At 75.9% G+C, this 41,774-nt stretch carries 34 protein-coding genes, 1 tRNA gene and 1 pseudogene; 16 read left to right on the top strand and 20 right to left on the bottom strand.

Annotated features, from left to right (window positions below; genetic code table 11):
* Positions 1-57 precede the first annotated feature (57 nt).
* The 7 genes from ACRYR7_RS08850 to ACRYR7_RS08820 form a co-directional block, all read right to left on the bottom strand.
* Positions 58-435, bottom strand: coding sequence for a hypothetical protein (locus ACRYR7_RS08850; protein WP_432571710.1), 378 nt, complete (start codon positions 433-435; stop codon positions 58-60).
* Positions 432-851, bottom strand: a complete 420-nt coding sequence (gene fliS, locus ACRYR7_RS08845) for a flagellar export chaperone FliS (protein WP_432571709.1) — start codon at positions 849-851, stop codon at positions 432-434. The genes ACRYR7_RS08850 and fliS overlap by 4 nt, the downstream gene beginning before the upstream one ends.
* A gap of 168 nt (positions 852-1,019) precedes the next feature.
* Positions 1,020-2,474 carry a flagellar filament capping protein FliD gene (gene fliD, locus ACRYR7_RS08840; RefSeq protein WP_432571708.1) on the bottom strand — a complete coding sequence of 485 codons (1,455 nt, stop codon included), beginning with the start codon at positions 2,472-2,474 and terminating at the stop codon, positions 1,020-1,022.
* A 128-nt stretch (positions 2,475-2,602) separates the two neighbouring features.
* Entirely contained in the window at positions 2,603-3,433 is an 831-nt protein-coding gene (locus ACRYR7_RS08835; protein ID WP_432571707.1) for a flagellin N-terminal helical domain-containing protein, read from the bottom strand.
* Positions 3,434-3,730: 297 nt separating this feature from the next.
* On the bottom strand, positions 3,731-4,561 hold the full coding sequence (locus ACRYR7_RS08830; protein WP_432571707.1) for a flagellin N-terminal helical domain-containing protein: 831 nt from the start codon (positions 4,559-4,561) through the stop codon (positions 3,731-3,733).
* A 373-nt stretch (positions 4,562-4,934) separates the two neighbouring features.
* Positions 4,935-6,449 (bottom strand): glycosyltransferase, encoded by a 1,515-nt coding sequence (locus tag ACRYR7_RS08825; protein ID WP_432571706.1) that lies wholly within the window; start codon positions 6,447-6,449, stop codon positions 4,935-4,937.
* Between the two features lie 269 nt (positions 6,450-6,718).
* Positions 6,719-7,603, bottom strand: a complete 885-nt coding sequence (locus ACRYR7_RS08820; protein ID WP_432571705.1) for a sigma-70 family RNA polymerase sigma factor — start codon at positions 7,601-7,603, stop codon at positions 6,719-6,721.
* A gap of 248 nt (positions 7,604-7,851) precedes the next feature.
* Between ACRYR7_RS08820 and ACRYR7_RS08815 the strand changes: the two genes are divergently transcribed.
* The 9 genes from ACRYR7_RS08815 (at position 7,852) to ACRYR7_RS08775 (ending at position 13,895) form a co-directional block, all read left to right on the top strand.
* Positions 7,852-8,208, top strand: coding sequence for a hypothetical protein (locus ACRYR7_RS08815; RefSeq protein ID WP_432571704.1), 357 nt, complete (start codon positions 7,852-7,854; stop codon positions 8,206-8,208).
* 121 nt (positions 8,209-8,329) lie between these two features.
* The gene (gene flgN / locus ACRYR7_RS08810; protein ID WP_432571703.1) at positions 8,330-8,815 is read left to right on the top strand and encodes a flagellar export chaperone FlgN; all 486 of its coding nucleotides are present in this window, start codon (positions 8,330-8,332) and stop codon (positions 8,813-8,815) included.
* Positions 8,816-8,830: 15 nt separating this feature from the next.
* The gene (gene flgK, locus ACRYR7_RS08805; RefSeq protein WP_432571702.1) at positions 8,831-10,228 is read left to right on the top strand and encodes a flagellar hook-associated protein FlgK; all 1,398 of its coding nucleotides are present in this window, start codon (positions 8,831-8,833) and stop codon (positions 10,226-10,228) included.
* A gap of 28 nt (positions 10,229-10,256) precedes the next feature.
* Positions 10,257-11,171 carry a flagellar hook-associated protein FlgL gene (flgL, locus tag ACRYR7_RS08800; RefSeq protein ID WP_432571701.1) on the top strand — a complete coding sequence of 305 codons (915 nt, stop codon included), beginning with the start codon at positions 10,257-10,259 and terminating at the stop codon, positions 11,169-11,171.
* A gap of 23 nt (positions 11,172-11,194) precedes the next feature.
* Positions 11,195-11,593 carry a flagellar assembly protein FliW gene (fliW, locus tag ACRYR7_RS08795; RefSeq protein WP_432571700.1) on the top strand — a complete coding sequence of 133 codons (399 nt, stop codon included), beginning with the start codon at positions 11,195-11,197 and terminating at the stop codon, positions 11,591-11,593.
* A 212-nt stretch (positions 11,594-11,805) separates the two neighbouring features.
* Positions 11,806-12,210 (top strand): flagellar assembly protein FliW, encoded by a 405-nt coding sequence (locus ACRYR7_RS08790; protein ID WP_432571699.1) that lies wholly within the window; start codon positions 11,806-11,808, stop codon positions 12,208-12,210.
* A gap of 107 nt (positions 12,211-12,317) precedes the next feature.
* On the top strand, positions 12,318-12,833 hold the full coding sequence (locus ACRYR7_RS08785) for a YbhB/YbcL family Raf kinase inhibitor-like protein (RefSeq protein WP_432571698.1): 516 nt from the start codon (positions 12,318-12,320) through the stop codon (positions 12,831-12,833).
* An 83-nt stretch (positions 12,834-12,916) separates the two neighbouring features.
* Positions 12,917-13,432, top strand: coding sequence for a YbaK/EbsC family protein (locus tag ACRYR7_RS08780; RefSeq protein ID WP_432571711.1), 516 nt, complete (start codon positions 12,917-12,919; stop codon positions 13,430-13,432).
* 4 nt (positions 13,433-13,436) lie between these two features.
* Entirely contained in the window at positions 13,437-13,895 is a 459-nt protein-coding gene (locus ACRYR7_RS08775) for an SRPBCC family protein (RefSeq protein ID WP_432571697.1), read from the top strand.
* Here ACRYR7_RS08775 and ACRYR7_RS08770 read toward each other — a convergent pair.
* From ACRYR7_RS08770 to ACRYR7_RS08750, 5 genes are all read right to left on the bottom strand, one after another.
* Positions 13,843-14,670, bottom strand: coding sequence for a TrmH family RNA methyltransferase (locus tag ACRYR7_RS08770; protein ID WP_432571696.1), 828 nt, complete (start codon positions 14,668-14,670; stop codon positions 13,843-13,845). The two genes, ACRYR7_RS08775 and ACRYR7_RS08770, sit on opposite strands and share 53 nt — an antisense overlap.
* A 36-nt stretch (positions 14,671-14,706) precedes the next feature.
* On the bottom strand, positions 14,707-16,278 hold the full coding sequence (locus tag ACRYR7_RS08765) for a methyl-accepting chemotaxis protein (RefSeq protein ID WP_432571695.1): 1,572 nt from the start codon (positions 16,276-16,278) through the stop codon (positions 14,707-14,709).
* Positions 16,279-16,417: 139 nt separating this feature from the next.
* Positions 16,418-18,070: a putative bifunctional diguanylate cyclase/phosphodiesterase gene (locus tag ACRYR7_RS08760; RefSeq protein WP_432571694.1), complete on the bottom strand. Its 1,653-nt coding sequence runs from the start codon at positions 18,068-18,070 to the stop codon at positions 16,418-16,420.
* Positions 18,071-18,280: 210 nt separating this feature from the next.
* On the bottom strand, positions 18,281-18,973 hold the full coding sequence (locus tag ACRYR7_RS08755) for a response regulator transcription factor (protein ID WP_432571693.1): 693 nt from the start codon (positions 18,971-18,973) through the stop codon (positions 18,281-18,283).
* Entirely contained in the window at positions 18,973-20,700 is a 1,728-nt protein-coding gene (locus tag ACRYR7_RS08750; protein ID WP_432571692.1) for a sensor histidine kinase, read from the bottom strand. The genes ACRYR7_RS08755 and ACRYR7_RS08750 overlap by 1 nt, the downstream gene beginning before the upstream one ends.
* Positions 20,701-20,952: 252 nt before the next feature.
* Here ACRYR7_RS08750 and ACRYR7_RS08745 point away from each other — a divergent pair, with 252 nt between their 5' ends.
* From ACRYR7_RS08745 to ACRYR7_RS08730, 4 genes are all read left to right on the top strand, one after another.
* Positions 20,953-22,401 (top strand): CitMHS family transporter, encoded by a 1,449-nt coding sequence (locus ACRYR7_RS08745; protein WP_432571691.1) that lies wholly within the window; start codon positions 20,953-20,955, stop codon positions 22,399-22,401.
* A gap of 48 nt (positions 22,402-22,449) precedes the next feature.
* Positions 22,450-22,878: a universal stress protein gene (locus ACRYR7_RS08740; protein ID WP_432571690.1), complete on the top strand. Its 429-nt coding sequence runs from the start codon at positions 22,450-22,452 to the stop codon at positions 22,876-22,878.
* Positions 22,879-23,003: 125 nt separating this feature from the next.
* Positions 23,004-26,183 carry a fibronectin type III domain-containing protein gene (locus ACRYR7_RS08735; RefSeq protein WP_432571689.1) on the top strand — a complete coding sequence of 1,060 codons (3,180 nt, stop codon included), beginning with the start codon at positions 23,004-23,006 and terminating at the stop codon, positions 26,181-26,183.
* A complete protein-coding gene (locus tag ACRYR7_RS08730) occupies positions 26,183-27,775 on the top strand; it encodes a GGDEF domain-containing protein (RefSeq protein WP_432571688.1) in 1,593 nt (530 codons plus the stop codon). The genes ACRYR7_RS08735 and ACRYR7_RS08730 overlap by 1 nt, the downstream gene beginning before the upstream one ends.
* A gap of 55 nt (positions 27,776-27,830) precedes the next feature.
* On the opposite strand, the gene ACRYR7_RS08725 is transcribed toward ACRYR7_RS08730, so the two are convergent.
* The 4 genes from ACRYR7_RS08725 to ACRYR7_RS08710 all read right to left on the bottom strand — a co-directional run bounded on the left by ACRYR7_RS08725 (position 27,831) and on the right by ACRYR7_RS08710 (position 31,752).
* The gene (locus ACRYR7_RS08725) at positions 27,831-28,253 is read right to left on the bottom strand and encodes a hypothetical protein (protein ID WP_432571687.1); all 423 of its coding nucleotides are present in this window, start codon (positions 28,251-28,253) and stop codon (positions 27,831-27,833) included.
* 138 nt (positions 28,254-28,391) lie between these two features.
* Complete coding sequence (locus tag ACRYR7_RS08720; RefSeq protein WP_432571686.1) at positions 28,392-30,233, bottom strand: SelB domain-containing protein; 1,842 nt, start codon at positions 30,231-30,233, stop codon at positions 28,392-28,394.
* 1 nt (position 30,234) lies between these two features.
* The gene (gene selA / locus ACRYR7_RS08715; protein WP_432571685.1) at positions 30,235-31,575 is read right to left on the bottom strand and encodes an L-seryl-tRNA(Sec) selenium transferase; all 1,341 of its coding nucleotides are present in this window, start codon (positions 31,573-31,575) and stop codon (positions 30,235-30,237) included.
* A gap of 81 nt (positions 31,576-31,656) precedes the next feature.
* Positions 31,657-31,752 (bottom strand) — tRNA-Sec (locus ACRYR7_RS08710).
* A 49-nt stretch (positions 31,753-31,801) separates the two neighbouring features.
* Here ACRYR7_RS08710 and selD point away from each other — a divergent pair.
* On the top strand, positions 31,802-32,809 hold the full coding sequence (selD, locus tag ACRYR7_RS08705) for a selenide, water dikinase SelD (protein ID WP_432571684.1): 1,008 nt from the start codon (positions 31,802-31,804) through the stop codon (positions 32,807-32,809).
* A 13-nt stretch (positions 32,810-32,822) separates the two neighbouring features.
* On the opposite strand, the gene ACRYR7_RS08700 is transcribed toward selD, so the two are convergent.
* From ACRYR7_RS08700 to fdh, 4 genes and pseudogenes are all read right to left on the bottom strand, one after another.
* A complete protein-coding gene (locus ACRYR7_RS08700) occupies positions 32,823-33,722 on the bottom strand; it encodes a formate/nitrite transporter family protein (RefSeq protein WP_432571683.1) in 900 nt (299 codons plus the stop codon).
* Between the two features lie 16 nt (positions 33,723-33,738).
* Entirely contained in the window at positions 33,739-34,932 is a 1,194-nt protein-coding gene (gene nrfD, locus ACRYR7_RS08695) for an NrfD/PsrC family molybdoenzyme membrane anchor subunit (protein WP_432571682.1), read from the bottom strand.
* The gene (locus tag ACRYR7_RS08690) at positions 34,929-36,083 is read right to left on the bottom strand and encodes a 4Fe-4S dicluster domain-containing protein (protein ID WP_432571681.1); all 1,155 of its coding nucleotides are present in this window, start codon (positions 36,081-36,083) and stop codon (positions 34,929-34,931) included. Before ACRYR7_RS08690 ends, nrfD begins: the two co-directional genes overlap by 4 nt.
* 194 nt (positions 36,084-36,277) lie before the next feature.
* Positions 36,278-39,538: pseudogene (gene fdh, locus ACRYR7_RS08685) on the bottom strand (formate dehydrogenase); the annotation flags it as partial.
* A gap of 92 nt (positions 39,539-39,630) precedes the next feature.
* Here fdh and ACRYR7_RS08680 point away from each other — a divergent pair.
* Both ACRYR7_RS08680 and ACRYR7_RS08675 read left to right on the top strand, forming a co-directional pair.
* Positions 39,631-40,476 (top strand): aldo/keto reductase, encoded by an 846-nt coding sequence (locus tag ACRYR7_RS08680; protein ID WP_432571680.1) that lies wholly within the window; start codon positions 39,631-39,633, stop codon positions 40,474-40,476.
* A 109-nt stretch (positions 40,477-40,585) separates the two neighbouring features.
* The gene (locus ACRYR7_RS08675; RefSeq protein ID WP_432571679.1) at positions 40,586-41,689 is read left to right on the top strand and encodes a permease; all 1,104 of its coding nucleotides are present in this window, start codon (positions 40,586-40,588) and stop codon (positions 41,687-41,689) included.
* Positions 41,690-41,774: the final 85 nt, after the last annotated feature.

Here is a 41,774-nt window from a genome sequence, read left to right as displayed (position 1 = left end):
AGGCTCCAGACGAAGTACCCCTGCAGCGGGATGGCGCGCGCGGCCGCGGCGGTCGGGCTACAGGGCCCGGTCGACGAACACCGGCGGCTGCTCGGCGCGCTCGAACCTGCCCAGGGCGCGCCGCTGGGAGCGGGCGTGCACCACGGCCTCGGCGAGGCGCTCGCCGACGTCGATCTGGCGCTGCAGCAGCCGACGGGCGCGCTCGGCGAACTCGGCGGGCACGGGACCGAGCAGCGAGGGCTCCACCCAGTCCTGCGCTAGCGGGGACGGCGGCAGCTCGTCGACGCCCTCGTGCAGGGAGCGCACGAGCTCCTCGGCGGTCCGCACGTCCATCTCCACGGCGTCCAGGGCCGCGGCCCACGCCGTGCGCCAGTCCTCCGCCGGGACGTCGTGGCCGGGCCGGGGGTCCTGGACCTCGTGCGGGGCCGCGGTCACGCCACGCCGGCGCCGGAGGCGCCGCTGAGGTGCTGCAGGGCGGCCTCCCGCCACGACTCGGCCAGCGGCTCGACGATGTCCACGCGGCAGGCGGCGGTGCGCTCGGCGTCGCCGGAGAGGTTGGTGGCGACGAGCTCGCTGCGCAGCCAGGTGTAGAGGCTGCTCAGGCCGGCAGCGCCCTCCCACGCGTCCACCTTCAGGCTGCTCTGCAGCTCGGCGACGATGTCCTGCGCGTGCACGAGGTTGGTGTGGGCGGTCTGGCGGTCGCCCGTGCGTTGGGCCTGCTCGGCGCGCTGCAGGTCCAGGACGAGGCGGTCGTAGAGCATCACGAGCAGCGCGGCCGGGCTGGCGGTGGCCAGGGCGTCGTCGCGGTAGCGGTTCGCCTGGGCGGCGCGGCCGAACGTCGTCGCGGTCATGCGGTGTTCCTCCACGGGTACGAGGGGGTTGCTGCTCTTTCCATCGGCACGCGACGGCTGACCTGAACGGGTGGGCGGTGCTCTTTCGGCGGGAGGGGCACCCCGTTGGGGAAAGCGACAGGGCCGGGACGGTGGCATGCACCGTCCCGGCCCTGCGGTGGCCCCTCGTCAGCCGAGGCTGGCGAGCTGGCCCGAGAGCCAGCTGGCCTGGCTCTTGACCTTGCCGAGCGAGACCTCCAGCGCGGCGTAGTACTTCTCGTAGCGCGCGCGCTTCTGCGTGAGGCGCTCGTCCCACTCCGCGATCTGCACGTTGAGGCGGGCCACGGAGTCCGTCTGGCCCTTGGCCGCCAGGACGAGCGAACCGCGGGTGCTGTCGGTCGCGGCCTTGGTGACGGCCAGCAGCCGGTCCGCGATGCCTTCGGGGTTGGCCGCCTTGGTGACGGGGTCCACCGGCAGCGACTTGCCGGAGACGAGCCCCTGCACCTTGACCGGGTCCTCCGCGTAGGCGGTGAGGAACTTGTCCTTGTCGAAGGCGAAGCTCCCCTCGCGGGTGAAGTTCAGGCCGAAGGAGGCCGTCGAGGCGGAACCGCCCAGCGCCGAAGTGACGGCGTTGACGATGTTGCCCTGCAGCGCGCGCAGGGTGGCGTCGCTGCGCAGCACCCCGCCGCCGGTGGCGGCGGACCCAGCGGCCCCGGCGACCCCGGCCTTGGACTGCTTGCCGATCTCGGCGAGAGCGGCGTTGGCCGCGTCGACGAGCCCCTTGACCGAGTCGGCCAGGCCGGCCGGGTCCGGCGCCACCGACAGCGTGGAGACGCCGGGCTTCGCCGCGGTGAAGGAGACGCCCGGCATGATGCCGCTGTAGGTGTTCGACGGGGAGACGATCTCGATGGCGTTGGTGGGGCGGACCGGCTTGCCGTTCTCGTCGGTCTGGCCCGACGGCCCGCTGGGCAGCAGGTAGAACTGCGCGTTGGCGGCCGGCGCGACGGTCTCGAAGACCGACTCGTCGATCTCCGGCCCTCCGGGCTGCTCCCCCTGCGTGATGGTGAACTTGCCCTCGGTCTGCCCCGTGCGGGCGGACGTGATCTGCAGCCGGTAGGTGTCGTCCGCCATCCGGATGGCGACGGCGTTGACGCCCAGCTTGGTCGCCTTGTTGATCGCGGCGGCCACGTCGCTCAGCGTCCCCATGCTCGGGGTGAGGGTCAGGGACGTGCCGTCGGCACGGGAGATCACCATCGGCAGACCGAGGTCCGTCAGGCCGGCGGCGTCGTTCGTGACTGGCTTGGACAGCACCGAGCGGCCGGTGGCGAGCTTCTCCACCTCCACCGTGACGGAACCGGCGGTGGAGGCACCGGTGGAGGTGACGGCCACGGCGTCGCTGGAGGAGGTGGCCTTGGCCGCTCCCCAGGCGCTCGCCTTCGTGAGGGCCTCGGCCGCCGTCTGCAGGGCGGCGACCTTGGTGTTGACCGACTGGTAGGCCGAGGCCTTGCTCTGCGCGGCGGTGACGCTGCTCTTGAGCCGGGTCTGCTGCACGGCGTCGGCGTTGACGAGCGCCGAGATGATGCTGCTGGTGTCGAGGCCGCTGACGAGTCCGTCGACACTGGACGAGGAGATGGACGTGGGCATACGGCCTCTCGCTTTCTCGTTCGTGGTCCTGAAACGGGAGAAGGCGGGGGGCACCGGGGTCTCCGGCGCCCCCCGCCTGGTGAGGTCGTCCTACCGGTGGTGGGCCGGCCTCAAGGGGTCCTCGTCGCTCAGCCGCGCAGCAGGGAGAGCACGTTCTGCGAGGCGGAGTTCGCCTGCGCCAGCATGCTCGTGCCGGCCTGGGACAGGATCTGCGACTTGCTGAACTTCGTCATCTCCTTGGCCATGTCGGTGTCGCGGATGGCCGACTCCGACGCGGTCAGGTTCTCGATCGCCACGTTGACGGAGCTGATGACGTTCTCGAAGCGGTTCTGCTGCGCACCGAGGTTGGCGCGCTCCTTGCCGACCGCCTTGAGCGCGGTGTCGATCGCGCTCTGCGCGGCCGAGATGCCCGCCGTCGTGGTCAGGTCGAAGTTCGCGACGTCGAGGGTGAGGCCGGTGGTGCCGAACGCGGTGGTGATGCTGACCGTGATGTTGTCGGCGCTCAGGTGGCCGACCTGGAAGTCCTTGTTGGTGAAGGTGCCGTCGAGCAGGGCCACACCGTTGAAGCTGGTGTTCGTGGCGATGCGGTTGAGCTCGTTGCCCAGCTCCGTCATCTCGGACTTGATCGCGGCCAGGGACTCGGTGCTGTTGGTGGCGTTCTGCGACTGCACGGACAGGTCGCGCATGCGCTGCAGGATGTTGGTGCTGGTGTTCAGGGCGCCGTCGGCGGTCTGGATGACGTTGACGCCGTCCTGGGCGTTGCGGGCGGCGACGGTCAGGCCACCGATCTGCGAGCGCAGGCCCTCGGAGATGACCAGGCCGGCCGCGTCGTCGGCGGCCTTGTTGATGCGCAGGCCCGAGGACAGCTTCTCCAGCGAGGAGTTCAGCGTCTTGTCGGTGGCCTGCAGGTTGCGGTAGCTGTTGAACGCCGCGATGTTGTTGTTGACGCGAAGACCCATGATGATCATCCTCCGTGAGCGGGGTCGTGATTGCGGGAGCCGGCCCGTCCGTGGTCCGGCTCGTCAGGCCGTCGTGCGTGCCTGACACCTTGTTCATCGGTCGCCGCCGCCCCGGCTTGAGGGTCCTGGGCGTGGCAAACGGGTGAAGCCCGCGCCGCTCGCGGCTCGTCACACCGGTGCACCGGGCCGGACGGGAACGACGAAGCGCCCCACCCCGACCGGTGAGGTCGGGATGGGGCGCTCGTCTGGTGAGGTCGTCCTACCGGTGGTGGGCCGGCCTCAAGGGGTCCTCGTCGCTCAGCCGCGCAGCAGGGAGAGCACGTTCTGCGAGGCGGAGTTCGCCTGCGCCAGCATGCTCGTGCCGGCCTGGGACAGGATCTGCGACTTGCTGAACTTCGTCATCTCCTTGGCCATGTCGGTGTCGCGGATGGCCGACTCCGACGCGGTCAGGTTCTCGATCGCCACGTTGACGGAGCTGATGACGTTCTCGAAGCGGTTCTGCTGCGCACCGAGGTTGGCGCGCTCCTTGCCGACCGCCTTGAGCGCGGTGTCGATCGCGCTCTGCGCGGCCGAGATGCCCGCCGTCGTGGTCAGGTCGAAGTTCGCGACGTCGAGGGTGAGGCCGGTGGTGCCGAACGCGGTGGTGATGCTGACCGTGATGTTGTCGGCGCTCAGGTGGCCGACCTGGAAGTCCTTGTTGGTGAAGGTGCCGTCGAGCAGGGCCACACCGTTGAAGCTGGTGTTCGTGGCGATGCGGTTGAGCTCGTTGCCCAGCTCCGTCATCTCGGACTTGATCGCGGCCAGGGACTCGGTGCTGTTGGTGGCGTTCTGCGACTGCACGGACAGGTCGCGCATGCGCTGCAGGATGTTGGTGCTGGTGTTCAGGGCGCCGTCGGCGGTCTGGATGACGTTGACGCCGTCCTGGGCGTTGCGGGCGGCGACGGTCAGGCCACCGATCTGCGAGCGCAGGCCCTCGGAGATGACCAGGCCGGCCGCGTCGTCGGCGGCCTTGTTGATGCGCAGGCCCGAGGACAGCTTCTCCAGCGAGGAGTTCAGCGTCTTGTCGGTGGCCTGCAGGTTGCGGTAGCTGTTGAACGCCGCGATGTTGTTGTTGACGCGAAGACCCATGATGATCATCCTCCGTGAGCGGGGTCGTGATTCTTGTGGCGCCTGGCCCTCCGTGGCCCGGCACTGAGTTCATCGGCCGGTCTGCACCGAACCTGAGCAGGTTTCCCACTGGCGTTCGGGTGACGCTCTCGTCGCGCCAGCACCACCGCCCCCTGGAGTCCCTCCAGCCACACCGGGGCGACGGCATCCCGCCGCCGGTGGGGCGCGTGGCACCTCGCGGCACCCCGCACCCACCTGCGTAACTACTCAACCACAGAGAGTGTCGACTTGTCTCGGTGACGACGTGCCGCTGCATACCGCGAGAGCCCTGCCCGACCTGAGTCGGGCAGGGCTCTCGAGTGCCGGCGACGTGACGGCGGAGCGGGAGGTGTCGTCAGGCCGGCACGAGCGAGTCCGCGAAGGACGGGGAGAGCTCGCGCACCGCGGCCAGCACCTCCGCGACCTCGTGCTCCTCCACCTCGGCGAGTACCTCCTCCAGGACCGGCAGCGCGCCCGTCTCCCCGACCTCCGTCAGCGCGACCCCGCTAAGGATGCGGCTGAGCCGGTCGCGGTCGGGCGAGGCGAGGATGCGCCGCAGCGGGCACCGGTCCGGGATCCCGGCCTCCCGCATCCGCAGCGACCACTCGAGCGCACGGTCGAAGGGTAGTGACGGCCACTGCTCCGCGACGGCCAGCAGCACCGCGGCCCGCGCGCGCCCCGCGGCCCACAGGGCCTCGAAGAAGGCGTCGCAGAAGCCCGAGGGCAGCCGCATGAGCTGACCGATGAAGGGCTTTTCCAGCGAGGGCGGCAGGGCGGCGACCATGCGGGCGGCGCCGTCGGCGTCCGCGGCCAGGACGTCGATGACGAAGGGCGCCGAGAAGCTGGTCCGGCCGCTCTCGAGGTGCTCCAGGAGGAGCTGGACCGCCTCCTCGCGTCGCCCCTGCCGCAGCACGCACCGGATGAGGTCGTCGGTGCACGAGGCCGCCGAGAACTGCGCTCCGGTGATGCTCGTGGAGTCCTGCAGGGACCGGATGAGGCCCTCTGCGTCGGCGAACCGCTCCTGCGCCATCGCGACGCGCGCCTCGAACGAGCGGTGGACCTGCACGTCTTCGCCCCAGACACGCATCGCGTCGAGCCAGCCGACCGCCACGTCGACGTCCCCGGTGATCAATGCGGACTCGACGGCGGTGTGGGCTGCGAGGACCCCTACGCCCGGGTGGAGGGCCCGTCGGTCGATCGCGGCGAAGGTGTCGAGCGCCTTGCGGTGGTCGCCCGCCATGGCGGCGGAGCGTCCCACGTTGGTCTGAATGAGGGTGAGGTTCTGCTCACCGCGTGCCTGAGCAGCCTCCAGCTCGTGCTCCGCGACCCGGAGGTTGCGCTCCCCCTTGCCACGCTCCCCAGAGCGCACGACCGTGTAGCCGGAGTGCACCAGCTCGAGCCCGGAGTCCTCGCAGCGCAGCGCCTGACCGCGCCGCCCGACGATGCGTTCGTGCAGCGCGCCGGTCCAGCAACAGTGCGCACGGCGCATGACGCGGGGGACGGTGATCGAGACCCGGCGGCCGGCACCTCCCCAGATGTCCGAGGACTGGACGACGTTGAACGCGTCCGCTCCGCTCGAGCGCTGCAGCAGGCGTCGCCAGGAGTGCACGTCGCCGTGCACCACCTCGTCGGCGTCGACGCAGACGACCCAGGTGCCGGTGCAGTGCTCCAGGGCTCGGTTGCGGGCCGCGCCGAAGTCGTCGTCCCAGTACCCCTCCACCACCCTGGCGCCGTGCTCGCGGGCGATGTCCCGCGTGCGGTCGGTGCTGCCGGTGTCGTAGACGACGATCTCGTCGACGAAGGGCGCCAGCGCCTCCAGCGAGGCGGCGAGCACGTCCTCCTCGTCCTTGACGATGTAGCAACCGCTCACGTACGCCGATCGCGTTCCCACGAGCACCTCTCCCCTCGTCGGCCGGCGGGCACGTCCCGTACCGGCTCGTCCGTGCATCGGCCGGACGGGGGACGGGGTTGAGCCCTTGTGGTGACGGACAGTAGGCATCTTTACCCGTCCAGTCTCCACTGGACCACGGCAGGCGTCGCGCTGTCGCGCGCCTGGACGCCCCGGAGCGACGAGAGCCCCGCACCGACCGAGGTCGGGGCGGGGCTCTCGGGGGGAGGGCGTGCGGGCGGCGGCCCGCCTCACGCGCTGCGGTAGGCCGGCACCACGCCCGCCGCCGCGAAGGCCGACATCGCCAGGCGCGCCTTGAAGTCCGTCTGCGTGCCCACGGCCGCGAAGTAGGACTCCTTGCGCTTGACCGCCGCCGCCGAGCCGGTGACCGGCTTGACCATCTCGGGCGCCAGGTGGGTGTTCATGCCGTCGCGCAGCAGCGCCAGCGCCTCTCCGCGCATCTGCGAGATGCGCGACTCGGTCACCCCGAGCTGCTCGGCGAGCTCGGCCATGGGGCGCTCGTGCAGGAAGTAGCCCTCGATCACGACCCGCAGCCGCTCCGGCAGCGCGGCGATCGCCGAGCGCAGGTAGCCCAGCCGCTCGCGGTGCAGCAGCTCGGCCTCCGGGCCGGGGCTGTGGGTGGGGATGTGGTCGTCGAGGGAGGCGCCGTCGGCGGTGAAGCCCTGCATCGAGAGCACCATGGCGCGCTGCGCCTCGTCGCGGGTCTCGGCCAGCTCGCGGGTCGACACGCCCAGGACGCCGGCCAGCTCCACCGGGGTGGGGGTGCGCCCGAGCTGGGCGGTGAGCTGGTCCTCGGTGACGCTGAGCCTGCGGGCGCGCGAGCGCACCCCGCGCGAGGCCCAGTCCGCCCCGCGCAGGTCGTCCAGGATGGCGCCGCGGATGCGGGTGTTGGCGTAGCGGGCGAACGGCACCCCGGTGGTGGGGTCGAAGCCGCGCGAGGCCTGGAACAGCGCCATGAGACCGGCGGACGTCAGCTCGTCGCGGCTCACGTGCTGGGGCAGCCGGCCGATGAACTCGCTGGTGATGTAGCCGACGATCGGCAGGTGCTTCTCGACGAGCTCGTCGCGCTGCGCGTCGGTGAGCTGCACGGGGGCGGTGGCGGCGTCTGCGGTCACCCCCCCTGTCTCGGGCGTGCTGCGCGTCACCTTGAGCACCCACCCGGACGGAGTCTCCAGCTCCCCCGCCGCGCCGCCGCGGGCGGGGGCGGCGGCGGTGCCGGCGACGCTGCGTGAGGGCCCGGGCGCCGATCGGGTGCAAGTGGGCTGAACCGTTCAGCGGGCAACCAACCGCCGCCGATGTCCTCCGTGCAAGGAGCACCGGCGGGGCCGGTGCCGCAGTGGTTCCCGAGGCAGGAGTGACAGCCGTGAAGCCCTTGTACATGGTGCTGCAGGACCTCGAGCACGCCGCGAAGCGGGGCCGGCTGACGCCGTCGTTCATCGACGACTACGCCGACAAGCACGGCGAGCGCGTCAGCGCCCTCTACGCCCTGGCGGCGAAGAACTTCCTCACCGTCGCCCACGAGGAGGGCCGCAACGACCACGTCCTGCGCGACCCCAAGGAGCGGGTGCGCGGCGTGAACGCGGTCGTCGTGCAGGCCGCCGCGGAGGACACCGCCCGGGAGATGCACCGCGAGCTGCGCAAGGCCCGCGAGGACGGCCGGCCGTACGCGCTGCGCAAGCCCGGCAAGAACGCCTTCTTCGTCAGGAAGCCCGGCAGCTGAGCGCAGCGGGTGCCGGCCGGCCCGGGAGCGGCTCAGCTCCGCGCCGGGGCTGCCGATGGAGGAGCCAGGACGAGGGGCGTCAAGACGGCGCCGCACGGCGCCGACGACGGGAAGGACACGCATGGGACTCGCCGAGGTCTCCGGCATCCTCTGGAAGGAGCGCGAGCTGATGGAGCTGCTCCTGTTCAAGCTGGAGGAGGAGCAGCTCGTGCTGGCCGCGGGCCGCACCCGCTGGCTGGCGCACGCGACCCGCGAGGTCGAGTTCGTCATGGAGCAGATCCGCACCACGGAGGTCCTGCGGGCCGCCGAGGTCGACGCGGTCGCCGCCGAGCTGGAGCTCGAGCCCGGTCCCAGCCTCAACGCCCTCGCCGCCGCCGCGCCCGAGCCGTGGGGGGAGCTGATGCGCGGCCACCGCGACGCCTTCCTCACGCTCACCGCGGAGATCCAGAACCTGGCCGACGCCAACCGCGACCTGCTGGCCTCCGGCGCCCGCGCCCTGCGCGAGACGCTGCTGGGCCTGGACAACCCCCTCGACACGTACACCGCCGACGGCAGGAACCACGCCGCCGGCGGCTCCCGCGCCCACTTCGTCGACGAAGCCCTCTGAGACAGGACCGAGGACATGAGCACCTTCTCCGGCATCAACCTCAGCTCCCGCGCGCTGACCGCCGCGCAGCGCGCCATGGAGGTCACCGGCCAGAACATCGCCAACGTCAACACCGAGGGCTACACCCGCCAGCGGCTGGAGCAGACCGAGAGCGTGGCCGGCGGCACGGGCACCTACGCCCGCCGCAACGCCCCCGGCGAGGGCGTGGAGATCACGGGCATCGCCCGCGTCTCCGACGCCCTGACCGAGGCCGCGGCCCGCCAGGACGTCGCCACCGCCGCCGAGCACCAGGCGGCCACGGCCGTGTGGACCCGCCTGGAGGCCAACCTCGGCGAGGACGGCACCTCGGGCCTGTCCTACCAGCTCAACGACATGCACAAGGCGTTCAGCGACCTGGGCAACGCGACGAGCGCGGAGAACGTCCTCGCCGGGCGCACCCACGCGCTGGCCCGCGCCACCAACGTCGCCGAGACCGCCAAGCAGGTCGACGCGCAGGTGCAGTCGCAGTGGTCGGAGCTGGGCGGCAGGATCGACCTGCACACCGCCGACGTCAACTCCACGGCCGAGAAGGTCGCCGGCCTCAACGCCGCCATCCTCAACGCCGGCACGACGGGCGTGTCCGCCAACGAGCTGCTCGACCAGCGCGAGAGGGCGCTGTCGCACCTGGCGGAGCTGACCGGCGCCCGCGTGGTGGGGCGCGAGGGCGGGATGGTCGACGTGTACGTCGGCAACGCCGCCGTCGTCGCGGGCCGGCAGTCCTTCACCCTGACGGCCACGCACGGCACCTCGCTGGCGGACGTCAAGGCCGGCAAGAGCGGCACGACGCTCACCATCGGCAACGCCGCCGTGCAGCCCACCAGCGGCTCACTCAAGGCCACGCTCGACGCGGTGAACACCACGGTGCCGGACGTGTCCAAGGGCATCGACAAGTCGGTGCGCGACATCGCCGCGGCCGTCAACGCGGCCTACAACCCCGGCGGGACCGGGCAGGACCTGTTCACCTTCACCACCGCCTCCGTCAACGGCGGCGGGGCGGCCGAGCAGATCCGCGTCGACCCGGCCCTGACGCCCGCCTCGATGCAGGACAGCACCCCCGGCACGGTGGACCGGGCGCGGGCCAAGGCCGTCGGGGAGCTGTCGACCGCGCCGAACAGCCCCACCCGCTCCTGGCGCTCCACCGTCGTGGACATCGCCGCCAAGACCCAGGCGTCGGAGATCCGCGCCGACCTGGCCTCGCAGGTGTCGCTGAAGTCCATCGCCGCCCGCGACTCGGTCTCCGGCGTCAACATCGACGAGGAGATGACCAACCTCGTCTCCTACCAGCACGCCTACTCCGCGGCGGCGCGCGTCCTGACGACGATCGACCAGGCGCTGGACACCCTCATCAACCGCACCGGCCTCGTCGGCCGCTGACGCCCGACCCGCACCCGAGGAGAACCCCGTGATCGGCCGCATCGCCTCCCGCACCACCGCGATGAACTCGCTCGCCAACCTGCAGGCCAGCCAGGTCCGCAGCGACCGCATCCAGCAGCAGATGACCAGCGGCAAGGCGTACGTCAAGCTCTCGGACGACCCCGTCGCCGCGAACGACGCGCTGCGCTTCCGCTCGGAGATCGCCGTCAACGAGCAGTACGGGCGCAACATCTCCGACGGCCAGCGCTGGCTGTCCGTCCAGGAGGGCTCGCTCGGCTCCGTGACGAACTCCCTGCACGCTGCGCGCGACGCCCTGGTGCAGGCGAACAACGCCGCCGTCTCCAACCCCGCCGCGCGCGGTGCGCTCGCCGCCCAGCTGCGCAGCATCCGCGACGACCTGCTGGCCCAGGCGAACACCCAGCACGAGGGCCACCCGGTCTTCGGCGGCACCACCACCGCAGGCACGGCCGTCGCGGCGACCTTCTCGGGCACCACCGGCACCTACACGATCACCGGGGACGAGGGTGCCGTGACCCGGCGCGTGGCGCCGGGTCACGACGTGCGGGTCAACGCCACGGCGACCGAGGTGTTCGGCGGCGCGGGCGGGGCCCCCACGGTGTTCCAGCAGCTCGACGCGCTGGCCGACGCCGTGGAGAGCGGCGACACCACCGCGGTCGGCGCGGGCCTGGCCACCATCGACGCCGCGCGCGACCGCGTGCTGTCGGTGCGCGGCGCCCTCGGCGCCCGCGTGAACCAGCTGGAGGCGCTCGAGCAGGCCAACGCCGTGCGCGGCGACGCGCTGACCGGTTCCCTGGACGAGGTGGAGGGCGTGGACATCGCCAAGGCGATGATCGAGTTCCGCCTGCAGGACACCGCCTACCAGGCCGCGCTCGCCACCACCGCCAAGGTCATCCAGCCGACCCTGCTGGACTTCCTGCGGTGACGGGCGCGACTAGCGTGGTCGAGGTGACCGACACGAACGCCGCCCCGGAGATCGAGTTCATCGCCCCGCTGTCGGGCCTGCCGGAGCACACCCGCTTCGCCGTGGTGCCCCTGGACGAGGACGGCGTGCTCTTCTCCCTGCGCAGCACCGCCGACCCCGGGCTGCGCCTGCTGGCGGTGGCGCCGGAGCGGTTCTTCCCGGACTACTCCCCCGTGATCGACGCCGGCTGGGCCGAGGCGCTGGAGCTGTCCGGCGCCGAGGACGCCGCGCTGCTGGTCGTGGTCAACCCCGGCAGCGGCCTGGCCGACGCCACCGCGAACCTGCTGGCGCCCGTGGTGCTCAACCACCGCACGAGCCGGGCGGCGCAGATCGTGCTCACCGGTTCCGACCTGCCGCTGCGGGCCCCCCTGCTGCCCGCCTGACCCGCACCGCTGCGACCGACCAACGCCCCGCCGGCCCCGCCGGCGGGGCGTTCGTCATCTCCCGTTCCCCTCGAACGACGCGACGCAGAGCGCATATGTCGCTACTCTCTGTCTAGGTTCGATCGCGAGGGCGGGGGACGGTCACCGCCCTGGCGACCACCACGGTTCAGCCGGATTCGACGAACGCCTCAACGCCGAAGGGATGCTCGACCATGAGCCTCGCCACCGAAACCGCCCCGAAGATCGAGTTCATCGCGCCGATGGTCGGTCTCTCCGAGAGCACCCGCTTCGAGCTGACGCCCCTCGACGACGAGGGCACGTTCTTCTCGATGCGCTCCATGGACGACCCGGACCTGCGCCTGGTGCTGGCGGACCCGATGCCCTTCTACCCGGACTACGAGCCCGTCATCGACGGCGAGATGGCCAAGGCCCTGGACATCGCCACCGACCAGGACGGCGCCGTGCTCGCCGTCGTCAACATCGGCAAGAGCCTGGAGGACTCCACCGTGAACCTCATGGCGCCGGTCGTGCTCAACCCGAAGTCCCACCGGGCCGCCCAGGCGGTCCTCACCGGCTCGCACCTGCCCCTCAACGCCCCGCTCATGCCCCGCAGCTGAGCAGGGCGCCGAGCAGCACGAGCCCGCGCCGGGCCGGCCCACCCCCCCGGGACCGGTCCGGCGCGCCCCCTCGTGCACCCGCGCGGGCCCCGCCCTAGCGTGCTGGCATGAACCTCGAACGACCCGTGGCCCCCGACCCGTACTCCCTGCTGCCGCAGGTGCCCTCCTTCGAGCTGACGTCCACCGACGTCGCGCAGGGCGAGCCGATGGCCGAGGCCCACGCGAGCGGGAACACCTCCCCCCAGCTGTCCTGGTCCGGCTTCCCCGAGGGCACGAAGTCCTTCCTGGTGAACTGCTTCGACCCCGACGCCCCCACCCCGGCCGGCTTCTGGCACTGGACCCTGGTGGACGTCCCCGCCGGCGTGACGAGCCTGCCGACCGGCGCGGCCGGGCAGCCGGCGCCGCAGGGCGCGACGGCGCTGCGCAACGACGTGGGCACCGCCGACTACACCGGCGCCGCCCCGCCGCCCGGCGACCGCGCGCACCGCTACGTCTTCGCCGTGCACGCCCTGGACGTGGAGTCCCTGGGGCTGCCCGAGGGGGCCACCCCCACCGTGGCGGCCTTCACGAGCCTGGGCCACGTGCTCGCCCGCGCCACGCTCGCCCCCGTCTACTCGCGGTGAGCGCGGAGGGACCCGCCACCGGCACCGGCACCGGCACCGGCACCGACCCGGAGGTCCTCGGCCCGCGCTCGGTCGCCGGCGCCCTGGAGCTGCTGCCGGCCGCCGAGCACCCGGAGCTGCTGCCGCCGGCCGTGGCGGCGGCGCTTCCCGCGGGGGCGTGGGTGTGCGCGATCGACGAGTCCGTGGCCGACACCGCCGCCCTCGTCGAGGCCGCCGGGGTGCCGCTGGAGGGCTCGGCGAACTGCGTGCTCGTCGCCGGCCGGCGCGGCGGCGAGGAGCGGGTGGCCGCGTGCGTGGTGCTGGCCACCACCCGCGCCGACGTCAACGGCGCGGTCAAGCGGGCCCTGGACGTGCGCAAGGCCTCCTTCCTGCCGCAGGAGCGGGCCGTGGCCGAGTCCGGCATGGAGTTCGGCGGCATCACGCCCGTGGGCCTGCCCGCCGGCTGGCGGGTCCTGGTCGACCGGGCCGTCGCCGACGCCCCGTGGGTGCTGATCGGCTCCGGCGCGCGCCGCTCCAAGCTCGTGGTGCGCGGCGCCGACGTGGCAGCGCTGCCCGGCGCGGAGGTCGCCGACGTCGCCGGCACCGCCCCGCCGGGCTGAGCCGGTGGGGCTGCTGCTGGTGGCCCGCGGGCCCCGCGACGCCGGCGCCGCGTGGGAGGACTACGCGGTGCCGGCGCGCTGGCCGTCGTGGTCGCCGCAGGTCACCGGCGTGCGGGCCTGCGCGCCGCGCATCGCCGCGGGCGTGCGCGGCGCGGTGCGCGCGCCGCTGGGGGTGCGGGTGCCCTTCGAGGTGACGGCCGTGGACGAGGCCGCGCGCACCTGGTGCTGGCAGGTGGGTGCCGGCCCGCTGCGCGCGGAGCTGGAGCACCGGGTCCTGGCGGTGCCCGGCGGCAGCGTGACGGAGCTGCGCCTGTCCCCCGCGCTGCTGTGCGCGCCCTACGCGCCGCTGGCGCAGCTCGCGCTGCGCCGGCTGGTGGGCGCGCGGCCGGGAGCGCGGGCGGTCGAGCGGTTCAGCGCGGGCGGGTCTCCCACAGCGCGACGGCGCTGGCCGCGGCGACGTTGAGGCTGTCCACCCGCTCGTCCATGGGGATGCGCACCGCGACGTCCGCGCGCGCCAGCGCCCGCCGGCTCAGCCCGTCGCCCTCGGTGCCCAGCAGCAGCGCCAGCCGCTGCGGCGGCGCGAACGCCCCCAGCGGGACCGCGTCCTGCGCCAGCGCCAGCGCGGCCACGGTGAACCCGCTGCCGCGCAGCAGGTCCAGGTCGCCGGGCCAGTCGGTGGCCCGCGCCCACGGCAGGTGCAGCACGGTGCCCATCGACACGCGCACGCTGCGCCGGTAGAGCGGGTCGGCGCAGCGCGGGCTGACGACGACGCCGTCCACGCCGAACGCGGCGGCCGAGCGGAACAGGGCGCCGACGTTGGTGTGGTCCACGACGTCCTCGAGGACGACCAGCCGGCGCGGGCCGGGCCCCAGGGCGGCCAGCAGGCCGGCGACGTCGCGCGGGGCCGGGCGGTGCATCGAGGCCAGGGCGCCGCGGTGCAGGTCCACCCCCGTCAGGCGCTCGAACGCCTCCACGGGGGCGACGAGCACGGGCACGTCGTCGGGCACGCCGGCCAGCTCGCCGGCGAGCTCGCCGGCGCGGGCGGGGCTGAGCAGGAACGAGCGGGGCCGGTGCCCGGCGGCCAGCGCCCGGCGGACGACCTCCACGCCCTCGGCGAGGAAGAGGCCCTCGGCGGGTTCGCGGCGCGCGCGCAGCTGCACGTCCTTCAGGGAGGTGTAGTCGCGCAGCACGTCCGCGAACCGCTCGTCGGCGAGGTCCTCCAGCTCGATCCGCGGCACCCGCGCGACGCTACCGGACGCCGTGCGGGTCCCGGATCACAGGCGGAAGCGGCCCACCAGGGTGCGCAGCTGCTCGGTGACGCCGCGGACCTCGCCGGCGGCGTCGCGGGTGGAGACCACCGAGCGGTCGGTGGCGTCGGTGGCCGCCGAGACCCCGTCGACGCCCGAGCCGATGCGGTCGGCGCTGCCGGCGGCCTCGGCGATGGAGCGGGACATCTCACCGGTGGTGGCGGTCTGCTCCTCCACGGCGGAGGCGATGGTGGTCTGCAGGTCGTTGATGCGCCCGATGACCTCGGTGATCGAGGCGATGGCGGTCACCGCGCCGGCGGTGTCGGCCTGGATGCTGCCCACGCGGCGGCCGATGTCCTCGGTGGCGCGGGCGGTCTGCTGGGCCAGCTCCTTGACCTCCCCGGCCACGACGGCGAAGCCCTTGCCCATCTCCCCGGCGCGGGCGGCCTCGATGGTGGCGTTCAGGGCGAGCAGGTTCGTCTGCTCGGCGATCGCGGTGATGACCTTGACGACGTCGCCGATCTCGGCGGAGGACTCCCCCAGCCGGGCGACGGTCGCGGTGGTGGCCTCGGCGGCCTGCACCGCCTGCGCGGCCACGCCGGTGGCCTCGGCGGCGGAGGCGGAGATCTCGCGGATGGCGGAGCCCATCTCGTCCGAGCCGGCGGCGACGGCCTGCAGGTTCGTGGTCACCGCGGCCACGTCGGCGCTGACGGTGCGCACCTCGCGGGCGGCGCGCTCGGAGGCTGCGCCGGCCCCGGCCGAGGCGGCGTCGAGCTCGGTGGAGGTGCGGGCCAGGGTGTCGGCGCCGGCGGCCACGGAGGAGATCTCGGCGTGCAGGCGCGCCACGGCGTGGTCCAGGGCGGCGGCCGCGCGGCCGAGCTCGTCGCCGCGGGTGATGCCGGAGGAGGCGGTCAGGTCGCCGGCGTCGAGGGCCTGGGCGACGCGGACCAGCGCGGTGGCGTCGGCGCGCACCCGGCGCACGACGACGGCGGTGACGGCGCCGCTGAGGGCCAGGCCCGCCAGCAGCACCCCCAGCGTGGCCACGACCGTGCGGCCGGAGCGGTCGGCGCTGGCGGCCACCGCGGCGTCGACCGCCGCGGCGGCGCTGCGCTGCAGGGCCGCCACGTCCGCGTCGAAGGCCTTCGAGGCGGCGTCGTAGGCGGCCTGGGCGCGCTGGCGGGCGGCGGGGTCGGTGCTGGCGAGGATGGCGGGGCCCTGCTCGTCCATGACGGCGAGCTGGTCGGCGAGGTGCTCGGCGACCTGCGCGTCGGCCCCGGTGGCGACCCGCGCGAGCCGCTCGACGGCGTCGGCGCGCTGCGCGCGGGCCTCCTGCAGCGCCGGGGCGCTGCCCTGGCCGCCGGGCACGTACTGCACCACGAGCGCCAGGGCGGTGGCGCGGGCGCTGCCGAGGGCGACCTCGTCGGTGGTGTGCTGCAGCGCCAGCGTGCGGGTCTGCAGGGCGCGCAGGTCGTCGGCCTGCCGGTCGGCGGTGATCGCGCCGGTGGCGCCGAGGGCGACGGCGACGAGGGCCAGGCACCCCGCCGAGCCGACGATGCGGGTGGCGAGGGAGGAGGTGCGGGGGGTGCTCTGCGGGTCCATGCGGGGTGGGTGCTCCTCGTCGCGCCGTGCGGCGCCGAGCGGCGCCCCACCCCTCGTCTCGGCACCCCCGCCGCACGTCTTGAGGCCGCGCGGGGGACCCGGCGGGGGCCCGCGCGGGACCCGGGCGGGGGCCCGGTGCTCAGCGCGCGGCCACGTCCGGGCTCAGGGCGGCCCGGCGGGCGGGCACGTGGTGGTCCAGGTCCAGGTGCAGGACCTCGTGCAGCATCCCCGCGGTGGCCTCCGGCAGCACCCTCTCGCGGTCCACGACGGGGCCGGGGTGCGCCAGCAGGAAGCCCTGGGCGGCGTCGCAGCCCATGCGCCGCAGCGCGCTGAGCTGCTCGGTGGTCTCCACGCCCTCGGCGATGACGCCCACGCCCATGCTGCGGGCCATGCCGATGATGCCGGCCACGACGGCCTCGTCCTGGTGGCGCCGGCCCAGGCCGGCGATGAAGTGCCGGTCCACCTTGACGTGGTCCACGGGCATCGTCTGCAGGTGCGACAGGGAGGAGACCCCGCGCCCGAAGTCGTCCACGCCCACCCGCACGCCCATCATGCGCAGCGCGTGCAGGGTGCTGAAGCCGGCGTTGGCGTCGGCCACGAGCAGCTCCTCGCTGACCTCCAGGATCAGGGCGCTGCCGGCCGGGCCGGCCGGCTGCTCGGCGGCCACGGCGTCCAGGAGCTGGGCGTTGGCCAGCTGGCGGGGGGAGACGTTGACGGAGACGGTGAAGGCGCAGTCCTCGCCCTCGCGGGCGTACCACTCCTGCAGCGTGCGCCACGCCTCGCGGATGACCCACTGCCCGATGGGGACGATGAGGCCGGTGCGCTCGGCCAGCGGCACGAAGTCGCCGGGGTGCAGCAGGCCGCGGCGCGGGTGCTGCCAGCGCAGCAGCGCCTCCACGCCCTGCACGTGCCCGTCGGTGAGGTCCACGATGGGCTGGTAGTGCAGGCGCAGCTGCCCCTGCTCCACGGCCATCGCCAGGTCCACCTCGGTCTGCGAGGCGTCCACGGCCTGGGCCTGCATGCGCTCGTCGAACAGCTCCGAGCGGGCCTTGCCGCCCTCCTTGGCGCGGTACAGCGCGGCGTCGGCGCGGCGCAGCAGCCGGGAGGCGTCGCCCTCGTCGCGGGCCAGGGCGATGCCGACGCTGGGGGTGATGCTCAGCGCGCGCTCGGGGCCGACGGCGATGGGGCGGTCGGCGATGGAGGACACCACGCGCTCGGCGATGCGGCTGGCGGTCAGGTCGTCGGAGAGGTCCTCGCACAGCACGGCGAACTCGTCGCCGCCGAAGCGGGCGACGGTGTCCTCCGGGCGCACGGCGGCGCGCAGGCGGTGCGCGACCTCCACCAGCACGGCGTCGCCGGCGGCGTGGCCGTGGGTGTCGTTGACGCTCTTGAAGCCGTCCAGGTCCAGGTAGAGCACCGCGCAGCCGCGCGAGCCGCGCCGGGCCAGGGCGTGCTGGAGGCGGTCGGTGAACAGCTGCCGGTTGCCCAGGTCGGTGAGGGGGTCGTGCAGCGCCTGGCGCAGCGCGGCGTCGAGCATGTCCTGGCGGTGCCGGGCGTCGGCGTCGACGCGGTCGGCGGCCTGCGCGGCCAGCAGCAGGAGCAGCAGGGCGCTGACCAGGCCGCCGCACAGGGCGGCCAGCAGGGTCTCCAGGCCGGGCGCGCCGCCGAGCAGGCGGTGCACGAGGGACACGACGCCCACGACCACCAGCGGCGAGCCGAGCGCCCAGGGCACCACGCGGGCCCGCACGTCGTCGCCGGCCTCGTGGCGGGCGGACCAGGGCCAGCGGACCATGCCGTGCCCTCCCCTCTGCCGGCGCCCTGGCGGCGGCGGCCGTCTCGTGCACCGGTGCTGCCGACCGGTGTCGTCTCGCTGGACGGCGAGGCTGTAGAAGCCTGACGGGTGACTGCGTGCTGTGACAAGGGGAACACGCAGAAGTGAACAGTGCACCTCAACAGCCCCAGCAGTCACCCGATCGGGGGCCCCGGGGCACCCCCCACCGGATCAGCGCTCCAGGGGGGCGTAGCGCTGCTCGGGGCGGCCGGTGCTGCCGTAGCGCAGCCGCAGCGCCAAGCGGCCCTCCCCGTCCAGGGCGGCCAGGTGGCGCTGCGCGGTCGCCCGCGAGATGCCGGTGGCGGCGGCCACCTCGGCCGCCGACATCGGCCCCGGCGCCTCGCGCAGCGCCTGCAGCACCAGCTCGCGGGTGGCGCCGGAGGCGCCGCGCACCGCCGGGGAGGCCTCGCCGTGCAGAGCGCGCAGCGCCGCGTCGGCCAGCTCCTGGTCCAGCTCGGTGGCGGTGTCCAGCACCCGCCGGTAGCGGGCGTAGGCGCGCAGCCGGTTGTGCAGCACCACCTCCGCGAACGGCTTGACGAGGTAGCCCAGCGCCCCGGCGCGCTGGGCGCGGCGGAAGGTGGCCGGCTCCCCGGCCGCGGTGAGCACGAACGCGTCGCAGTCCAGGGAGGCGACGAGGTCCAGACCGGAGCCGTCGGGCAGGAACACGTCGACCAGGGCCAGGTCCACCGGCTCCCCGGCCGCGGCCAGGCGCGCGGCCAGCGCCCGCGCCTGCGCGGTGCCGCCGGCGGTGCCGGCCACGGCGAAGCCGGCGACGGCTTCGACGTACCCGGCGTGCAGGGAGGCCACCCGGAAGTCGTCGTCCACGACGAGCACGGACAGCGGGCGACCGGCGCCGGCGGCCATCAGGGCACCTCCGGCCGGCGCTCCGCGCCCGCGGGCGCCATCGCGCCGGGCAGGCGGGCGACGAACACCGCCCCGCCCAGGCCCGCGGGCCCGTCCACGCCCCGCTCGTCCGCGGGCCCGTCCGCGGGCCCGTGCGCGGGGACGGCCAGCCACGCGTCGCCGCCGCGCTCGCGCGCCACCTGCCGCACCAGGCCCAGGCCGATGCCGGAGCCGCGGGTGCTCACCCCGGTCTCGAACACGCTGTCGCGCAGCGCCTCCGGCACGCCGGGGCCGGAGTCGGCCACCGCCAGCACCAGGTCGGTGCCGTCCTGCAGGACGTCCACCTCCACGGCCGGCCCCTCCCCTGTGCCGCCCCCGCCCGTCCCGCCGGCGCCCCCGCGCGCGGCGGTGACGGCGTTGTCGACGAGGTTGCCCAGCACGGTGGTCACGTCCACCGGGTCCACCACGCGACCGGCCACGGCGACCTCGCCCAGGCGCAGCCGCACCCCGCGCTCGCGCGCGTGGCTGGCCTTGGCGGCCAGGAACGCCTGCAGGTACGGGTCGCGCACGGCCTCCAGGCCCTCCAGGCGCACCCCCAGCGGGCCGGTGGCCAGCAGCGTGCGCACGTACTCGGCGGCCTGCTCCGGCCGGCCGGACTCCAGCAGCCCGGAGACCAGGTGCAGGCGGTTGGCGAACTCGTGGCGCTGCGCGCGCAGCACCTCCCCCACGGCCTGCACGGCGTCGAGCTGGCGGGTCAGCAGCTCCACGTCGGTGCGGTCCTGCACGGTGAGCACCCGGCCCAGGGCGCGCCCGTCGCGGTCGACCTGGCGCGCGGCCAGCAGCAGGGCGCGCTCGCCCACGACCGCCAGCGCCGGCGCCCCGCCGGGCCGGCGCAGGCAGCGGCGCACCGCCTCCGGCAGCTCGCCGGCGTCGTCGCCGGGGGCCAGCGGGCGGCCCAGCAGCCGGGCGGCCTCGTCGTTGGCCAGCACCACGCGCTCGTCGGGGCCCACGGAGACCACGCCCTCGGCGATGCCGCGCAGGACGGCCTCGTGGCCCTGCAGCAGCCCGCCGATCTCCTCCGGCTGCAGGCCCAGCGTCAGCCGGCGCAGGCGCGCGGCCAGGACGGCGGCCCCGGCCACCCCGACCAGCAGGGCCGCGCCGGCCACCGCCACGGCGGGCAGCACCGCGTCGCGGGCCCGGTCCGCCACGGTGGCGGCCGCGACGCCGACGACGACCTCGCCGACGACGCGGCCGGGCTCGTCCAGCGCCCGCACGGGCACCTTGGCGCGCGCCGAGGCGCCCAGGGTGCCGACCTCCTCGGTGACGACCTCCCGCCCTGCCAGCGCGGCGGTGGGGTCGGTGCTGACGCGCCGGCCCAGCAGGGCGGGGTCGGGGTGCGCCAGGCGCAGCGCCCGGTCGTCGGTGACGACGACGAAGGAGGCGCCGGTGCGCGCGCGCACGGCCTCGGCCTCGCGCTGCAGCTCGCCGGCGGCCAGGGCGGCGGGGTCGGCGGGCGGGGCGTCGCTGGCGGCGGTGGCGGCGGCGCGCACCTCGTCGTCCTCGGCGACGGCGCGGGCCACGTCCAGGCTGCGGGCGCGCGCCTCGGACTCGACCTGGCGCTGCAGCAGCAGGGCGCCGCCGGCGGAGGAGACGACGAGCACGACGGTGACCAGCAGCAGCACCACGGCGAGCGCCTGGTGGGTGAAGGTCCACCGGCGCCGTCCCGGCCGGCCGGTGCTGCGTGCCACCGCTCCCCCCGTCCCGTCCGCGTGCCCGTGCGCGCGCGGCGCTGCGGCGCGCGGACCCCCACGGTAGTGCGGCCCGCGCACCCCGCGGGGGCCGGGGTGAGCAGAACGCGCACAACCCGCGCAACGAGGAGAACGCGGCCCAGTGCGCGCAACCCCCGCCCGCCGCCGGGCCCGCCCTAGCGTGGCGCAGGTCACCACCGGGGGTGCGCAGGCGCCGCCGGCCGGACGTCCTCCCCACGAGACGGAGCAACGATGCTTGTCGCCCTCGGCTTCGGCATGGTCGCCGTGTTCATGGCGCTCATCCTCACCAAGCGGCTCACCCCGGTGGTCGCCCTGATCCTCGTCCCGCTCGCCTTCGCGGTCGCCGCCGGCGCCGGCGCCGGCATCGGCGAGGACGTCATGGACCAGGTGGGCGAGTTCGCCCCCACGGCCGCCCTGCTGTTCTTCGCCATCATCTACTTCGGGCTCATGATCGACGTGGGCCTGTTCGACCCGCTGATCCGCGCGATCCTGCGCCTGTGCGGGGACAGCCCCGTGCGCGTCGTCATCGGCAGCGCGCTGCTGGCCGCGGTCGTCTCCCTCGACGGGGACGGCTCCACGACGTTCATCATCACCGTCTCGGCGATGCTGCCGCTGTACCTGCGCCTGGGGCTCAGCCCGGTGGTGCTCACCGTCGTGGCGAACCTGGGCGCGGGCGTCATGAACATCATCCCGTGGGGCGGGCCGACGGTGCGCGCGGCCACCGCGCTGAGCGTCTCGCCCTCGGAGCTGTTCAACCCGATGGTGCCCAGCATGGTCGCCGGCCTGGCCTGCGTGTTCGTCATGGCCTGGCTGCTGGGCCTGGGCGAGAAGCGCCGCCTGTCCAGGCGGGGCCTGGAGCTGGCCGAGTTCCACACCCGCGAGCTCGTCACCGTGAGCGCCGGTTCCGCCGGTTCCGCGGCGGGTGCGCGCCCGGCGGCCGGGGGCACCGGGGGCCCGGCCACCGGCGGCGCGGCCACCGGTGGCGCGGAGGGTTCCGGCGGCGCCGACGGCGGCGGGAGCGGGCTGACCTCCGGCGCGCTGGACCCGACCCGCCCCACGCTGCGCCCGCGCCTGCTGTGGTTCAACGCGGTGCTCACCGCGGCCCTGCTGGTCCTGCTCGGCATGGACGTCATGCCGCTGCCGTTCCTGTTCATGGCCGCCTCGGCGCTGGCGCTGCTGGTGAACTTCCCCAGCCCCGCGCAGCAGGCCGAGCGCATCAGGGAGCACGCCACGAGCATCGTCTCGGTCGTCTCCATGGTGTTCGCCGCGGCCGTGCTCACCGCGGCGCTGTCCAGCACCGGCATGGACACCGCGATGGCCGAGTGGCTCGTGGACGTGGTGCCCGACGCGTGGGGCCCGCACCTGGCCGTCATCACCGGCGTGCTGAGCATGCCGCTGACGTTCTTTCTGTCCAACGACGCGTTCTACTTCGGCGTCCTGCCGATCCTGTCGCAGGCCGCGGCCGAGTACGGCATCACGCCGCTGGAGATGGCGCGCGCCTCGATCGTCGGCCAGCCGGTGCACTTCACCAGCCCCCTGGTGCCGGCGATGCTGCTGCTGATCTCCCTGGCGAAGGTCGACCTGGCCGACCACCACAAGAAGGTGATCTGGCGCAGCGTCGTGCTGTCGCTGGTGATGCTGGCGGCCGCCGTCGCCACCGGCGTCGTGCCCCTCGGCTGACCCGCCCCCGCCGCCCGACGCACCCCCGCAGAACCCCTGGAGAGCACCGTGAGCACCCAGACCTCCGCCTCCCGCGGCACCACCGGCGAGCCCGGGCCCGCCCGGGTCGTGGTCGCCGTCACCGACCGCCCCGAGGGCGAGGCCGCCCTGGCCTGGGCCGTGGAGCGCGCCCGCACCACCGGCGCCGGGCTGGAGGTGGTGTTCGTCAACGGCGACGCCCCCTCCTCCCCCGTGCACGCCACCTCCACCGCGCGCGGCGCCGCGGAGCGGGCGGCGGCCGGCGCCGGCGTGGCGGCGCGGCTGCACGACCCGCACCAGGACGTGGCCGAGCAGCTGATCGGCCTCAGCGCCGGCGCGGACGTGCTCGTGCTGCCGGTGCGCCGGCGCTCGGCGACGATGAAGTTCCTGCTCGGCAGCATCGCCCAGCGCGTCATCGGCGAGGCCGCCTGCCCGGTGGTCACCGTCAAGGCGGGCTGAGGCCCGCCCCGGGGCCGGTGCGCGGCGCGCGCGGCCGGGCGCGGACGGGTGCGGCCGAACGGCGGACGCGTCGCCGCGCGCGTTGAGCCGGCACCCGGCGGGACCGACACGGTGGTGTGCGCTCGTTGCCGCTCCGGCCCGCGACCGGCCGCGACCGGCGCACCGCCGGCGCGCGCCGGCCGCCGGCGACCGCGCCGGCGGCGCTCGCCGTCCTGCTCGTCCTGCTCGCGCTCGTCCCGGTGCGCGCCCTGCCGGCGCAGGCGGCCACCGGCCTGCCGGAGTACCTGCTGGACGTCGTGCTCGACGGCACGGTCGCCGGCGCCGAGGTGGACGTGCCCGACGTCGCCGCCGACAGCCGCGGCAACGTCTACGTCGCCGACCAGGGCCACCACCGGGTCCTGCGGATCGCCCCCGACGGCACCCGCTCCGTCGTGGCCGGCACCGGGCGGGCCGGCGCCCCCACCGAGGGACCGGCCACCGCCAGCGCGCTGAACCAGCCCATCGGCGTCGACGTCGACGACCAGGACAACCTCTACGTCGCCGACATGGGCAACCGGCGGGTCGAGCGGATCGACGCCGTCACCGGGGAGCTGACGGTCGTCGCCGGCGACGGCAGCCAGGGCGCACCGAGGCCGGGCCGGGCGACCGACTCACCGCTGCAGCAGCCCGTCGACGTGGCCGTCGACCCGCACGGCAACGTCCACGTCGTCGACCAGTACGCCCTCAAGGTGCTCAAGGTCACCCCCGCCGTCGGCGGCCGCCCGGGCGAGCTGTCCGTGTTCGCCGGCGACGGCACCAGCACCGGGCCGCGCACCGGCGACGGGCCCGTGCCGGCCACCTCCACGGGCCTGTTCAACCCCGTCGGCATCGCCATCGACAGCCGGGGCGTCGCGTACGTCACCGCCAAGGCCGCGCACCGGGTGTACGCGATCGACCCCGCCGGTGCGCTCACGATCGCCGCGGGCGTGGGCACCGTCGGCGAGGTGCGGGACGGCGCGCGGGCGGTGGAGGCGCACCTCAGCTACCCCGAGCGCCTGGCCGTCGACCTCAACGACAACGTCTACATCGCCGACGAGGGCAACGACCGCATCGACGTCATCGACCGCGACGGCACCATCTCCGTCGTGGCCGGCACCGGCGAGAAGGCGGCGCCCACGCAGGGCCCGGCGCGCGCCTCCGCGCTGCACCGCCCCACCGGGCTGGCCACCGACCCCGACGGCAACGTCTACGTCGCCGACCAGGGCAACCGGCGGGTGGAGGTGCTCACCCCCACCGCCCGCCCCGTCGTGAGCGGCCCCGACGCGCTGACCGTGCAGGTCGGCGAGGAGGGCTCCGTCGAGTTCACCGCGGAACCCTCGGCGCCGCCGGCGCCGCGCCCGACGTGGTCGGTGGTGGGCACCGCCCCCGCCGGCCTGGCGGTCGACGCGGGCACCGGCCGCCTGACCTGGGCCCCGCGGCGGGCCGGCTCCACCGACGTGCGCGTGCAGGCCTGCACCTGGGGCAGCCGGCAGTGCGGCCACAGCACCCTGCGCCTCACCGCCCGGGCGACGACCCCCGGCGTCCCGCGCGAGGCGGCGGCCGGCGCGGGCGAGCGCAGCGCCACCGTCTCCTGGCGGCCCCCCGCCACCGACGGCGGCTCCGCCGTGACCGGTTACGCGGTGACGACCCTGCTCGACGGCGCCCCCGCCGGGGCACCGGTGGCCGTCGCGGCCGGGGACACCTCCGCCCTCGTGCGGGACCTGCTGCCGGGCAGGTCCTACTCGTTCACCGTCGCGGCGCGGAACGCCGCCGGGACCGGCGCCCCGGCCGCCACGGCCCCGGTGGTGCCCACCGCGCGCCCCGTCGTCGACGACCCCGGCGCCATCGCCGGCACCGTGGGGAGCACCACCTCCCGGGTCCTCACCGCCGGGCCCGCGCAGGCGGCGCTCACCTGGTCGGTGACCGGCACGGCCCCCGCCGGGCTGTCGCTGGAGGGCTCCGGCGCGCTGACGTGGGCGCCGCGGGCGACCGGGACGGGCAGCGTGGAGGTGCGGGCGTGCGGCGCCGGCGGCCTGTGCGGCTCCCGCACGCTCACCCTCACCGCGACGGCCGTCCCCGGCGCGCCGACCGCGGTGGACGCCGGCCCCGGCGAGCGCAGCGCGAGGGTCTCCTGGGAGCCGCCCGCCGACGACGGCGGCACGCCCGTCACCGGCTACGTCCTGACCACCCTCGTCGACGGCTCCGCCGACGGCGCCACCACCGCGGTGCCCGCGGGGACCAGGACGGTGCTGGTCACCGGGCTGCGCGCGGGCGTGGCGCACCGGTTCACCGTCGCCGCGCGCAACGCCGCCGGCACCGGCGAGCCCTCGCCGGCCACCGGGGCGGTCGTGCCGACGGCCCCGCCCGCCGCGCCCGTCCCGACGCCGACGGCGGCGCCGACCGGCACCCCCGTGCCCACGCCGACGGTGACGACCCCCGTCCCGACCCCGAGCACCACCGCCGTCCCGACGCCGAGCACCACCGCCGTCCCGACGCCGAGCACCACCGCCGTCCCGACGCCGAGCACCACCGCCGTCCCGACGCCGAGCACCACCGCCGTCCCGACGCCGAGCACCACCGCCGTCCCGACGCCGACGCCGACGCCGACGCCGACCACCGTTCCCGTCCCGGCACCCACGCCGACGACCGCGGTCCCGACGCCGACGGTGAGCACCCCGGCGACCGGTCCGGCCCCGGTCCCGGTCCGCGGGCCGGTGCGGGCCCCGACCGGGACACCCGCGAGCGCACCGGCGCCCCGGCCCTCCCCCGCGCCGGCCACCGGGGCCCGCCCGGGCACGCCCGGCGCCACCCGCGCGACCGCCGCACCCAGCGTCACCCGCCGGCCGGCGGCGCGGCCCACGTCCTCCGCGGCCCACGTCCCCGCGGCCCCCGCCACCGCGGCGCCCGGCCGCACCACCGGCCCCACCACCGGCCCCACCAGCACCGCGAGCGGCGCGGCGGTGCCCACCGCCGGCTCCCCCGGTCCGGGCACCGGCGCCACGGCGGGCGGGACCACGACGGGCGGGCCGGGGCTGCGCGGGGCCGTCGCCGCCGCCGCCCGCACGATCGCCACGGTGGGGGTGGCGGTGGTCCGGCACGCCCAGTACCCGGCGGGCCTGCTGCTGCTGGCGCTGCTGTTCCTGCTCGTGCAGCACCGCATCGACCGGGACGACCCCAAGCTCGCGCTGGCGCCCCTGCGCCCGGACCCGGAGACCCCCTTCCCGCCCGCCCGCCCCGACACCCGCCCCGACACCCGCGCAGCCCGCCGCGCCGGAGGAGACCGCTGATGGCACCACGAGACCGGCAGCACGGGTCCGGCAGCCTCGTCCCGCTGGCCGAGCGCCTGCTGTGGTCCACGCTGCTGCGCGCCGGCCTGGCCGGCCTGGTGGCCGCCGGCCAGCTCACCGGCGCGGCACCGGCCGCGGGCGCCGGCCACGCCCTGGCCGTGCTGGGGGTGCTGTACCTGGGCGTCTCGCTGGCGGTGGCGCTGTGCGCGCGCACGTCGCGCGCGGTGGCCCGGGTGGCGCTGGACACCGCCCTGGTCGTGGACAGCGCGGCGCTGGCGGCCGCCTGGCACCTGCTGGGCTCACCGGCGGCGGTGACGCTGCTGTTCTCCTTCCACGCCGGGGCGGTGAGCCTGCTGGCCTCGTTCCGCACGGGCGTGAAGGTGGCGCTGATGCACTCGCTGGCGGTGCTGTGCGTGCTGCAGGCCGAGCTCGTCGGGGTGCTGCCCGCCCCGCCGGGGGCGGCCGCGTTCCCGGCCGGCTACCTGGCGTTCCTGGTGCCCGTGTGGGCGGCGGCGCTGGGCACCGCGGCGTTCGCCGCCGTCAACGAGCGCGAGCTGCGCCGGCGCCGCTACGACGCCGAGGCCCTGCAGCGGCTGCTGGGCGACGTCAGCGCCGCCGAGGACGCCGGGGAGGTGGCCGCCGCGCTGGCGGTCTTCGCGGGCGAGGAGCTGCCGGCCCGGCGCGCCCTGGTGGTGCTGGAGGCGCCCGGCGGCGCGGGCCCGGGCCTGGCGGTGCGCTGGGAGGCCGGGCGGGTGACCACCTCGCCGGGCGCACCGCCCGGCGGTGCCGGGGCGCTGCTGACGGGCACCGGGCCCGGGGACGAGCCGGCCCTGGCGCGCGGCCTGGACGAGCGCGCGGACGGGTGGCTGGCGGCCCTGCTGCCCGGTGCGCGCGGCGTCGTGGTGGTGCCCCTGCCGGTGCCGGACGCGCGCGGCTGGCTGGTGCTGGACCTGGACCGGCAGCGCGGCGTGGCGCGGCGGCTGCTGTCCACGGCGCGCCACGCCGCCTCGCACACGGGCATCGCCCTGGGGCGGGCCGCGGCCGTGGCGGCCCTGCGGCGGGCCGCGGCCGTCGACGGGCTGACGGGGGTGGCGAACCGGCGCACGCTGGACCAGCGGCTCGACGCCGAGCTGGCGCGCGCCGCAGCCTCCAGCTCGCCCGTCGCGGTGGCGCTGGTGGACCTGGACCACTTCAAGGCCGTCAACGACGACCTGGGGCACCAGGCCGGCGACGAGGCGCTGCGCACCGCCGCGCACGCGCTGCGGGCGGCGGCCCGCGAGGGCGACCTCGTGGCCCGCTACGGCGGTGAGGAGTTCGCCGTGCTCCTGCCGGGCACGGGCACCGAGACCGCCCTGGAGGTCGCCGAGCGGCTGCGGGCGGCCGTCGCGGCGGGCACGAACCCGCCGGTGACGTGCAGCATCGGGGTGGCCGCCTCCCCCCGCGCCGCCGGTGCGGGCGCGCGCGCCGCGGAGCTGCTGCGGGCGGCCGACGGGGCGCTGTACGCCGCCAAGCGCGGCGGCCGGGACCGCTGCGCGGCCGCACCGCCCGCGGCGCGCGAGGAGGACACCGGCGCCCTGGTGGCCGGGGGGTGACACCGGCGCCCGCGCGCCGCGGGGCACCGCCGGGCTCGCGCGGGCTCGGGCGGGCTCAGGCGGCCCGGCGCCCGGGGTCCGCGACGGCGGGCACCCGCGCGGCGATCGGGACGACGGGGCTCTCGGCGGGGCTCTCGGCGGGGCTCTCGGCGGGGCTCTCGGCGGGGCTCTCGGCGGGGCGGGGCGCGGCGGCGCGCTCGCGCGGGTCGTGCAGGTCGTGCAGGTCGTGCAAGTCGTGCAAGTCGTGGAGACCGCGCGGGTCGTGCGCCGGCGCGGCCCGGCGGTGCGCCCGGCGCAGCAGCGCCGCGCCCGTCAGGGCGCCGACGGCGACGAGGGCGCCGGCGCCGGGACCGGTGTGCGCGTAGGCGACCAGGGAGGCGAGCAGGCCGCCGGCGGGCAGGGCGGTGGCCAGCACCGGCGGCAGCCGCGGCGCGCTCGGCGCGGCGGGGTCGGGCTGCGGGGCGGGGCTGGTGCTCACGGGGACGGTTCCTCCGGGTGGGCGCGACGCGGGCGCCCCCGGGGCGGGACGCGGCCCCAGTCTGGGCCGCGGCCACGCTGAGCGGTCGGATCAGCACTGCGCGTCACCCGCGCGGCGGCGGCGCACCCCCCGGACGGCTCACCGCCGCGGCGGCGGGCTCCCCGGGCCCCCCGCTGCGCCGGTGCCGGCGAGCACGCGGCGGCGGTCGTCGGTGTCGCGGGCGGTCAGCCGCGCGGCGTCCAGCGCCTGCAGCAGCGGCAGCGCCACCCGCCGGGAGGTCCCCAGCGCCCGGCGCGCCTCGCTGGCGGTGAACGGCTGCGGCAGCCGCGCCAGCTCCACCGCGGCGCGGCGCAGCGCCCCCGGGGCGAGCACCACGCCCTCGGCGACGCGCTCCAGGCGCCCGGCGCGCACGGCGGCGGCGAGCTCGGCGCGCCCCAGGCCCAGCTCGCGCAGGCGCTCGGCGTCGGGGGCGGCGAACGGCTGCGCCGAGACGTCGGCCAGGACGGCCTCGACGGCGCGCGCCACGCGCGCGGGGAGCTGCTCGGTGGCCGCGCCGGCCACGACGCGGCCCTCGGCCACCCGCAGGGCCGCGCGCGCGGCGGCCCGGGCGACGACGACCTGCACGAGGGAGCGCTCGGGCAGCCCGAGGGCGCGGCGGGCCTCCTCCAGCGGCACGCCCGGGTGCAGGGGGTCGGCGGCGTCGTGCGCGGCGACGAGGGCGGCGAGCCGCTCGCCGAGCTGCTCCGGCAGCCCGGGGGCAGTGTGCCAGTCCCCCGCCACCGGCACCGAGCGCACCGGCACGCCCATGGCCCGCAGCTGCGCGCCGCGCACGACGCGGCGGCGTCGCAGCTCGGAGGCCTCGTCGGGCTCGCCGTGCAGGTCGCGCAGGTCCGCCAGGCGGGCGGCGGCCGCCCCGCGCCGGCGCAGCGCGGGCGGGCGCACGTCGAGCACGACGCCGGCGCCGAGGACGAGGTGGCGGGCGGGGTCGCGCAGCAGCAGGCGGTCGCCGAGCACCAGCGGCAGCGGCGCGTCCAGGCGCAGCCGCACCAGCAGGTCGTCGCCGTCGGCGCCCAGCGGGCGCGGGCGGGCGGGCACGGCGGCGGAACCGGCGTGCACGACGAGCTGCGCGGGCAGCTCGCCGGGCCGCCGCGCGGCGCCGGGGCAGCGCACGTCCACCACGTCGGTGCGCACGGACCACCCCGGGGTGAGCAGGGCGTCGCCGCGGGCGACCTCGCCGCGCTCGACGCCGCGCAGGTTCACCGCCACGCGCGCCACCGCGCCCACCTCGGTGCGCTCGCGCTCCAGGCTCTGCAGGCCGCGCACCCGCACCCGGCGCGCGCCGGCGGCGGTGGCCAGCTCCAGCTCGTCGCCGGTGCGCAGCGCGCCGGCGCCCAGGGTGCCGGTGACGACGGTGCCGGCGCCGCGGATCGTGAACGCGCGGTCCACCCACAGCCGCACCGGCGCGGCGGCGTCGGGGGCGGGCACCGCGGCGAGCACGCCGGCCAGGGCGCGGCGCACCTCGTCCAGGCCGGCGCCGGTCACGGTGCTGCACACCGCGGCGGGCACCTCGCCCAGGGAGGTGGCGGCGACCTCGGCGCGCGCGGCGGCCAGCGCGGGCGCGGGGTCGGCCAGGTCGGCGCGGGTGACGACGAGCAGCCCGTGCCGCACGCCGAGGGCGTCCAGGGCGGCGAGGTGCTCGGCGGACTGCGGCATCCAGCCGCCGTCGGCGGCCACGACGAGCAGCGCCACCGGCACGGGCCCGACGCCGGCGAGCATCGTGGGCACGAAGGAGGCGTGCCCGGGCACGTCGACGAACGCGACCGTGCCGGCCCCGGGGACCTGCGCCCACGCGAAGCCCAGGTCGATGGTCAGCCCGCGGCGCTTCTCCTCGGCGAGCCGGTCGGGGTCGGTGCCGGTCAGGGCCCGCACCAGGCTGGACTTGCCGTGGTCGACGTGCCCGGCGGTGGCGACGACGTGCACGTCAGGCCCCCGTCCCGGTCGCGGCGGGCGCGCCGACGCCGAGCGCGCCTACGCCGCCGCGGGCGCGCAGCACCGCGGCGGCGACCTCCGCGTCGTGCGCGGGCGGCACGCAGCGCAGGTCCAGCAGCAGCCGGCCGCGCTCGACGCGGCCCACGACGGGAGGCTCGCCCAGGCGCAGCGGCACGGCCAGCGCCTCGTCGAGGGCGACCGCCACGGAGGCCAGCTCCACGCCGGGCGCGCCGCCGCCGCCGACGACGGCCGCGGCCTCGACGACGCCGGCGTCCACCCCGGCCGCGCGCAGCGAGCCGGCCAGCGCGCCGCAGCGCTCGCGCAGGGCGGCCGGGTCGGCGTGCAGGGCGTCGCGGGTGGGGGTGCTGCCGCTGCGCAGGGTGGCCTCCAGCGCGGCCAGGGTGAGCTTGTCCACGCGCAGCGCGCGCGCCAGCGGGTGCCGGCGCAGCCGCTCGACGAGGTCGGCGCGCCCGAGCAGCAGCCCGGCCTGCGGGCCGCCGAGCAGCTTGTCGCCGCTGGCGGTGACGAGGTCGGCGCCGGCGGCCAGGGCGGTGGCGGCGTCGGGCTCGCCGGGCAGCAGCGGCTCGGGGCGCAGCAGCCCGGAGCCGGTGTCGACGACGACGGGCACCCCCAGCCCGGTCAGCCCGGCGGGCTCGACGCCGGCGGTGAAGCCGGTGACGACGAAGTTGGAGGGGTGGACCTTGAGGACCATGCCGGTGTCCGGGCCGACCGCGGCGGCGTAGTCGGCGCGGGTGGTGCGGTTGGTGGTGCCGACCTCGCGCAGCCGCGCGCCGGTGGAGACCAGCAGGTCGGGCAGGCGGAACCCGTCGCCGATCTCGACCATCTCGCCGCGGCTGACGACGACCTCGCGGCCGGCGGCCAGGGCGGTGGCGGCCAGCACGAGGGCGGCGGCGCCGTTGTTGACGACGTGCACGTCGCCCGCCTCGGGCACGGCCCCGGCCAGGGCGGCCAGGGCGCCGCGGCCGCGGCGGGCGCGCCGGCCGGTGGCCAGGTCCATCTCCACGTCGGTGGCGCCGGCGGCGGTGACCACGGCGTCGACGGCGGCCGGGGCGAGCTGGGCGCGCCCGAGGTTGGTGTGCAGGACGGTGCCGGTGGCGTTGAGCACGCGGCGCACGGTGGAGGGGGCGGGCAGGGCGGCGAGCACGGCGGGCACGACGTCGCCGGGGGCGACCTCGCCGGCGCGCACCCGGCCCTGCACCTCGCGCACGACCGCCTTGACGGCGTCGCGCCCGCGGGCGGCGACGGCCCCGGCGAGCTCGGGGGCGGTGAGGACGGCGTCGGTGCGGGGCACGGCGCGGCGCGGGTCGGGCACGGTGGCCGAACCTACCCCCGCCCCCCGGCGCCCGCCCGCGGCCGGGTGCGCGCGGCCGGGTGCCCGCACGGGTGCGCGCGCTGGCGGAGGCGGATGGGAATCGAACCCACCTGACCGAGGTGCTCGGTCACGTCGGTGTTGAAGACCGCGGGGGCCACCAGGCACCCGTACGCCTCCCCGTCAGCGCGCGGGGCACAGCCTGCCACACGCCGCGCCCTGGCCTACGGTGAGCGCCGTGACGGTCATCGAGGGCAACCAGGGCGTGCGCCTGACGCAGTACGCCCACGGCGGCGGCTGCGCCTGCAAGATCCCCCCGGGGGAGCTGGAGGAGATGGTGGCGGGGCTGACCCCGCCGGCCTCCGGCGACCTGGTGGTGGGCGTGGGCGACGACGCGGCGGTGGTGCGCCTGCGCGGTGGCACCGCCGTCATCGCGACGGCGGACTTCTTCACCCCCGTCGTCGACGACGCCTACGCGTTCGGGCGCATCGCGGCGACGAACGCCCTCTCGGACGTGTACGCGATGGGCGGCACGCCGCTGGTGGCGGTGAACCTGCTGGGCTGGCCGCGCGGGGTGCTGCCGGTGGAGCTGGCGCGCGAGGTGCTGCGCGGCGGCGCGGACGCCGCGGCCGCGGCGGGCTGCCACCTCGGCGGCGGGCACAGCATCGACGACCCGGAGCCGAAGTACGGCATGGCGGTGACCGGCACCGGCGACCCCGAGCGGCTGCTGCGCGGCGACGCGGCGGTGGCGGGGGTGCCGATCACGCTGACCAAGCCGCTGGGGCTGGGGGTGCTCAACAACCGGCACAAGCAGACCGGGGAGTTCTTCGAGGAGGCGGTGGCGGTGATGACGACGCTGAACGCCGACGCCTCCGCGGCCGCCCTGGCGTCCGGGGCGCGCTGCGCCACGGACGTGACCGGTTTCGGCCTGCTGGGGCACCTGCACGAGGTGGCGCGCGCCAGCGGGGTGACGGCGGTGGTGGACGCCGCGGCCGTGCCGTACGTGGCGGGTGCGCGCGAGTCGCTGGCCGCGGGGTTCGTGCCCGGCGGCAGCCGCCGCAACCTGGACTGGGTGCGCCCGCACCTGGACGCCGGGGCCGCCGGCGAGGACGAGCTGGTGCTGCTGGCGGACGCGCAGACCTCCGGCGGGCTGCTGGTGGCCGGGGAGGTGCCCGGGTACCCGGTGGTCGGCGAGTTCGTGCCCGCCCGGGGCGGCACCACCCTCGTGGTGCGCTGAGGGTCCCGCGGGGTCAGCGCGGGCGGTGCGCCTCGCCGGCCGCGCGGGGGGCGCCGGTGGTGCCGGAGGCGTCGGAGCCGGCCGCCGGCGCGGCCTGGGCGGGCGGGGCGCCGCGCAGGTACAGGTACCAGTAGGCGACGCCCACGAACAGCGTGCCGCCGACGACGTTGCCCAGGCCGGCGAACAGCCAGTTGCCGAGGATGTCGCCCCAGCCGATGCCGGGGGTGCCCACCCAGTACGCCGCGGGCAGGAAGAACATGTTCGCCACGACGTGGTCGAAGCCCAGGGCGACGAACGCGGTGATGGGGAAGAAGATCGCCAGGATCTTCCCGGCGATGTCCTCGGCGGCGATGGACATCCACACGCCCAGGCACACCAGCCAGTTGCAGCCGATGGCGCGCAGGAAGATCGAGCCGTTGGACTCGGTGAGGGCCTTGCCGGTGGCGATGCCGGAGAGCCGCTCGAAGGAGGCGGCGGCCGCGCTGCCCTCGGGCGAGCCGGGGCCGCCGATGATCCCGGTGTGCGCGGCGAAGACGTAGGCCACGAACAGCGAGCCGATCAGGTTGGCGACGAGGACCACGCCCCAGTTCAGCCCCAGGCGCCCGAGGGTGGCGCGCTGCTTGAGCAGGGCCATGGGCACCAGCGCCATGTTGCCGGTGAGCAGCTCCGCCCCGGCCACCAGCACCAGGACCAGCCCCATGCTGAACACCGCGCCGGTGAGCAGGGTGGTCACCCCGCCCCAGATCGCCGGGTCGAGCCCGGCGGTCACGTCCACGGCCAGCAGGCCGGCGAAGGCGATGTACGCGCCGGCGAGGAAACCGCCGACGAGCATCTTGCCCACGGGGAGGTGGGCCTTCTTCTCCCCCGCCACGACGGCGGCGGCGGCGATCTGGTCGGGCGTCTTGTACGCCACGGTCCCTCCCGGTGCTCTACGCGCGGCCCGCCGGGGCGCGCTCGTCCTCGGCGGTGTGGTCGCCCTGGCCGTGGGCGCCGCGCTGGCGCAGCCGTTCCCGCTGCGGGACGACGACGTACTTGGGGTCCTTGGTCGAGGCGACCCCGGCCTCGAAGACGGCCATGCGGGTCAGGAACGAGCCGGTGAGCAGGCTCGCGCCGGCCAGCGCGGACAGCGCGCGCGAGCGGCGGCCCAGGAGCGCGCCGACGGCGCCGGCGGCGGTGAGCGCGCGCGCCGCCGTCAGGAACCGCCCCGGCCGGCCGAGGTGGAACGGCTCGCTGACGACCCCGTGCCCGGACTCCATGCGGTGGGCGGCCGCCAGCTCCACGGTGGCACCGATCACGGCCGCCCGGGCCGCGGCGCCGTTCTGCGCCACGGGGGCGAGCACCAGGCCGGCGCCGGCCCCCGCGGCGAGCGCGCTGCCGCCGAAGACGAACGGCAGCTCGCGGTAGGGCTCGTGCCAGCTGGGCACGGCGGTGTCCGCGAAGAGGACGGCGGTGTAGGTGGCCAGCAGCGGCGCGGTCAGCGCCGCCCCGGCCCCGGCCGCCGACCCCAGCGGCCGGGTCAGGCGGCGCGCCAGGCCCAGCAGGCCGTGGCGGGGCAGCAGCGGTCCGATCTCGGAGACGGCGGCGGCACCGCACAGCGGACCGAAGGCGGACAGGATCCACGTGCCCACCGACATCGGCGAGGTCGGCTTGGCGATGCGGAGCATGTTGTAGAACCGCTCGGGCCGGCCGAGGTCGATGATGAGGAAGTAGGCGCTGGCGCCGACGGCGCCCAGGGACGTCACGCGCAGCGCCCGCCGGGCGGCGACGTCGCCGTGCAGGTCGGCCACCGCGGCGAGCATGGAGGAGCCGGCCGCCAGGCCGCCGGTGAACAGGTAGTAGGCGATGTCGTGCGTCCACACCGGCGGCTTGAGCACGGCGCGGCCGTAGTAGGAGCGGAACTCCGCGTCGGGCACGACGGCGTTGGCGTCGCCGCGGCGCTTGCGGCCCTTGCGCTCCCCGCGCGAGCCCATGCCGGCGTCCCACATGCGCGCGGCCTGCCCGCCGACGGGGTCGGTGCCGCTGACGTGCTCGGACCCGGGCTGGCCCGGCTGGTGCGGGGTGCGCTGGGAGGGGCGGGGGTCCTCCTGGCGGAAGCCCTTCAGCTGGGGGGGCTCGGAGCTCATCGCCGGCCCACCGCCGCCGCGAGCGCGCCGAGCACCATGAACCCGGCGGCGGCGGCCATGTGCCTGTACATCGAGGGCAGGTCGCGGGTGGTGACCACCGGGTCCGGCGGCAGGCCGTACACCTCGGGCTCGTCGAGCAGCAGGAAGAACGCGCCGTCGCCGCCGACCCCGTCGTCGGGGTCGTGCCCGTACAGGCGGGCCTCGGTGACCCCGACGTCGTGCAGCTGCTGGCGGCGCCGCTCGGCGCGCTCGCGCAGCTCGTCGAGGTCGCCGAACTGGATCGACTCCGTCGGGCACGCCTTGGCGCACGCCGGGGTCTGGTCCTCGCCGAGGCGGTCGTAGCACAGCGTGCACTTCCAGGCCCGGCCGTCCTCCTCGCGCTTGTCGATGACGCCGTAGGGGCAGGCGGAGACGCAGTACCCGCAGCCGTTGCAGATGTCCTCCTGCACGACGACGGTGCCGAACTCGGTGCGGAACAGCGATCCGGTGGGGCACACGTCCAGGCATGCGGCGTGCGTGCAGTGCTTGCAGACGTTGGACATCATCAGCCAGCGCACGTCCTGCCGGCCCTGCCGGTCGGGCACCGCGGCCGGTGCGAGCATCCCCGGCATCCCGAGGAACTGCCCCGACCGCTCCTCCGTGCCCGCCGTGGCCGCCGGGGCGGCGCCGCTGCCGCAGCCCCCGCCGCCGCTGCCGCAACCGCAGCCGCCGGACTGCGCCGCGGCGACGTCCGCCAGGGGCTGCCCGCCGGGGACGCCGGTGCCCAGCCGCGACGCCTCGTCGAAGACGTCGACCCCCGCGGCGATCACGTCCTGCTGCAGCGCTTCGGAGGACGCACCGGTCGCGGCGGCGGCGAACGGGGAGGACTGGTTGCCGATCGGGCGCGACTGCTCGATGAACGCGACGGCGCGCCAGGAGTCGGCCCCCAGGCCGCCGGTGTTGTCGTAGGACATGCCGAGCAGGTCGATGCCGTCCTCCGGCACCATGTTCCACTCCTTGCACGCCACCTCGCAGGCCTTGCAGCCGATGCAGACGGAGGTGTCGGTGAAGAAGCCCTTGCGCGGCGGGGGGTCCACGTACCCGGCGTCGCGCGCCGGGTCGTCGAGCCTGCCGTAGAGGCTGGTGGAGCCGATCTTCAGGCCCTGGGCCATCAGTCCCCCTCGAGGGTCGTGTCGGGGTGCCCGTCGAGGACGACCGGTTCGACACCGTGCTGCTGCGGCTGTCCCGGGCGGGAGCGGACGTCGTGGCGCACGCTGAGGACCTTGTCCATGTCCTCGGCCCGGTGCCCGGTGCCGGTGGGCGTGGAACCCGCCATCGCCTGCTCGGTGCGGGTCTTGCCCTGCGGGTCGATCATCTCCGAGGTCACCGCGACGGCGCCGGAGGACATCGTCACCGCACCGCGCACGCGGTAGGAGTCGATGAGCTCGAGCACGTCCCGGCCGCGCGGGCGGCGCCCGGCGCGCACGTCGCAGGTGCCGGCCTTGAACTCCTGGATGTGGACGTTGGGGTCCAGCGTCAGGTGCGCGAGGTCGTTGACCACGTCGCCGGTCGTCAGACCGCCCTGGCCCCAGTGGTACGGCAGCCAGACCTGGTGCACGACGTCGTCCTGGACGCGCAGCGGCGCCAGCCGGTCGGTGACCATGACGCGCGCCTCCACCACGGCGCGGGCCGTGATGACGTGCGCCCAGCCCATGTGCTCCAGACCGCGCTGCGCCGCCAGCTCCGGGGAGACCTCCATGAACAGCGCCGGCTGCAGCTCCGCGAGGTAGGGCAGGTAGCGGCTCATGCCCCCGGCCGTGTGGTGCTCGGTCATCCGCGAGGTGAACCACACGAAGGGGAACACCTCGCTGCCGCGCTCGGGCGGGCTGGGGTGCACCTGGTTGAGGTGGTTGGTGTAGATCTCCCGGGCCGGGTTCGCCTGCTGGGTGTAGACGGTGTTGCGGAACGGCGACTCGGCCGGCTCGTAGTGCGCCGGCAGCGGGCCGTCCACGACGCCCTTGGGCGCGTACAGCCACCCCTTGCCGTCGGACTGCATGATGAACGGGTCGTCGCCGGCGATGGCCTCCACGCCGGTCGCGCCCCGCGGGGGGCGGTACGACGGCGGCTTGGTCAGCTCGAAGTCGGGCACGTCGTCACCGGTCCAGCGCCCGGCGTCCTCGTCCCACCACACCAGCGCCTTGCGCTCGCTCCACGGCTTGCCGTCCGGGTCGGCCGAGGCGCGGTTGTAGAGCATCCGCCGGTTCATCGGCCAGGCCCAGCCCCACTCGGGGGCGTGCAGCGACTGCTCGCGCCCGGGCTTGCGGCGCGCGGCCTGGTTGACGCCCTCGGCGTAGACGCCCGAGTAGATCCAGCAGCCGCTGGAGGTGGAGCCGTCGGCCTTCAGCGCGGTGTAGCCGGGCAGCAGCTCACCGGTCGAGGTGTCGTAGCCGTTGATCTCCTTGAGCACGTCCTCGGAGCTGGGCTCCTGCTCCTCGCCGTGCACCGGGTAGTCCCAGGCGACCTTCTGCAGCAGGGCGTCGCGCGGGTCGGTGGAGCCGGCCAGCTTCTCGCGCATGCGGCGACCCAGGTGGTAGAAGAACCACAGCTCGCTGGTGGCGTCGCCCGGCGGGTTGACCGCCTTCTCGCGCCACTGCAGCAGCCGCTGGGTCTGCGTGAAGGTGCCCTCCTTCTCCACGTGGGAGGCGGCGGGCATGAAGAACACCTCGGTGCGGCACTCCTCCGGGACGATCTCGCCCGTCTCGACCTCGGGGGCGTCCTTCCAGAACGTCGCGCTCTCGATCATCACGAGGTCGCGCACGACCAGCCAGTCCAGGTTGGCCATGCCCAGGCGCTGGGCGCGGCCGTTGGCCGAGCCGACCGCCGGGTTCTGCCCCAGGAGGAAGTACCCGAAGATCTTGCCGCCCTCGATCATGTCCATGACCTGGCCGTAGGTGCCGTGGTCACCGTTGATGCGGGGCAGGGAGTCGAACAGGTAGTCGTTCTCGGCCGTGGCCTCGTCCCCGAAGTAGGCCTTGAGCAGGCTCACCGTGTAGGCATCCGCGTTGGCCCAGAACCCCTTCTGGTTCGTGCCCTTGATCGAGTCGACGTAGGTCTTCAGGTCGGGGTGCCGCTCGGCGTGCGGCATCTGCAGGTAGCCCGGCAGCAGGTTGTACAGGGTCGGGATGTCCGTGGAGCCCTGGATCGAGGCGTGCCCGCGCAGCGCCATGACGCCGCCGCCGGGACGGCCCATGTTGCCCAGCAGCAGCTGCAGGATCGCGCCGGTGCGGATGTACTGCACGCCCGTGCCGCGCTGGGTCCAGCCGACGCTGTAGACGAGCGCACCGGTCTTCTCCCGGCCCGAGTTGGTGATCCACGCCTCGGCGACCTCCTCGAAGACGTCCTGCGGCACGCCGCAGACCTCCTCGACCATCTCCGGGGTGTAGCGGGCGAAGTGGCGCTTGAGGACCTGGAACACGCAGCGGGGGTCCTGCAGCGTCTCGTCGCGCTGGATCTTCTCGTGGTCCACGGACGCGCCGCCCGAGCCCAGTGCGTGCCCGGACTCGCTGTCGCGCGACTCGGCGGTCTCCTCCTCCTCGTCGCCGTGCTCCTCGGAGCCGGCGTACTGCCACGAGGACGTGTCGTAGGAGCGCGTCTCGGAGTCGAAGCCGGAGAACAGGCCGTCGAGGTCCTCGGTGTCCCGGAAGTCCTCGCTGATGATCCACGAGGCGTTCGTGTAGGCGAGCACGTACTCGCGGAAGTCGCGCTCCTGCGTCAGGACGCGGTTGATGATCGCCCCGAGGAACACGATGTCGGTGCCGGTGCGGATCGGGACGTAGGTGTCCGCGAGCGCGCTGGTCCGCGTGAACCGGGGGTCGATGTGGATGACCTTGGCCCCGCGCGCCTTGGCCTCCATCACCCACTGGAACCCGACCGGGTGGCACTCGGCCATGTTCGAGCCCTGGATGATGATCACATCGGCGTTGCTCAGGTCCTGCAGGTCACCGGTGGCCCCACCGCGACCGAACGAGGCACCCAGACCGGGCACCGTGGCGGAGTGTCAAATGCGCGCCTGGTTCTCCACCTGGATCGCGCCCATGGCGGTGAACAGCTTCTTGATGAGGTAGTTCTCCTCGTTGTCCAGCGTGGCGCCACCCAGGCTGGCGATCCCCATCGTGCGGTTGAGCTTGTTGCCGTTCTCGTCGGCGTCCTGCCAACCTCGGCGGCGCGCGTCGATCACCCGGTCGGTGATCATCTCCATCGCCGTCTCGAGGTCCAGGTCGGTCCACTCGGTGGCGTACGGGGCGCGGTACTTGATGCCCGTCTGCCGCGAGTCGCCGTTGACGAGCTGCTCGCTGGCCGAGCCCTTGGGGCACAGCCGGCCGCGCGAGTGCGGGCTGTCGGGGTCCCCCTCGATCTGCACGACGCGCTCGTCCTTGACGTACACGCGCTGGCCGCAGCCCACGGCGCAGTACGGGCACACGGACTTGGCGACCCGGTCGGCGGTGGCCGTGCGGGGCGTCAGGGACCTGGACCGCTTGGACTGGGTCGCGGCACCGCGCCCCAGCGGGTCGTCGCCCGTCAGCTGCCGGTAGACCGGCCACCCTTCGATGAAGGTCTTGAGACCCATGGCGGGGACCTTACGGCAGGTTCCGGTGGCGGGCACGCCCAGCCCGCGACAGCGTGTCCGGCGACAGCAGACACGACGGAGGAGGCAGCCCCGTGGCAGTGCCCACGATCACGCTCAACGACGGCCGCGAGATCCCCCAGCTGGGCTTCGGCGTCTTCCAGATCGACCCCGCCGACACCGCGCGCGCCGTGCGGACCGCGCTGGAGGTCGGCTACCGGCACATCGACACCGCCGAGATGTACGGCAACGAGAAGGAGGTCGGCCAGGGCGTGCGCGACGCCGGCCTGGACCGCGCCGACGTCTGGATCACCAGCAAGCTCAACAACGGCTTCCACGAGCCCGACGCCGCCCGCCGGGCGATCGACGGCTCCCTGGCCGCGCTGGACACCGACTACCTGGACCTCTTCCTCATCCACTGGCCGCTGCCGACCCTGTACGGCGGCGACTACGTCTCCACCTGGAAGGTGCTGGAGGAGGCCCACGCCGACGGCCGGCTGAGGTCCATCGGCGTGTCGAACTTCCAGCCCGCCCACCTGCAGCGCCTGCAGGACGAGGCCACGGTGGTGCCGGCGGTGAACCAGATCGAGGTGCACCCCTACTTCACCAACGAGGAGGCCCGCGCGGCCAGCGCCCAGCGGCAGATCGCCGTGGAGGCGTGGTCGCCCATCGCCCAGGGCGCCGTGCTGGACGACCCGGTGCTCACCGGGATCGCGCAGCGGCTGGGCAGGAGCCCCGCCCAGGTGACGCTGCGCTGGCACGTCGAGCGCGGCGACATCGTCTTCCCCAAGTCCTCCACCCCCTCGCGGATGGAGGAGAACTTCGCCCTGTTCGACTTCGAGCTCACCGGCGAGGACGTCGCCGCGATCTCGGCGCTCGACAAGGGCGAGGAGGGCCGCACCGGCCCGAACCCGGACACCTTCGACTACGTGCCCGACTGATCCACCCTCGCCCCGGGACGGCCGCCGCGCTAGGTTGCGGGCGCCGTCCCGGGGCGTCCAGCAGCGCGCGCCCGCGGTGACACCCAGGACCCCGCGACGAGGAGCCCCCGTGCCCCCCACCGACCCGCCGGGCGCTGCCCCCGCGGTCCCCGTGCCCACCCGCGGTCCCGGGCGCGCCGCCGTCGCCGGCGTCGCGCTCTTCGTGCTGGTGGCCGCCGGCCTGCTGCTGTGGTCGAAGTGGCTGCCCTACGCCGGCCGCGTCGGCGAGCTGCGCAGCAGCCACGCGTGGTCGGGCGCCTCCGTGGTGGCCTCCGCGGGCATCGAGCCGGGCTCGGGCCCCAGCGCGGCCGCCGGGTGGGCCTTCACCCGCGTGTACTTCGCCGCGGTGTGGAAGGCGCTGCTCGCCGGCGTCGTCATCGCCGCGGCCGTGCGCACGCTGGTGCCGCGGCGCTGGCTGCTGGGCCTGCTGCAGCGCCGTCGCAGCTCCTCCAGCGCGGTGGTCGGCGGGCTGCTGTCCACGCCGTCGATGATGTGCACCTGCTGCACCGCGCCGGTCGCCTCCGCCCTGCGCCGCAGCGGCGCCCCCACCGCCGGGGTCGTGGCCTACTGGCTGGGCAACCCGCTGCTGAACCCGGCGGTGCTGGTCTTCCTGCTCCTGGTGGCCCCCTGGCAGTGGGCGGCGGTGCGCCTGCTGGTGGGCGTCCTCGTCGTGGTGGCCGGCAGCGTCCTGGTGGCCCGCCTGGCCGGTGAGCGCGTCGAGGCCGACGCCGCGCGGGTGGCGACGGCCGCCGCGGACGACCCGGGCCCGCGCGGGTTCCCCGCGGCGCTGGCGCGCACGGCCCTGCTGATCGTGCCCGAGTACCTCGTCGTCGTCTTCGCGGTGGGCACCTTCAGCGGCTGGCTGTTCCCGCTGGGCGAGTCCGCCCGCTCCTGGGGGGTGCTGGCGGTGCTCGTGGCGGTGGTGCTGGGCACGCTGCTGGTGGTGCCCACCGCCGGGGAGGTGCCGCTGGCGCAGGGCCTGGCCACCGCCGGCTTCGGCGGCGCCGTGGTCGGCGCCCTGCTCGTGGTGCTGCCGGCCGTCAGCCTGCCCTCGGCCGTGATGACCGCGCGGGCGCTGCGGGTGCGCGTGGTGCTGTGGACGCTGGCGGTGGTCGCCGCCGGGGGCGTGCTCGGCGCGGTGCTGCTGCCGCTGCTGACCGGCGCGAGCTCCTGAGCGGGTCCCGGGGGGGGGGGGGGGGGGGGGGGGGGGGGGGGGGGGGGGGGGGGCGGGGGGGGGGGCGGGGGCCCGGGGCGCGCCG

The sequence above is a fragment of the Kineococcus gurbantunggutensis genome (assembly GCF_050871925.1).
Taxonomy (GTDB): Bacteria; Actinomycetota; Actinomycetes; order Actinomycetales; family Kineococcaceae; genus Kineococcus.
This window is presented reverse-complemented; position numbering and strand designations above follow the sequence as displayed.

Excerpts from the sequence above, each read along its gene's own strand:
- fliS (WP_432571709.1), bottom strand. The coding sequence starts at position 851 with ATGACCGCGACGACGTTCGGCCGCGCCGCCCAGGCGAACCGCTACCGC.
- fliD (WP_432571708.1), bottom strand. The coding sequence starts at position 2,474 with ATGCCCACGTCCATCTCCTCGTCCAGTGTCGACGGACTCGTCAGCGGC.
- ACRYR7_RS08835 (WP_432571707.1), bottom strand. The coding sequence starts at position 3,433 with ATGGGTCTTCGCGTCAACAACAACATCGCGGCGTTCAACAGCTACCGC.
- ACRYR7_RS08830 (WP_432571707.1), bottom strand. The coding sequence starts at position 4,561 with ATGGGTCTTCGCGTCAACAACAACATCGCGGCGTTCAACAGCTACCGC.
- flgN (WP_432571703.1), top strand. The coding sequence starts at position 8,330 with ATGGGACTCGCCGAGGTCTCCGGCATCCTCTGGAAGGAGCGCGAGCTG.
- flgK (WP_432571702.1), top strand. The coding sequence starts at position 8,831 with ATGAGCACCTTCTCCGGCATCAACCTCAGCTCCCGCGCGCTGACCGCC.
- ACRYR7_RS08790 (WP_432571699.1), top strand. The coding sequence starts at position 11,806 with ATGAGCCTCGCCACCGAAACCGCCCCGAAGATCGAGTTCATCGCGCCG.
- ACRYR7_RS08785 (WP_432571698.1), top strand. The coding sequence starts at position 12,318 with ATGAACCTCGAACGACCCGTGGCCCCCGACCCGTACTCCCTGCTGCCG.
- ACRYR7_RS08765 (WP_432571695.1), bottom strand. The coding sequence starts at position 16,278 with ATGGACCCGCAGAGCACCCCCCGCACCTCCTCCCTCGCCACCCGCATC.
- ACRYR7_RS08760 (WP_432571694.1), bottom strand. The coding sequence starts at position 18,070 with ATGGTCCGCTGGCCCTGGTCCGCCCGCCACGAGGCCGGCGACGACGTG.
- ACRYR7_RS08755 (WP_432571693.1), bottom strand. The coding sequence starts at position 18,973 with ATGGCCGCCGGCGCCGGTCGCCCGCTGTCCGTGCTCGTCGTGGACGAC.
- ACRYR7_RS08745 (WP_432571691.1), top strand. The coding sequence starts at position 20,953 with ATGCTTGTCGCCCTCGGCTTCGGCATGGTCGCCGTGTTCATGGCGCTC.
- ACRYR7_RS08730 (WP_432571688.1), top strand. The coding sequence starts at position 26,183 with ATGGCACCACGAGACCGGCAGCACGGGTCCGGCAGCCTCGTCCCGCTG.
- nrfD (WP_432571682.1), bottom strand. The coding sequence starts at position 34,932 with ATGAGCTCCGAGCCCCCCCAGCTGAAGGGCTTCCGCCAGGAGGACCCC.
- ACRYR7_RS08690 (WP_432571681.1), bottom strand. The coding sequence starts at position 36,083 with ATGGCCCAGGGCCTGAAGATCGGCTCCACCAGCCTCTACGGCAGGCTC.